The sequence below is a fragment of the Pseudomonas sp. FSL R10-2189 genome (genome assembly GCF_009600325.1).
Classification (GTDB): Bacteria; Pseudomonadota; Gammaproteobacteria; order Pseudomonadales; family Pseudomonadaceae; genus Aquipseudomonas; species Aquipseudomonas helleri.
This window is the reverse complement of sequence record NZ_WIVZ01000001.1, coordinates 115,343-171,101: the sequence shown is the minus strand read 5'-3', so window position 1 is coordinate 171,101 and position 55,759 is coordinate 115,343. Positions and strand designations below refer to the sequence as shown.

Annotated in this window: 58 protein-coding genes and 1 riboswitch (2 of these 59 cut by a window edge); of the genes, 29 read left to right on the top strand and 29 right to left on the bottom strand. The window is 58.4% G+C overall.

The features are described from left to right. A protein-coding gene (rsmI, locus tag GHO32_RS00805; RefSeq protein WP_153335606.1) for a 16S rRNA (cytidine(1402)-2'-O)-methyltransferase crosses the window boundary here: on the bottom strand, nt 1-185 show its beginning. The gene continues 673 nt to the left of window position 1, outside the view; only the first 185 of its 858 coding nucleotides appear in the window; its start codon is at nt 183-185; the stop codon falls past the left edge of the window. A gap of 236 nt (nt 186-421) precedes the next feature. Between rsmI and GHO32_RS00800 the strand changes: the two genes are divergently transcribed. The 4 genes from GHO32_RS00800 (at nt 422) to GHO32_RS00785 (ending at nt 3,865) form a co-directional block, all read left to right on the top strand. Then, complete coding sequence (locus GHO32_RS00800; RefSeq protein WP_123751354.1) at nt 422-2,194, top strand: penicillin-binding protein activator; 1,773 nt, start codon at nt 422-424, stop codon at nt 2,192-2,194. Next, nucleotides 2,194-2,556, top strand: a complete 363-nt coding sequence (locus GHO32_RS00795; RefSeq protein ID WP_048367199.1) for a YraN family protein — start codon at nt 2,194-2,196, stop codon at nt 2,554-2,556. Before GHO32_RS00800 ends, GHO32_RS00795 begins: the two co-directional genes overlap by 1 nt. A 137-nt stretch (nt 2,557-2,693) precedes the next feature. Then, nucleotides 2,694-3,287 (top strand): phosphoheptose isomerase, encoded by a 594-nt coding sequence (locus GHO32_RS00790; protein WP_048367201.1) that lies wholly within the window; start codon nt 2,694-2,696, stop codon nt 3,285-3,287. Next, the gene (locus GHO32_RS00785) at nt 3,284-3,865 is read left to right on the top strand and encodes a BON domain-containing protein (protein ID WP_048367202.1); all 582 of its coding nucleotides are present in this window, start codon (nt 3,284-3,286) and stop codon (nt 3,863-3,865) included. Before GHO32_RS00790 ends, GHO32_RS00785 begins: the two co-directional genes overlap by 4 nt. Nucleotides 3,866-3,931: 66 nt before the next feature. On the opposite strand, the gene GHO32_RS00780 is transcribed toward GHO32_RS00785, so the two are convergent. From GHO32_RS00780 to rplM, 7 genes are all read right to left on the bottom strand, one after another. Continuing rightward, on the bottom strand, nt 3,932-4,345 hold the full coding sequence (locus GHO32_RS00780) for a ClpXP protease specificity-enhancing factor (protein WP_153335595.1): 414 nt from the start codon (nt 4,343-4,345) through the stop codon (nt 3,932-3,934). A 17-nt stretch (nt 4,346-4,362) separates the two neighbouring features. Beyond that, nucleotides 4,363-4,980, bottom strand: a complete 618-nt coding sequence (locus GHO32_RS00775) for a glutathione S-transferase N-terminal domain-containing protein (RefSeq protein ID WP_048389907.1) — start codon at nt 4,978-4,980, stop codon at nt 4,363-4,365. 185 nt (nt 4,981-5,165) lie between these two features. Next, nucleotides 5,166-5,945: a cytochrome c1 gene (locus GHO32_RS00770; protein WP_153335596.1), complete on the bottom strand. Its 780-nt coding sequence runs from the start codon at nt 5,943-5,945 to the stop codon at nt 5,166-5,168. After that, a complete protein-coding gene (locus GHO32_RS00765) occupies nt 5,945-7,156 on the bottom strand; it encodes a cytochrome bc complex cytochrome b subunit (protein WP_048367207.1) in 1,212 nt (403 codons plus the stop codon). The genes GHO32_RS00770 and GHO32_RS00765 overlap by 1 nt, the downstream gene beginning before the upstream one ends. Then, nucleotides 7,156-7,749, bottom strand: a complete 594-nt coding sequence (gene petA, locus GHO32_RS00760; RefSeq protein ID WP_048367208.1) for a ubiquinol-cytochrome c reductase iron-sulfur subunit — start codon at nt 7,747-7,749, stop codon at nt 7,156-7,158. Before petA ends, GHO32_RS00765 begins: the two co-directional genes overlap by 1 nt. Nucleotides 7,750-8,003: 254 nt before the next feature. Further along, the gene (gene rpsI / locus GHO32_RS00755) at nt 8,004-8,396 is read right to left on the bottom strand and encodes a 30S ribosomal protein S9 (protein WP_048367211.1); all 393 of its coding nucleotides are present in this window, start codon (nt 8,394-8,396) and stop codon (nt 8,004-8,006) included. Between the two features lie 14 nt (nt 8,397-8,410). Continuing rightward, nucleotides 8,411-8,839 carry a 50S ribosomal protein L13 gene (gene rplM, locus GHO32_RS00750; protein WP_047273761.1) on the bottom strand — a complete coding sequence of 143 codons (429 nt, stop codon included), beginning with the start codon at nt 8,837-8,839 and terminating at the stop codon, nt 8,411-8,413. Between the two features lie 246 nt (nt 8,840-9,085). On the opposite strand from rplM, the gene GHO32_RS00745 reads away from it, so the two are divergent. After that, nucleotides 9,086-10,126, top strand: a complete 1,041-nt coding sequence (locus GHO32_RS00745) for an NADP(H)-dependent aldo-keto reductase (RefSeq protein WP_153335597.1) — start codon at nt 9,086-9,088, stop codon at nt 10,124-10,126. Between the two features lie 273 nt (nt 10,127-10,399). Continuing rightward, nucleotides 10,400-11,296: a GlxA family transcriptional regulator gene (locus GHO32_RS00740; RefSeq protein WP_173430618.1), complete on the top strand. Its 897-nt coding sequence runs from the start codon at nt 10,400-10,402 to the stop codon at nt 11,294-11,296. Between the two features lie 81 nt (nt 11,297-11,377). Here GHO32_RS00740 and zapE read toward each other — a convergent pair whose 3' ends face one another. The 3 genes from zapE to GHO32_RS00725 all read right to left on the bottom strand — a co-directional run bounded on the left by zapE (nt 11,378) and on the right by GHO32_RS00725 (nt 14,578). After that, complete coding sequence (gene zapE / locus GHO32_RS00735; RefSeq protein ID WP_153335598.1) at nt 11,378-12,472, bottom strand: cell division protein ZapE; 1,095 nt, start codon at nt 12,470-12,472, stop codon at nt 11,378-11,380. Between the two features lie 91 nt (nt 12,473-12,563). Next, nucleotides 12,564-13,919 carry a tryptophan--tRNA ligase gene (locus tag GHO32_RS00730; protein WP_153335599.1) on the bottom strand — a complete coding sequence of 452 codons (1,356 nt, stop codon included), beginning with the start codon at nt 13,917-13,919 and terminating at the stop codon, nt 12,564-12,566. Nucleotides 13,920-13,942: 23 nt separating this feature from the next. Further along, nucleotides 13,943-14,578 carry an alpha/beta hydrolase gene (locus tag GHO32_RS00725; RefSeq protein ID WP_153335600.1) on the bottom strand — a complete coding sequence of 212 codons (636 nt, stop codon included), beginning with the start codon at nt 14,576-14,578 and terminating at the stop codon, nt 13,943-13,945. Between the two features lie 139 nt (nt 14,579-14,717). Between GHO32_RS00725 and GHO32_RS00720 the strand changes: the two genes are divergently transcribed. Beyond that, a complete protein-coding gene (locus tag GHO32_RS00720) occupies nt 14,718-15,152 on the top strand; it encodes a YhcB family protein (protein WP_048367220.1) in 435 nt (144 codons plus the stop codon). A gap of 108 nt (nt 15,153-15,260) precedes the next feature. Here the strand turns inward: GHO32_RS00720 and GHO32_RS00715 are convergent, their stop codons facing one another. From GHO32_RS00715 to GHO32_RS00700, 4 genes are all read right to left on the bottom strand, one after another. Continuing rightward, complete coding sequence (locus GHO32_RS00715; protein ID WP_048367221.1) at nt 15,261-15,977, bottom strand: OmpA family protein; 717 nt, start codon at nt 15,975-15,977, stop codon at nt 15,261-15,263. A gap of 113 nt (nt 15,978-16,090) precedes the next feature. Beyond that, complete coding sequence (locus GHO32_RS00710; RefSeq protein ID WP_153335601.1) at nt 16,091-16,732, bottom strand: MBL fold metallo-hydrolase; 642 nt, start codon at nt 16,730-16,732, stop codon at nt 16,091-16,093. Nucleotides 16,733-16,763: 31 nt separating this feature from the next. Continuing rightward, nucleotides 16,764-18,530, bottom strand: coding sequence for a DUF1302 domain-containing protein (locus GHO32_RS00705; protein WP_153335602.1), 1,767 nt, complete (start codon nt 18,528-18,530; stop codon nt 16,764-16,766). Nucleotides 18,531-18,711: 181 nt separating this feature from the next. After that, complete coding sequence (locus GHO32_RS00700; protein WP_048367227.1) at nt 18,712-19,341, bottom strand: LysE family translocator; 630 nt, start codon at nt 19,339-19,341, stop codon at nt 18,712-18,714. Nucleotides 19,342-19,421: 80 nt separating this feature from the next. Between GHO32_RS00700 and GHO32_RS00695 the strand changes: the two genes are divergently transcribed. The 3 genes from GHO32_RS00695 to GHO32_RS00685 all read left to right on the top strand — a co-directional run bounded on the left by GHO32_RS00695 (nt 19,422) and on the right by GHO32_RS00685 (nt 22,264). Beyond that, nucleotides 19,422-20,387: a 2-hydroxyacid dehydrogenase gene (locus tag GHO32_RS00695; protein WP_153337864.1), complete on the top strand. Its 966-nt coding sequence runs from the start codon at nt 19,422-19,424 to the stop codon at nt 20,385-20,387. Nucleotides 20,388-20,418: 31 nt separating this feature from the next. Beyond that, nucleotides 20,419-21,417 (top strand): class I SAM-dependent methyltransferase, encoded by a 999-nt coding sequence (locus GHO32_RS00690; RefSeq protein ID WP_153335302.1) that lies wholly within the window; start codon nt 20,419-20,421, stop codon nt 21,415-21,417. A 50-nt stretch (nt 21,418-21,467) separates the two neighbouring features. After that, nucleotides 21,468-21,587: riboswitch (yybP-ykoY riboswitch) on the top strand. 92 nt (nt 21,588-21,679) lie between these two features. Further along, entirely contained in the window at nt 21,680-22,264 is a 585-nt protein-coding gene (locus GHO32_RS00685; RefSeq protein ID WP_048367790.1) for a TMEM165/GDT1 family protein, read from the top strand. A gap of 117 nt (nt 22,265-22,381) precedes the next feature. On the opposite strand, the gene GHO32_RS00680 is transcribed toward GHO32_RS00685, so the two are convergent. From GHO32_RS00680 to GHO32_RS00665, 4 genes are read right to left on the bottom strand one after another with little or no spacing between them, the layout of a single operon-like run. Beyond that, complete coding sequence (locus tag GHO32_RS00680; protein WP_123751345.1) at nt 22,382-23,200, bottom strand: M48 family metallopeptidase; 819 nt, start codon at nt 23,198-23,200, stop codon at nt 22,382-22,384. 47 nt (nt 23,201-23,247) lie between these two features. After that, nucleotides 23,248-23,874, bottom strand: a complete 627-nt coding sequence (locus tag GHO32_RS00675; RefSeq protein ID WP_153335301.1) for an SOS response-associated peptidase — start codon at nt 23,872-23,874, stop codon at nt 23,248-23,250. Between the two features lie 45 nt (nt 23,875-23,919). Then, complete coding sequence (locus tag GHO32_RS00670; protein ID WP_048367234.1) at nt 23,920-24,180, bottom strand: putative signal transducing protein; 261 nt, start codon at nt 24,178-24,180, stop codon at nt 23,920-23,922. A 12-nt stretch (nt 24,181-24,192) separates the two neighbouring features. After that, nucleotides 24,193-24,375, bottom strand: coding sequence for a CPXCG motif-containing cysteine-rich protein (locus tag GHO32_RS00665; protein WP_153335300.1), 183 nt, complete (start codon nt 24,373-24,375; stop codon nt 24,193-24,195). A 107-nt stretch (nt 24,376-24,482) separates the two neighbouring features. On the opposite strand from GHO32_RS00665, the gene GHO32_RS00660 reads away from it, so the two are divergent. Both GHO32_RS00660 and GHO32_RS00655 read left to right on the top strand, forming a co-directional pair. Beyond that, entirely contained in the window at nt 24,483-25,646 is a 1,164-nt protein-coding gene (locus GHO32_RS00660) for a 1-acyl-sn-glycerol-3-phosphate acyltransferase (protein WP_173430615.1), read from the top strand. 154 nt (nt 25,647-25,800) lie between these two features. Further along, on the top strand, nt 25,801-26,007 hold the full coding sequence (locus GHO32_RS00655) for a hypothetical protein (protein WP_048367237.1): 207 nt from the start codon (nt 25,801-25,803) through the stop codon (nt 26,005-26,007). Between the two features lie 60 nt (nt 26,008-26,067). Here the strand turns inward: GHO32_RS00655 and GHO32_RS00650 are convergent, their stop codons facing one another. Further along, nucleotides 26,068-26,652, bottom strand: coding sequence for a YajG family lipoprotein (locus tag GHO32_RS00650; RefSeq protein ID WP_153335299.1), 585 nt, complete (start codon nt 26,650-26,652; stop codon nt 26,068-26,070). 158 nt (nt 26,653-26,810) lie between these two features. Between GHO32_RS00650 and GHO32_RS00645 the strand changes: the two genes are divergently transcribed. Both GHO32_RS00645 and mqo read left to right on the top strand, forming a co-directional pair. After that, nucleotides 26,811-27,044: a hypothetical protein gene (locus GHO32_RS00645; protein ID WP_048367239.1), complete on the top strand. Its 234-nt coding sequence runs from the start codon at nt 26,811-26,813 to the stop codon at nt 27,042-27,044. Nucleotides 27,045-27,748: 704 nt separating this feature from the next. Beyond that, complete coding sequence (gene mqo / locus GHO32_RS00640) at nt 27,749-29,257, top strand: malate dehydrogenase (quinone) (protein ID WP_153335298.1); 1,509 nt, start codon at nt 27,749-27,751, stop codon at nt 29,255-29,257. 74 nt (nt 29,258-29,331) lie between these two features. Here mqo and GHO32_RS00635 read toward each other — a convergent pair whose 3' ends face one another. The 6 genes from GHO32_RS00635 to GHO32_RS00610 all read right to left on the bottom strand — a co-directional run bounded on the left by GHO32_RS00635 (nt 29,332) and on the right by GHO32_RS00610 (nt 34,603). After that, on the bottom strand, nt 29,332-29,784 hold the full coding sequence (locus GHO32_RS00635; protein WP_153335297.1) for a hypothetical protein: 453 nt from the start codon (nt 29,782-29,784) through the stop codon (nt 29,332-29,334). 213 nt (nt 29,785-29,997) lie between these two features. Next, on the bottom strand, nt 29,998-30,285 hold the full coding sequence (locus tag GHO32_RS00630; RefSeq protein ID WP_153335296.1) for a PA4642 family protein: 288 nt from the start codon (nt 30,283-30,285) through the stop codon (nt 29,998-30,000). Nucleotides 30,286-30,336: 51 nt separating this feature from the next. Next, a complete protein-coding gene (locus tag GHO32_RS00625) occupies nt 30,337-30,831 on the bottom strand; it encodes a hypothetical protein (protein WP_048367243.1) in 495 nt (164 codons plus the stop codon). 107 nt (nt 30,832-30,938) lie between these two features. After that, a complete protein-coding gene (locus GHO32_RS00620; protein ID WP_153335295.1) occupies nt 30,939-32,654 on the bottom strand; it encodes an ABC transporter ATP-binding protein/permease in 1,716 nt (571 codons plus the stop codon). Nucleotides 32,655-32,787: 133 nt separating this feature from the next. Continuing rightward, a complete protein-coding gene (locus GHO32_RS00615) occupies nt 32,788-33,348 on the bottom strand; it encodes a response regulator transcription factor (RefSeq protein WP_123751337.1) in 561 nt (186 codons plus the stop codon). Further along, complete coding sequence (locus tag GHO32_RS00610; RefSeq protein ID WP_153335294.1) at nt 33,341-34,603, bottom strand: ATP-binding protein; 1,263 nt, start codon at nt 34,601-34,603, stop codon at nt 33,341-33,343. The genes GHO32_RS00615 and GHO32_RS00610 overlap by 8 nt, the downstream gene beginning before the upstream one ends. Nucleotides 34,604-34,947: 344 nt before the next feature. On the opposite strand from GHO32_RS00610, the gene GHO32_RS00605 reads away from it, so the two are divergent. The 9 genes from GHO32_RS00605 (at nt 34,948) to GHO32_RS00565 (ending at nt 46,639) form a co-directional block, all read left to right on the top strand. Beyond that, a complete protein-coding gene (locus GHO32_RS00605) occupies nt 34,948-35,664 on the top strand; it encodes an SIMPL domain-containing protein (RefSeq protein WP_153335293.1) in 717 nt (238 codons plus the stop codon). 307 nt (nt 35,665-35,971) lie between these two features. Beyond that, the gene (locus tag GHO32_RS00600) at nt 35,972-37,597 is read left to right on the top strand and encodes an ABC transporter substrate-binding protein (RefSeq protein WP_153335292.1); all 1,626 of its coding nucleotides are present in this window, start codon (nt 35,972-35,974) and stop codon (nt 37,595-37,597) included. A 283-nt stretch (nt 37,598-37,880) separates the two neighbouring features. Then, complete coding sequence (locus GHO32_RS00595; protein WP_153335306.1) at nt 37,881-39,479, top strand: ABC transporter substrate-binding protein; 1,599 nt, start codon at nt 37,881-37,883, stop codon at nt 39,477-39,479. 149 nt (nt 39,480-39,628) lie between these two features. After that, nucleotides 39,629-40,996: an OprD family porin gene (locus tag GHO32_RS00590; protein WP_153335291.1), complete on the top strand. Its 1,368-nt coding sequence runs from the start codon at nt 39,629-39,631 to the stop codon at nt 40,994-40,996. Nucleotides 40,997-41,083: 87 nt separating this feature from the next. Beyond that, the gene (locus GHO32_RS00585) at nt 41,084-42,679 is read left to right on the top strand and encodes an ABC transporter substrate-binding protein (protein ID WP_153335290.1); all 1,596 of its coding nucleotides are present in this window, start codon (nt 41,084-41,086) and stop codon (nt 42,677-42,679) included. Nucleotides 42,680-42,753: 74 nt separating this feature from the next. Next, complete coding sequence (locus GHO32_RS00580) at nt 42,754-43,764, top strand: ABC transporter permease subunit (RefSeq protein WP_048367255.1); 1,011 nt, start codon at nt 42,754-42,756, stop codon at nt 43,762-43,764. A gap of 10 nt (nt 43,765-43,774) precedes the next feature. After that, the gene (locus tag GHO32_RS00575) at nt 43,775-44,686 is read left to right on the top strand and encodes an ABC transporter permease subunit (RefSeq protein ID WP_048391413.1); all 912 of its coding nucleotides are present in this window, start codon (nt 43,775-43,777) and stop codon (nt 44,684-44,686) included. Between the two features lie 10 nt (nt 44,687-44,696). Next, complete coding sequence (locus GHO32_RS00570) at nt 44,697-45,665, top strand: ABC transporter ATP-binding protein (protein WP_153335289.1); 969 nt, start codon at nt 44,697-44,699, stop codon at nt 45,663-45,665. Beyond that, the gene (locus tag GHO32_RS00565; protein WP_153335288.1) at nt 45,665-46,639 is read left to right on the top strand and encodes a peptide ABC transporter ATP-binding protein; all 975 of its coding nucleotides are present in this window, start codon (nt 45,665-45,667) and stop codon (nt 46,637-46,639) included. Before GHO32_RS00570 ends, GHO32_RS00565 begins: the two co-directional genes overlap by 1 nt. A 165-nt stretch (nt 46,640-46,804) precedes the next feature. Here GHO32_RS00565 and GHO32_RS00560 read toward each other — a convergent pair whose 3' ends face one another. Together GHO32_RS00560 and GHO32_RS00555 are read right to left on the bottom strand one after the other, a co-directional pair. Further along, nucleotides 46,805-46,996: a hypothetical protein gene (locus tag GHO32_RS00560; RefSeq protein WP_153335287.1), complete on the bottom strand. Its 192-nt coding sequence runs from the start codon at nt 46,994-46,996 to the stop codon at nt 46,805-46,807. Then, entirely contained in the window at nt 46,983-48,566 is a 1,584-nt protein-coding gene (locus tag GHO32_RS00555; RefSeq protein ID WP_153335286.1) for a peptide chain release factor 3, read from the bottom strand. Before GHO32_RS00555 ends, GHO32_RS00560 begins: the two co-directional genes overlap by 14 nt. A gap of 337 nt (nt 48,567-48,903) precedes the next feature. Between GHO32_RS00555 and GHO32_RS00550 the strand changes: the two genes are divergently transcribed. From GHO32_RS00550 to leuD, 6 genes are all read left to right on the top strand, one after another. Beyond that, nucleotides 48,904-49,620 (top strand): ABC transporter permease, encoded by a 717-nt coding sequence (locus GHO32_RS00550; RefSeq protein WP_048367262.1) that lies wholly within the window; start codon nt 48,904-48,906, stop codon nt 49,618-49,620. 24 nt (nt 49,621-49,644) lie between these two features. Continuing rightward, complete coding sequence (locus GHO32_RS00545; RefSeq protein ID WP_153335285.1) at nt 49,645-50,538, top strand: glycine betaine ABC transporter substrate-binding protein; 894 nt, start codon at nt 49,645-49,647, stop codon at nt 50,536-50,538. A gap of 9 nt (nt 50,539-50,547) precedes the next feature. Then, on the top strand, nt 50,548-51,201 hold the full coding sequence (locus GHO32_RS00540; RefSeq protein ID WP_153335284.1) for an ABC transporter permease: 654 nt from the start codon (nt 50,548-50,550) through the stop codon (nt 51,199-51,201). Then, nucleotides 51,198-52,355, top strand: a complete 1,158-nt coding sequence (locus GHO32_RS00535; protein ID WP_153335283.1) for a betaine/proline/choline family ABC transporter ATP-binding protein — start codon at nt 51,198-51,200, stop codon at nt 52,353-52,355. The genes GHO32_RS00540 and GHO32_RS00535 overlap by 4 nt, the downstream gene beginning before the upstream one ends. A 182-nt stretch (nt 52,356-52,537) precedes the next feature. After that, nucleotides 52,538-53,959 carry a 3-isopropylmalate dehydratase large subunit gene (gene leuC / locus GHO32_RS00530; protein ID WP_153335282.1) on the top strand — a complete coding sequence of 474 codons (1,422 nt, stop codon included), beginning with the start codon at nt 52,538-52,540 and terminating at the stop codon, nt 53,957-53,959. Beyond that, nucleotides 53,956-54,570, top strand: a complete 615-nt coding sequence (gene leuD, locus GHO32_RS00525; protein WP_178113826.1) for a 3-isopropylmalate dehydratase small subunit — start codon at nt 53,956-53,958, stop codon at nt 54,568-54,570. The genes leuC and leuD overlap by 4 nt, the downstream gene beginning before the upstream one ends. Nucleotides 54,571-55,133: 563 nt before the next feature. Here the strand turns inward: leuD and GHO32_RS00520 are convergent. Then, on the bottom strand, nt 55,134-55,759 hold the 3' portion of the coding sequence (locus tag GHO32_RS00520) for a LysR substrate-binding domain-containing protein (protein WP_178113821.1). The gene runs 292 nt beyond the window's last position; the window shows 626 of its 918 coding nt (coding positions 293-918); the start codon falls outside the window, past its right edge; its stop codon occupies nt 55,134-55,136.

Below are 55,759 nucleotides of genomic sequence, written 5' to 3'. Positions count from 1 at the left end.
TGCTCGTGGCAGGCGCCCAGCGGCGTCGCGATACCAAAATGCTGCATCAGGCGCAGCGAGTGGCGCGTGTCCTCGGCCGCGATCAGCGATACCTCGCGCAACACTTTGAGCGCACGCGCACTGATGTCGTCCAGGTTACCGATGGGCGTGGCCACCACATAAAGTGAGCCAACAACGGAATTCAAAGCACCTGGAGCAGTCAAAACGCGCACCTCATGAGAGTTAAAGGCGCCATTGTAACGCGTAGAGCCTGGCCGGACGCACCCTTAAAGGAGCGGCCAAAAGTCTCAACCGGCAAAACACTGCCCATCGCAGTGGCCAGAACTCATCTAAAGTGAAGCTTTATCACCAGTAAGATCGCGTCCCGGCCAGCGCTTGGGTACACTTCGCCACTCTTTTGTTCGAGTATCAGGAACACTACATGATCGCTTGCCTGCGGCTGTTCACTGCCCTCTGCCTCGCTGCCTTGCTGGCGGCCTGCGCCAGCTCGCCCTCGTCCAGCCTTGGCGAACTCCCACGTACGCCCGATGCCAGCCTTGAACAGCTGCTGCAAGAGGCCTCTGCGAGCAAGGACCCGGAAAAGGCAGCGCTGCTGCGCCTGTCCGCAACCGACCTTGCCATACGCCAACACAATAACCAGCGCGCTGCGCAAATTCTGGCGCAAGTGCCGCTGGATCAGCTCAAGCCTGCACAACAAGTGTTTGCCAGCACCCTGGCCGCTGAACTGGCGATGAGCCGCAATCAGCCCAAAGACGCGCTGGTCGCCCTGAACCACCCAAGCGTCTCGCGCCTCAACGAGATGCCGGCCGACCTGCAAATGCGCACCCACAAGGTTCGCGCCCTGGCACTGGAGGCTGACGGTCAAACCCTGGCCGCCGCGCGCGAGCGTGTTGCCATGAGCCAAAGCCTGACCGGCGAGGCCGCCAACAGCAACAACGAGGCCATCTGGGCACTGGTTGCCGCCTTGCCGGCTGACCAGTTGCGCACGCCCGAGCCTGGCGTACTGGGCGGCTGGATGTCTTTGGCGCTGGCGATCAAGAGCGCCAGCAGCCTGCAAGACCAGCAAAACGCCATCGATCAATGGCGCGCACAAAACCCGGCGCACCCGGCAGCCATTCAACTGCCAGCCACGCTGATCAAGCTCAAGGAACTCGCCAGCCAACCGCTGACCAAGATCGCCCTGCTGCTGCCCCAGGACGGCCAACTGGCCTCTGTCAGCAAAGCACTGCGCGACGGCTTCATGGCGGCCTACTATCAGGCACAGCAAGCCGGTCAAAACCCGCCGAGCGTTCAGTTCTATGACAGCTCGCGCCTGACCTCGCTGGATGACTTCTATCGCAAGGCCCAGGCCGATGGCGTGCAACTGGTGGTCGGCCCGCTGGAGAAATCCCTGGTCAAGCAACTGAACATGCACCAGCAACTGCCGATTACTACCCTGGCCCTGAACTACAGCGAAGGCGGTCAAGGCCCGGCGCAACTGTTCCAGTTTGGTCTGGCGGCTGAAGACGAAGCTCGTGAAGTGGCTCGCCGTGCCCATGCCGACGGCCTGACTCGCGCAGGCGCCATGGTGCCGCAAGGCGAATGGGGTGACCGCGTACTTAAAGCCTTCCGTCAGGAATGGGAAGCTAACGGCGGCACCATTGTCGGCGTCGAACACATCGACAAGCCGGTTGCCCTGGCACAACAGGTTGCCGATCTGGTGCAACTGCGTAACGCTGGCGGCTCTGGCCAGCCATCGCGCCGCCAGGACATGGAGTTCATCTTCCTGGCCGCAACACCGCAGCAAGCCCAACAGATCAAACCGACCCTGAACTACCAGTACGCCGGTGACATCCCGGTTTACGCCACCTCGCACGTCTTCAGTGCCAGCGGCGACCAGAACCAGTACAACGACATGAACGGCATCCGCTTTTGCGAAACCCCTTGGCTGCTCGACACCGCCAACCCATTACGCCAGCAAGTAGCAGCGCAATGGCCACAAGCCGGTGGTAGCCTGGGCCGTCTGTACGCCATGGGCGTAGACGCTTTCGAATTGTCGTCGCGCCTGGGTCAGCTCAAGGCACTGCCTGAAAACCGTGTCGACGGCTTGTCCGGCAGCCTCAGCATGGACTCCAGCCAACACATTCAGCGTCAGTTGCCATGGGCCGAGTTCGCCAACGGGCAGATTCATCGCCTGCCTGACACACCCAACTGATGCCCGATCGCTCAAGCCAGCAAACAGGCAAAGATGCCGAGCGCACTGCGCTGCGGCATCTTGAGCGACACGGTTTACGCTTGCTGGCGCAAAATTGGCTATGCAAGCGCGGCGAGCTGGATCTGGTCATGCTTGACGGCGATACAGTAGTATTCGTCGAAGTTCGTTACCGACAACATGCGCAATGGGGTGGCGCACTCGCCAGCGTTGATGCTCGTAAGCGTCAGAAGCTGATTATGGCCGCCCAGTACTTCTTGCAACGTGAATCACGCTGGGCCAACTACCCGTGCCGATTCGACGTGGTAGCCATGGATAGCGCAACACCTCACTTGAACTGGCTACGAAACGCCTTTGACAGCTAAAACGCTGCAGGGCCAATTTCAGCACCCTTTTTAAAACGATTTTGCTTTGCTTTGCGGGCTGCACATTTTTGTGCCGGGAAGTCACTCAGGAACACCTGGATCACGCCCGACCAGCCGCCCTAATTAAGGTCACATAGATGGACATGCAATCCCGGATTCGCCAGCTTTTTCAGGCCAGTATCGACACCAAGCAGCAGGCGATGGCGGTACTTGCTCCGCACATCGAGCTTGCCAGCCAAGTGATGGTCAACGCCCTGCTCAACGAAGGCAAAATGCTCTCGTGCGGCAACGGCGGCTCAGCCGGTGACGCCCAGCACTTCTCGTCCGAGCTGCTCAACCGCTTTGAGCGCGAGCGCCCAAGCCTGCCTGCCATTGCATTGACCACTGACAGCTCGACGATCACCTCGATCGCCAACGACTACACCTTCAACGAGGTTTTTTCCAAGCAGATCCGCGCCCTCGGCCAACCCGGCGACGTACTACTGGCGATCTCCACGAGCGGCAACTCAGCCAACATCATTCAGGCTATTCAAGCGGCGCATGATCGCGAAATGATCGTAGTCGCCCTGACCGGCCGCGACGGCGGCGGCATGGCCTCGCTGCTGCTGCCTGAGGACGTGGAAATCCGCGTTCCGTCCACTGTCACTGCACGTATTCAAGAAGTCCACCTGCTGGCGATCCACTGCCTGTGCGATCTGATCGACAGCCAACTGTTTGGGAGTGAAGAATGACTTTTAAGCGCCTTAGCCTCGTGGCATTGACGCTGTGCCTCGGCCTGACCGCAGGTTGCAGCTCAGTACTGACCGCAACCCGTGACACGCCGATTGAAGACGACCGTGGCACCCGCACGTTCGGCAGCAAAATCGATGATTCGCTGATTGAAACCAAAGTGGCCGTCAACGTCGCCAAGGCCAACCCGGATCTGGATAACGGCTCGCACATCGTGGTCACCAGCTACAACGGTATCGTGCTGCTGGCAGGCCAGACCCCACGCGCCGACCTCAAGGCCCAGGCTGAACAAGCCGCTGCGGCTGTGCAGCGGGTCAAAAAGGTCAACAACGAGCTGCAAGTCATGGCGCCCTCCTCGATCCTGGCGCGCAACAACGATGCCTGGCTGACCACCAAGATCAAAACCCAAATGCTGACTGACAACGCCATTCCGGGCTCGCGCATCAAAGTCGTGACCGAGAACGGCATTGTTTACATGCTCGGCCTGGTTACCCAGCAAGAAGCCGCCCGCGCTACCAACCTGGTACAAGGCGTGTCCGGCGTGCAGAAGATCGTCAAACTCTTTGAGTACATCGACTGATTGCTCGCTCCTACAGGACGGGACAGCGACCATAAAAAAGGCGACCTCTGCAGGTCGCCTTTTTTGTTACTTCACCACTTTGAGGCTTGGCCGTCCGCTAGGGCGCGGCGGCTCGGTGTCTGGTGGCGGGCTGTCGTCGTCCGGCTCAATCTCGTCATCCACGTCAAACGCTTCTTCAAGATCAAACATCATGCCCTGGCCGTTTTCCCGGGCGTAAATACCCAGAATGGCAGCTGCCGGCACGTACAACGTGTGTGGCACACCTCCAAAACGCCCGTCAAAACTGACTGCTTCGTTGTCCATGTGCAGGTTACGCACGGCGCTCGGGGATACGTTCAGGACAATCTGTCCGTCACTGGCAAAACCCTGAGGCACTTGCACCTTCGGGTAGTCCGATTTAACCAGCAAGTGCGGAGTGCAATCGTTATCCACAATCCACTCATAGAGCGCACGCACCAGATAAGGTCGACTTGAATTCATCAAGGGCTCCTAAAGCCTTAGCGCATGTCGCGTTCGACACCAGACAAGCTTGCCTGGAAAGCCTCACGCGCAAACTGGCGCTCCATATAGTCAAGCAGCGGCTTGGCAGGCCGCGGCAACTCAATACCCAAAACAGGCAGGCGCCAGAGTATCGGTAATAGGCAGCAGTCGACCAGACTTTGCTCGTCACTTAGGAAAAAAGGTTTGTCTGCAAATAATGCCGACACGCCGGTCAGACTCTCGCGCAATTCTTTGCGCGCCTGCACACGTGCCGGCTCTTTGGTACGCGAATCGAGGATCAAGTCGACCAGGTTGCACCAGTCACGCTGGATCCGGTGCATCAGCAGACGGCTGTTGGCCCGCGCTACCGGGTACACCGGCAACAACGGCGGATGCGGGTAACGCTCATCCAGGTATTCCATCACGACAGTCGATTCCCACAACGCCAGGTCGCGATCGACCAGGGTTGGCAGGCTGCCGTACGGGTTCACTTCGATCAGTTTTGGCGGATGACGACCCGCCACCACACTGATGATCTCGGCGCTGACACCTTTCTCGGCGAGTACAATACGTACTCGGTGGGAATAGTGGTCGGCGGGGTCGGAGTAACAGGCCAACCGATTGGTCACGCCCATGGCGGTCCTCCTCGCTTGTTGAAATTATCAGGAGCGGAAAAACGAACGCGCCCAAGAAATGCCTCCCATAACAGCAGAACCGCGAAAGCGGGCCAAGTTGGCCCCGCTTTCACTGTGTCCTGCACTGTTACCTTTTTAGAGACACCCTTGGGCGCGCACGATTAACAGCAATGCATGTAACGGTATCAGTGCACATCCTTCCAGTATTCGCGCTTGAGCAAATAAGCGAAGACGAAGAAGAAGGCCAGATAGAGCAGCACGTACGTACCGATGCGCTGATGCTCCAGCTTCACCGGGTTGGCCGAATAGGCCAGGAAGGTCACAAGGTTCTTGATCTTCTCGTCGAACTGCTCTTCAGTCAGCGTGCCGGTCTTGGGCAACACTGTCAGCTGGTCGCACGCTTCATGTGTCAAAGGCGTGCCGGTGAGCGGATCATACTGCTTCTTGCCGTCTTCGACGATCTGTACTTGCTTGCAACCGATAACTTGACGCCCTTGCAGCGGCGCAAGCACGTTTGGCATGCCCACATTCGGGAAGACCGTATTGTTCACACCCCAAGGGCGCGACGGGTCTTCATAGAACGAACGCAGATAGCTGTAGAGCCAATCTGTACCGCGCACGCGAGCAACCAGGGTCAAGTCAGGCGGCGCCGCGCCAAACCACGCCTTGGCGTCTTCAGGCTGCATGCCGATGTTCATGTGATCGCCAATTTTGGCGCCGGTGAACACCAGATTCTTCAGCATGACATCGTGAGGGATCCCCAGATCGTCAGCCACCCGCTCGTAACGCTGAAACTTGGCGCTGTGACAGCCCATGCAATAGTTGGCAAAGGTACGCGCACCATCTTGCAACGCGGCCTTGTCAGAAACATCGATGTCGACCTTGTCCAGGTGCACGCCCTGTTCGGACGCAAAGGACAGCACCGGCATCATCACAAGCATTAATACGGCAAATAACTTTTTCATCAGCCAGTCACCCTTTCCGGAACCGGTTTGGTCTTCTCAAGCCGGGTGTAGAACGGCATCAGAATGAAGTAGGCGAAGTACAGGAACGTACACACCTGCGACAACAACGTGCGCTCCGGGGTCGGCGACAACACACCCAACACACCCAGAATCACGAACGAGATGCAGAACACCCACAACCAGATCTTGCTCATCCAGCCTTTGTAGCGCATGGATTTAACAGGGCTGCGGTCCAGCCAGGGCAACACAAACAGCACCGCAATCGCTGCGCCCATGGCGATCACGCCCATGAGCTTGTCCGGGATGGCCCGCAAGATCGCGTAGAACGGCGTGAAGTACCACACAGGGGCAATATGCTCCGGCGTCTTGAAGGCGTTAGCCTGCTCAAAGTTCGGTTTTTCGAGGAAGTAGCCGCCCATTTCAGGGAAGAAGAACACAATCGAGCAGAAGATAAACAAGAACACCACAACGCCGACAATGTCTTTCACGGTGTAGTACGGGTGGAACGGAATGCCGTCCAGCGGGATGCCGTTCTCGTCCTTGTACTTCTTGATATCAATGCCGTCAGGGTTGTTCGAGCCCACTTCATGCAGCGCCAGAATGTGCAGCACCACCAGCCCCAAAATCACGATGGGCAGTGCGACAACGTGCAGCGCGAAGAAGCGGTTCAGGGTAATGCCGGAGATCAGGTAGTCACCGCGGATCCATTGCGTCAGGTCGTTACCGATCACCGGGATCGCCCCAAACAGCGAGATGATCACCTGGGCGCCCCAGTAGGACATTTGCCCCCATGGCAGCAAATAGCCCATGAATGCTTCTGCCATCAGGGCCAGATAAATCATCATGCCGAACAGCCAGACCAGCTCGCGCGGCTTCTGATAAGAGCCGTAGAGCAAGCCACGGAACATGTGCAGATACACCACGATAAAGAACGCCGACGCACCGGTGGAGTGCAACAGGCGCAGAATCGAACCGTATTCGACGTCACGCATGATGTATTCGACAGAAGCAAATGCGTCCTCTGCCGTCGGCGTGTAACTCATGGTCAGCCACACGCCCGTAACGATCTGGTTGACCAGCACCAGCAAGGCGAGAGAGCCAAAGAAGTAGAGGAAGTTGAAGTTCTTCGGTGCGTAGTACTTGCTGAGGTGGTCTTCCCACATTTTGGTGGCCGGGAAGCGAGCATCAATCCAATCCATGAACTTGCTCATTACGCGGTCTCCCCATCAAGGCCAACGACAATAATGTTGTCCGACTCATAGTAATAAGGCGGCACAGGCAGGTTTAACGGGGCAGGCTGAGCCTTGTAGACGCGGCCCGCCAGGTCATAGTGCGAACCATGACACGGGCAGAAATACCCTCCCACCCAATCCTTGCCAAGGTCGGCAGGGGCCACTTCAGGACGGAAAGTAGGCGAGCAACCCAAGTGGGTGCAGATGCCGATCAGCAGCAGGATTTCGGGCTTGATCGAGCGTAATTCGGGGTTTACGTAGGTCGGTTGGTCTGACTGTTTGGAGTCTGGATCCGCAAGCCGATCATCGATTTTCTTCAGATTGGCCAGGATTTCTTCTGTTCGGCGGACGATGAACACTGGCTGACCACGCCATTCTGCAACCATTTGCTGGCCCGGTTCGACCTTGGCGATATTGACCTTTACCGGCGCACCAGCGGCCTTGGCCTTGGCACTGGGGAACCACGACCCCACGAACGGGACCGCCGCCCCCACCGCTCCTGCAGCACCCACCACGGATGTGGCTGCCACGAGGAAGCGACGCCGACCGACATTAACGTCGACTTTGCTCATTCCGTCCTCTCCCATCAGCTTTGCGGCCTGTTAAATCAGGCATCTAGTAAGTAGCAAACTAATCTTTATAAAAATTTTGCCGAATGGTAATGAAAAGACCACACTAAAACAAGGTAATTACCGGGAGGTACAGGCTGCAGCCCTTGCAGCACAGGCAGTTGGCGGATGTGGCACGTTGTCACAGCAACTTTTCTGCGCCCATAAAAAAAGCCCAGCTCCGTGAGGAGGCTGGGCTTTTTGAACGAAGCTGCGAATTAACGCTTCGAGTACTGCGGACGCTTACGCGCTTTACGCAGACCGACTTTCTTACGTTCAACTTCACGAGCATCGCGAGTTACGTAGCCTGCTTTACGCAGAGCGCTACGCAGAGTCTCGTCGTAGTCCATCAGAGCGCGAGTGATACCGTGGCGGATTGCGCCAGCTTGACCACTTACACCGCCACCGAGAACGGTAACGTAGATGTCGAATTTCTCAACAGTCTCGGTCAGTTCCAGCGGCTGACGAACTACCATGCGGGCAGTTTCGCGGCCGAAGAAGTTTTCCAGGGAGCGGTTGTTGATGGAGATGTTGCCAGTACCCGGACGCAGGAAAACGCGTGCGGTTGCAGTCTTACGACGGCCAGTGCCGTAGTTTTGAGTCGCCGACATAATGAACTATTCCGTTAAAACTTCAGTTCTTGGGGCTGCTGAGCAGTATGAGGGTGAGCAGCGCCCGCATAGACTTTCAGCTTACGGTACATGTCGCGACCCAGCGGGTTCTTAGGCAGCATGCCTTTAACCGCGGTCTCGATCACGCGCTCAGGAGCTTTAGCGATCAGCTTTTCGAAGTTGATCGACTTAATCCCGCCCGGGAAACCGGAGTGAGAGTAGTACATCTTGTCAGAGGTCTTAGCACCAGTAACACGAATCTGCTCAGCATTGATAACAACGATGTAGTCACCGGTGTCAACGTGCGGAGTGTATTCAGGCTTGTGCTTACCACGCAGACGGCTCGCGATCTCGGTGGCCAGACGACCCAGGGTCTGACCAGCAGCGTCGACGACAAACCAGTCGCGCTTTACTGTTTCTGGTTTAGCAGTAAAAGTTTTCATTCTTTATAGCCTCAGGGGCCGCCCTGTAAATTAGACGGCGGATCTTACTGAATAGTGCGTACTTTGACAAGTCAAAGGCAGCCGGGTACAGACGCTATCGGGGGCTCGGGTCAGCGCGTCCGTTCAACGGCAAGATTCTTCGGCAGGCGGCGCATCACTTCCACTGCAGAAAGAGGTCGACGATTATCCAGATTGCGCAAAAAATTACAACCTGCTTTTATGATTCTTTCCCCGAAGGAGTGACCGATGGACTACCGCCAGCTAGGCCGCAGCAACCTCAACGTGAGTGCCATTGCCCTCGGCACCATGACCTGGGGTGAACAAAACACCCAAGATGAAGCCTTTGAGCAAATCGAGTACGCGAAAAACGCCGGCATCAACTTCCTCGACACCGCCGAGATGTACCCCGTCCCGCCCAAAGCCGAGACCTACGCCACCACCGAGCGCTACATCGGCAACTGGTTCAAGGCCCGTGGCGATCGTGCCGACTGGGTACTGGCCAGCAAAATTGCCGGCCCGGGCAACACCATCGACTACATCCGTGACGGCAACCTGAAACACAACCGCGCCCACATCGTGCAAGCGCTGGACGCCAGCCTAAAGCGCCTGCAAACCGACTGGATCGACCTGTACCAGTTGCACTGGCCCGAGCGCAGCACCAACTTCTTTGGCCAACTGGGCTACACGCACAAAGCCGACGAAGACTTCACCCCGCTGGAGGACACCCTCGAAGCCCTCGACGAACAAGTCAAAGCCGGCAAAATCCGCCACATCGGCCTGTCCAACGAAACCCCGTGGGCGACCATGAAGTTTCTGCAATTGGCCGAGAGCCGTGGCTGGCCACGCGCGGTGTCGATCCAGAACCCCTACAACCTGCTCAACCGCAGCTTTGAAGTGGGTCTGGCGGAAATCGCCATCCGCGAACAGTGCGGGCTGCTCGCCTACTCGCCGCTGGCGTTTGGCATGCTGACCGGCAAGTACAACGGCGGCGCCCGCCCGGCAAAAGGCCGCCTGAGCCTTTACAGCCGCTTTTCGCGCTATTCCAACCCGCAGTCGGTTGCCGCCAGCGAGCGTTACGTCGCACTGGCCCGCGAACACGGGCTGGATCCGGCACAAATGGCCTTGGCGTATGTCACCCAACAACCGTTCGTGACCAGCAACATCATTGGCGCCACCACTCTGGAGCAACTGAAAAGCAACATCGCCAGTGCCGACCTGAAGCTCTCGGATGAAGTGCTCGCGGGCATTGAAGCCATCCACAAAGAGCAACCAAACCCGGCGCCTTAACCCTACCCCCCTGTAGGAGCGAGCTTGTCTCGCGATCTTTTGATCTTTAAAAGATCGCGAGGCAAGCTCGCTCCTACACAGCGGTTTAACTCCCCCTCCCCTAGACACACAGGAAAAAACATAAGACGATCCAGCCGTAAGTTGACCAATTTCACCTATAAGAATAATCAAACCATGTCTACTCAACTCTCCACGCCCTTGCGGCGCGTCAGCGTTTTGGCCACGGATCAGGTGTTCGCTTCTACCCTGATGCAAGCCAAGGATTTCTTTCACCTGGCCAGCCTGCGCCACGGCAAACAATTGGGCCAAGGCTTCAACGCCAGCTTCGAAACCCGTCTCGTCAGCCCCGACAGCCTTCCCGTAGGCAGTTTCAGCAATGTGTTGCTGCCCGTCGATGGCGGCCTGGATGACGCCGATATCATCATCCTCCCCGCCTTCTGGGGCGACTTTGACACCCTGTGCCAGCGCTACCCGCAGGTCATGCCATGGCTGCGCGAACAACATGCACGCGGCGCCGTACTGTGCGCAGCAGCCACCGGGGTGTTCTGGCTGGCAGAAGCCGGCTTGCTTGACGGTAAAGAAGCCACGACGTACTGGCGTTTTTTCAACACCTTCGCCGAACGCTTCCCACAGGTGCACCTCAATCAGGACAAGCACCTCACCGACGCCGACAACCTGTATTGCGCGGGCGGCCCTACCTCGGCCTGTGACCTGTACATCTACTTGATTGAGCGTTTCTGCGGCGCGAATATCGCCCAGGCCGTGGCCCGCGACATTCTGTATGAAGTGCAACGCAACTACTCACCGGGGCGCATTGGCTTCGGCGGGCAAAAGCTGCATCAAGACGTGATTATTTTGCAGATCCAGCACTGGCTCGAAGAGCACTTTGCCGACAAGTTTCGTTTCGAAGACGTGGCCCGTGAACACGGCATGAGCATCCGCAACTTCATGCGCCGCTTCCAGATCGCAACGGGGGACAAACCCCTGCACTACCTGCAGCGTTTGCGCATCGAAACCGCCAAGGGTTTGCTGTCTGCCACCCGCAAAAGCATCAAGACCATCAGCTACGACGTGGGCTACGACGACGCCAGCTTCTTTGCGAGGCTGTTTCGCCAGCACACCGAACTGTCGCCCAACCAATATCGGCAACAGTTCCAACAAGCTGCCTGACTCTCGTTGCAGGAGCGAGTTAGCCTCGCGATCTTTTGATAATCACAAGATCGCGAGCCAAGCCCAAAGCCCGGCAACACATTAAGGCTTGTGCGCCCGTGTCAGATATTCGTGGGATTGCATTTCGAGCAAACGGCTCAGCGTACGCTGGAACTCGAAATTCAAACGACCGCCGGTGTAGAGGTCTTTGAGCTCCACTTCGGCCGAGATGATCAGCTTGACGCCACGGTCGTAGAATTCGTCGACCATGTTGATAAAGCGACGCGCGATGTCGTCGGTTTTAACGTCCATTTGCTCGACACCGCTGAGGATCACGGCGTTGAAGATCTTGCCCAGCTCAATGTAGTCGTTCTGGCTACGCGGGCCGTCGCACAGCTCGCGAAAATCAAACCAGGCCACATCATCACAGGTACGCAGCGCACGAATGGTGCGGTTCTCGATGACCAGGTCATCGTTCTCGACCGCCCGAGTGGAGTTATGCGTCAACGCTTTGAAGCTCTCGCGCAGGCTCGCCTCGGAGGCGTCATTGAGCGGGAAGTGGTAAAGCTCGGCTTGCTCCAGATGGCGCAGACGGTAATCGACACCGCTGTCGACGTTGACGATTTCGGTGTGCTGTTTGATCAGCGCAATGGCGGGCAAGAAGCGAGCACGTTGCAGACCATCTTTGTACAGACCGTCCGGGACGATGTTGGAGGTCGCCACCAAGGTCACGCCATTCTTGAACAGTTCTTCCATCAAAGTGCCGAGAATCATGGCGTCGGTAATGTCCGACACAAAGAATTCGTCGAAACAGATCACCCGCGCTTCATCGGCAAAGCGCTTGGCAATGATGGTCAGCGGGTTTTTCTCGCCATTGAGGGTGCGCATTTCTTCGTGCACACGCTTCATGAAGCGGTGGAAGTGCGTACGCACCTTCTGCTTGAACGGCAGGGCATCAAAGAACGTATCGACCAGGTAAGTCTTGCCCCGGCCCACACCGCCCCAAAAGTACAGGCCTTTGACCGGCGTGATGTCTTTTTTGCCAAACAGCTTGCCCAGCAGGCCAGGCTTGCTCTGCGAAGACGCGACCAAGTCGTCATAGAGACGCTGCAGGTGACGCACAGCGTTTTCCTGCGCGGCATCGTGGAAGAAGTCCGGGCGTTTCAGATCAGCTTGATATCGTTCTAGAGGCGTCATAATTCGCTAGCTGGGCAACAAAAACGGGCCGACACTTTAGCGACGGCCCGGGGGAATGGCAATCAAACCTGGGACGAAACGTCGCAGTTTGTCAGTCTTGCGCAGGCACCAAGGCCAAGCGCAACGCTTCGATTGCCGCATCACGTGCTGCGTCATCGGCAAATGCCGGGCTGTCGGCAACATTTGCACCGTCCAGCCAAACGCTGAAACTCAAACCGTCTGCGCGAACATCCAGCGCTTCACCTGATTGCAACTGCTTGGTCACCTGCCCCGCCGTTTTGCCATCGGCGAAGCTGCGCGACAGCAGCAATTGCTCGCCATCAGCGCTCAACAGACGGAAACGGAAGCTGCCGTCTTCATCGCGGAAGCTGACGAAGCGCGGGCCTTTGGCGGCCTTCTTTTTGCTTGCCGCCGTGGTTTGTGCAGCGCTCTCAAACGAACGCAGGCCCACGGCTTCGCGCAGTTCATCCAAAAACGGCGTTGCGATCGCACGGGCTTTTTGCGCGCCGGTCTTAAGAATGTCTTCCATGTCTGCAGGGCGCGACATCAGGTCGTGGTAACGCTCGCGCGCTTCGCCCAACTCAGCGTCCAGCAGCTTGAACAGACGGTCTTTCGCCTCACCCCAGCCCAAACCCTGCAACAGCTCGCTGCGGAACTCAGCCGACTGCTCAGGCGTCGAGAACGCCTGGTACAAGGTGAACAAGTGCGAGTTGTCCGGATCTTTGGCTTCGCCCGGCGCACGGGAGTCAGTCACGATCCGCGAGATCGCGCTTTTCATGTCTTTGGCGCTGGTGAACAGCGGAATGGTGTTGTCGTAGCTTTTCGACATCTTGCGACCGTCAAGGCCTGGCAAGGTCGCCACACTTTCTTCAATCAAGGCTTCAGGCATGGCGAAGAACTCTTTGCCATTGCCGAACAAGTGATTGAAGCGCTGACCGATATCACGGGCCATTTCAACGTGCTGGATCTGGTCACGACCCACCGGCACTTTGTGCGCGTTGAACATCAAGATGTCCGCGGCCATCAGCACCGGGTAGCTGTACAGGCCCATGGTGATGCCCGCATCCGGGTCTTCACCGTTTTCCAGGTTCTTGTCTACCGACGCTTTGTAAGCATGCGCACGGTTAAGCAGGCCCTTGGCCGCCACACAGGTCAGAAACCACGCCAGTTGCGGGATTTCCGGGATATCAGACTGGCGATAGAACGTCACACGCTCAACATCCAGACCGCCCGCCAGCCAAGTGGCTGCGATTTCCTGACGCGAACGCTGAATGCGCTGCGGGTCATCACATTTGATCAGGGCGTGATAGTCGGCCAAAAAGTAAAACGAGTCGGCGTTGCTGTCACGGCTGGCAAGGATTGCCGGGCGGATAGCACCGGCATAATTGCCCAGGTGCGGCGTGCCGGTGGTGGTGATACCGGTGAGGATACGAGTACGAGTGGTCATGGGTAATCGCTTATCAGGCTGTATCAATTCAAAAGGCGTGGCGCTACCAACTCTTTGAGTTCGGGCAGCTTGCCGTGAAAAAAGTGTCCGCATTCTGCCACTTTCAGCAGCTCATGGGGGCGCGAGAGATCTTTTGACCAGTCATAAACCAATTGCGGATCAATCACTTCGTCGGTTTCAGGTTGGATAACCGTGATCGGGCACGTCTGTGGCAGCGCATCTTCATCACGCAAACGCATCACCGCAGGCGCGACCATAAACAGGCGTGCGAGCTTTTCGCCCTGCGCCTCCAGTCGTCCACCCAGGCTGGCGGCGACAAAACCACCGAATGAAAACCCCAGCAGGGTCAGCGGCAGATCCGGGTATTGGGCACGCAACCAACGGGCAGCCGCCAACGCATCGTCGACTTCGCCGGTGCCCATATCGTGGCTGCCGGCACTGGCGCCCACGCCACGGTAATTAAATCGCAACGTAACAAGACCCGCATCGCGCGCAGTGCGCTGCAGGGTCGAAACCACTTTATTCATCATCGTCCCACCCTGCACCGGGTTGGGATGGCACAGCAGCGCGAGGCCGCGCGGCTCAGCAGAATCGAGGTATAAAGCTTCCAATTGGCCAACCGGGCCATCAATCACTACGGGGGTTTCGCGGGTAAGCAAGAAGGAACTCCGTGACCTCAAAGTGGGTCGACACGTCTAGCTGATAGATTCTGTCTGGCATATTTGCGAGTGCATCGCGGTATACAGCGCAGGTCCGAGCCGTTAACGTAAAGCAAAGCCGTTTATAGAGGAAGGACTCGTGGAAAGCTCGCTCTTAATTTGGTTGTTGCCGACCCTGGCTCTGGTTGCCGGTGTCGTCATTGGTTTTCTGGTCGCTCGTCTGCTGCCGAACGCCGCGCCTAATCGCACGCAGCGTCAGCTGGACGATATCCAGGAACGTTTTGATAACTATCAGGGTGAAGTCGTTACCCACTTCAACACCACTGCCAATCTGGTGAAGAAACTCACCCAGAGCTACCAGGAAGTACAAGATCACCTCGCCGAGGGCGCCAACAGCCTGGCCCTGGACGAGCAAACACGCCAACGTTTGCTGGCTGCCCTGCACTCTGAAGCCCCACAACCGCACCGCGAGCGCCTGACCCCGCCGCACAGCTCCGAGCCGCCAAAGGACTACGCGCCAAAAAGCCCGAACGCCCCCGGCATGCTCGATGAGCACTACGGCCTGAAGAAGTAATTCACCCGGCCAGACGCTCAACAAAAAGCCCCGCGATCAGCAATGATCGCGGGGCTTTTTTAGTGGGCGCTGGAGTCACTCCCAAGGGTTGTGACTCCACCTGCCACGTTACGGGTACTGTTGAACCTGACCCTGCTGCTGGTAGTTCATGCCTGGAATCGGCATCAGCGTAATTTGTACACGGCGGTTCTGAGCTCGACCGTCCGGGGTGGCGTTGCTGGCAATCGGATCTGCCGGGCCTTTACCGATCACCGACAGGTACTGACCGCTGACGCCCTGCGACGTCAAATACGTTGCAACGCTTTGCGCACGCTGTTGCGACAACTGCTGGTTGAAAGCGTTGTTACCGGTGCTGTCGGTGTAACCGACGATCTGGATCTGCTGCTGGTTGTTCAACTGCTTCAGCGAATTGGCGAGGCTGTTAAGCGGCTGATAGAAGCTTGGCGCAATGTTCGCAGAGCTGGTGGCAAACGTAATGTTGCCCGGCATCACCAGGGTAATGTTGTCGCCTTGGCGCTGCACCTCAACGCCGGTGTTGGCCATGCTGGCGCGCAGTGCGGCTTCTTGCTTGTCAGCGTAATAGCCGTAGCCTGCAGCCCCCAGGCCCGCGACCGCAGCGCCAATCAGCGCACCCTTGCCACGGTTGTTGTGGTCAATGGCAGCACCGGCAACAGCACCGGCCAAGGCACCCAGACCACCGTACTTGGCGGTATTGCTCATGCCCGACGAGGCCTGGCCCTGGTTATCGTAAGGGTTAGGAGAGGCGCAGCCGGCCAACAAGGCAATCGCACTTGCAGCAACAATCAAACGACGCGAAATAAACATGGTGAAGCTCCTACTTAATCTTTCTGGGTCAAAGGCCGCTGGCAGTAGACCTCTGTGGTGCGTTGGAACACGACCAACGGTAAAAATTCCATTACATCTTGTTTAAGCGCTGTTTAAGCGCGAACAAACGGGTTCTCCCGCATTTCATCGCCTAGACGAGTATCCGGGCCATGCCCGGTCACCACGGTGGCATCCTCATCCAGCGTATACAGCCGCTGCTTGATCGAACGCACGATAGTGGCCTGATCACCGCCCCATAAATCCGTGCGCCCAACGCCGCGACGAAACAGCGTGTCGCCCGCGATCAACAGCTTAGACTCAGAAAACCAAAAACTCATGGACCCAGGCGTATGTCCCGGCGTGTGCAGTGCAACACCGCATCCACAGGCCAACTCTTCATCGTCGGCCAGCCAGCGATCAGGTGGCGGCACCGGCGTATACGTCACGCCAAACAAGCCGCATTGCATCTCCAGGTTGTCCCACAAAAATTGGTCTTCCTTGTGCAAATGCAGCGTCGCCCCGGTTTTTTCCTTGAGCTGACCCGACGCCAAAAAGTGATCCAGATGCGCATGGGTATGGATGATGCTCACCACCTGTAAACCCAGCTTCTCCAGCCGCGCCAGAATCAACTCATGATCGCCACCCGGATCCACCACAATGGCTTTTTTAGTGAGCGGATCACCGATGATCGTGCAGTTGCACTGCAACGGCCCGACGGGAAAGGTTTCGCGGATGAGGGTGGGTTTTGTGCTCATGGTTCAGGCTTCCAAATCTGTTTAAAACCGCTCAAAACTTCAGCCCCACGCTCAACGCCACAAAGTCGCGGTCGCTGAGGGTGTTGTAACGCCCGCCAAAGAAGTTGGTATACGACAGGCTGCTCAAGTAGGTGTTTTCGTATTCGGCATCGATGCCCAGGCTGATGGCCTTACGGCCCTCGTTGAAGGTGTTGTCCGGGCCCGGTGAGTAGCCGCTGACGTCATGGGACCAGCCCAGGTTGGGTTTCAGGTCGAGGCCGGGCAAGACTTTGTTGTAGTCCCACACCGCACGGGCGCGATAGCCCCAGGCATTGTCCGTGGTGAAGCCGTCATGGCCGTCAGAACCAAACACCGGGTCACGCCCGTAGCGCGCCTGTGCGCTGCCTTCCAGCCCGCCGACGTGGATCACTCCGACCTCGCCGGTCAGCGTCAGCCGATCAGCGCCCATGGCGTTGTCGAAGATGTGCCGCAACGAGGTCTGGAACTGGCTGATCTCTTTGCGCCGATATCCCTGGTTATCAGCACCTGGCGTCACGCTCAGGGGGGATGCATCGGCAAGCCCGGGCAACAAGGTCACGTTGGCGTACAGCAGGTCGTTGCTGTTGAGTTGTACCGGCGCGTTGGGGCGGTAGCTCAGTTCGCCTTTCCAGACCGTGCCTGTGGATAACGTGGTGTTGAAGCTCAACCCATACAGGCGAATGTCTTCGGGGTATTCAACGTAGTAGCTGGCGTTGCCGGCCACGATCATCGGCGCCACGCCGCCCGCACCGGAGGCAATGTTGTACACCGATTGCAACGCTGCACGACCGCTGAGGATCGGGTCACGGCTGTGGTAGTTCATAAAGAACGCACCGAAATCGGTGTCCAGCGGCTCAAATACGTAGTGCAGGGCCAGGCCAAATTGCCCGCTGTTGCGCGCATCACGGTCAGACCCGCGACGCACCAGCACGCCCTCCTCGTTCACCTCAACGCCCGCCGAGGTCAGCGCGGCGAGGTCGGCGACATTCAGTGCAGAGCGCTTGCTCATCACCCGGTAATTGCCGCTGCAGCCATCGGCCATCACGTCAGATTGCGAGAAAAACGTCCCGCAGTTATCGGCTTCGGACTGTTCCCAATCGAGCTGATAAAAAGCTTGGGCAGACAGGTTGTCGGTCAGGCTTTGCGACACATAGAACAGGTTGACCGGAACCAGGCCATCTTTGAAGGCCGTGCCGGGTCGTCGATAGGCGGAAACGTCCGTGGGGTTAATCGCATTGATCCCACCGCCGATAAACTCACCTTCGCCCCAACTGACCACTTGTTTGCCTACACGCACCGACCCCGGCTGATCGCCAATCGCGTAGTTGTGATAGACGTAGGCGTCCAGCAGTTGCGCGCCGGCCGACTGCGCCGACGCCCGGCGACCGCTGTCACTGATGGGTTTGAAGGGGCGACTGTCGTCTTGCAGCTCAAAGTCGTACCAGTACTTGCCGCGCACATAGAGGCCGCTGTCACCGACCTTCAGCTCCAGGCCGTGCATGCCGGTGAAAATTTTCGAAAAGGTTTCGCCGCGTTTGAAATTGAGACGGCCATCGTCAGAAATTTCAGAGTGACCTTTACCGCCATTGTTAGCGCCGATGAATTTGCTGTCGGCCTTGGCGGTGGACCAACTGGCGCCGATGGACAGTTCGGAGTCCAACTGGCCTTCGACTTCGCCAATGTTAAAGCTCACGCCCCAAGCGGGCCCGGCGAGCACCGAGGCGAGGCTGACTGCCAAGGGCAGTTTGGCTCGGCACCAGAACCGGCTGACTGAGGGCATTGATACTTCTCCGTGCGCACGCTGCAATAAGCCCGCAAGGATGAAGGAAAACCAGATTTTGACAAGATCATCTACCAACCAAGCCTCTGTAGGAGCAGCCGGTCGACGCTCGATTGCCTCGCGATCTTTTGATAGCTGAAAAGATCGCGAGGCAAGCTCGCTCCTACAGACGGTGGTGCGGTCAATGCATCTCGGTGAAGGCCAGTTTCACGCCCAATGCGACCAGCACCGCGCCCATGGTGCGGTCAAACCAGTGGCCCATGCGGGCAAAACCGGTGCGCACGCGCTGATGGCTAAACAACATGGCTACCATGCAGAACCACACGCCCGTCGCCACCGCCAGGTACACGCCGTAACCGGCCTGGATCGCCAGCGGTGTGTGCGGGTTGATCACAACGGTGAACAGCGACAGAAAAAACAGCGTCGCCTTGGGGTTCAGCCCGTTAGTCACAAAGCCCGAAGTAAAGGCGCCACGCGCGGTGCGCTCACCCACTGGCAACGCCGCTGCAACAGCCGCCGGGTCTGCAGGCTTGGCGCGCAGGGCCTTGAAGCCTATGTACAGCAAGTACGCCGCGGCCAACCACTTGAGCGCGTTAAACAGCACAATCGACTGCGACACAATGATCCCGATACCCAGCAACGAATACCCCACATGCAGGAAAATCGCCGAACCCACGCCCAGCGCGGTAAACATGCCCGCACGTCGACCATGGGTCACGCTTTCACGCACGACCACAGCAAAATCCGGCCCCGGGCTGGCCACAGCCAACAAGTGAATCAAGGCGACAGTCAAAAATTCTGTCCAATACATGCGCGGCTCCATTACAAATTGTTTCTTCTGTTAGGCTCGACACCTTACGCCTTCACTCGACAGCACAAAAGGTACAGTTGATGACGAATACTCACCGCGCAGTCTTCCTTGATCACCCGTCTCTTGACCTCGGCGATCTTGACCTCAGCCCCCTGCGCAATGCGTTCAGCGAGCTGCAGTTGTACACAGACACCACGCCAGACAACATCATCGAGCGCTTGCAGGGCGCCAGCGTCGTCATCAGCAATAAAATCCTGCTCAACGCCAGCACCCTCGCCGCCTGCCCGGACCTCAAGCTGATCCTGGTCGCCGCCACCGGCACCAATAACGTAGACCTTGAAGCCGCCCGCGCGCATGGCATCACCGTTGCCAACTGCCAGGGCTACGGCACGCCATCGGTGGCGCAACACACCCTCGGCCTGCTGCTGGCGCTGGCCACACGGCTGGTCGATTACAACAAGGCCGTGGCCGATGGCAAATGGCAGCAGGCCAAGCAGTTCTGCCTGCTGGACTTCCCGATTGTTGAGCTGGAAGGCAAAACCCTTGGCCTGTTTGGCCATGGCGAGCTGGGCAGCGCGGTGGCCAAACTGGCCGAAGCTTTCGGCATGAACGTGCTGATCGGGCAGATTCCCGGCCGCCCGGCCCGCGCCGACCGCCTGACGGTGGACGAGTTGCTGCCACAGGTCGACGCCCTGACCTTTCACTGCCCGCTCAACGAACACACGCGCCACTTTATCGGTGCCCGCGAACTGGCGCTGCTCAAGCCTGGCGCGTTTGTGGTGAACACCGCGCGTGGCGGCATGATTGACGAACAGGCGCTGGCTGATGCCCTGCGCAGCGGCCACTTGGGCGGCGCGGCCACCGACGTGTTGAGCGTCGAACCGCCACGCGACGGCAACCCGCTGCTGGCCGATGACATTCCGCGCCTGATCATTACCCCGCACAGCGCCTGGGGCAGCCGTGAGGCGCGGCAGAGAATCGTCAACCAACTCACGCAAAACGCCGAAGCCTTCTTCAGCGGTACAGCGCTACGCGTCGTCAGTTGATAAACTGCGCTCCTTTTTTGAGGAGCACAGTATGGATCCGCGCAGTGAAGTACTGCTTCGTCAGCCTGATTACTTTCAGGGTTCGGTACTGTTAGTCGGTTTACCGGCTGACGAATTGCTCAACGCGCTGCCCAACGCCCACGGCTGGTGCTGGCACGCGGGCGATCAGGCGGCACTCGATGCGCGCTTTGCCGGGCGCGTGCACTTTGGCGTAGAAGTCCCGGAGCGGGCCTTCGACACCGCTGTGGTGTTCCTGCCCAAGTCCAAGGAACTGAGCGATTACGTGCTCAAGGCCGTGGCCGCTCGCCTGCCCGGCGCCGATGTGTTTTTGGTCGGCGAAAAGAAAGGCGGCATTGAGGGCGCGTCCAAGCAACTCATCCCGTTCGGCAAGCCGCGCAAGCTCGACAGCGCGCGGCATTGCCAACTCTGGCAAGTCACCGTCGACAACGCCCCGTCAGCGCCCGTGCTTGAGCAACTGGCACAGCATTACGAGCTGGAACTGGCCGAAGGACCGTTGAAAGTCGTCAGCCTGCCGGGGGTTTTCAGCCACGGCCGCCTGGATCGCGGCAGCGCCTTGTTGCTTGAACACCTGGACAAACTGCCCAGCGGTCACCTGCTGGACTTCGGCTGCGGCGCGGGTGTACTCGGTGCAGCGGTCAAGCGTCGTTATCCTCATAACAGCGTCACCCTGCTCGATGTCGACGCCTTCGCCACCGCCAGCAGCCGTCTGACATTGGCTGCCAATGGTCTGGAAGCTGAGGTTATTACCGGTGACGGAATCGACGCTGCGCCGATGGGTTTGAATGCCATTTTGAGCAACCCGCCGTTCCATGTCGGCGTACACACCGATTATCACGCGACCGAAAACTTGCTGAAAAAAGCAGTCAAACATCTGAAAACAGGTGGCGAACTCCGACTTGTGGCCAATAGCTTCCTGCGCTATCAACCGCTGATCGAAGAGCAATTCGGGCACTGCGCCGTCAAGGCTGAAGGACAGGGTTTTCGGATCTACAGTGCGAAGCGTCGCTGACAGTTTTTGAAAATCAGGGCTTGCCGGATCGGATTTGCCTAGGCAGAATCCGCTCCGTCCTAGGGGAGTAGTCTCCCACGAGCAACATGCTCGTCCGGCATGCGTCAACATACTTGGTCAACAGACCATGGCGCATGCGACCCAGGCGTCCGCACAGACGGACCAGGGTTTGACAAGACCTATGACACGAACACCTTACCCGGGGCGGGAAGGCTGTACGTGTCATAGCCGTGTCGACCCGCCCCTGGAAAATTACCTGATGATGCTCGACTCCTTACTCATTCCAACTGCAATCGTTGCCTTGGCCGAAATCGGTGACAAGACGCAATTGCTCGCCCTCATTCTTGCCGCGCGCTTTCGCAAGCCCTGGCCCATTATCGCCGGCATCATCGTCGCGACCCTTGCCAACCATGCTGCAGCCGGTGCCGTGGGCGCCTGGTTCAGTACGTTCTTCACTGATGTGATGCTGCACTGGATCCTCGCCGCGAGCTTTACCGCGACGGCACTGTGGACCCTGGTGCCCGACAAAATGGATGACGACGAAGCCAGCACCGCGCGCAAATACGGCCCGTTCGTGACCACGCTGATCACGTTTTTCATTGCCGAAATCGGCGACAAAACCCAGGTCGCAACCGTGATGCTGGCGGCGCAATACCCGGATTTGTGGCTGGTGATTATCGGCACCACCCTGGGCATGCTGATTGCCAACGTGCCGGTGGTCTTGGCCGGTAACTTTGCCGCCGACAAACTGCCCCTGACCCTGATCCGTCGCCTGGCAGCGACCGCGTTCTTCGTGCTGGCTCTGGTGGCCGTGTACAAGGCAATGGTAACGAGCGGCTGGGTGTAGCCGGCCCCTGATTACCGTGGGAGCGGGCTTGCTCGCGATACGGCCGGCGCGGTCTGAATCATTGATCGCGGTGATGCCATCGCGAGCAAGCCCGCTCCCACACAAGGCCTGCACGCCTCAGGTTTTCGGGGCCTGCTGATAAAGCGGCATCACCTTGGGAATCGCCGCTTCCAGCGAGGCGATCCGGCTGCTGGAGGCCGGGTGGGTACTCATGAATTCAGGCGGCGAGTTTTGCGAAGCCTGGCCCATTTTCTGCCACAGGGTAATCGCGGCGTTCGGGTTGTAACCCGCACGCGCCGCGAGCTCCAGGCCAATCAGATCTGCTTCGTTTTCATTGCTGCGACTGTTGGGCAACGTCAGGCTGTAATTGACCACGGTATCGGCCAATTGCATGCTGTCCTGGCCCAAGCCGAGCAAGGCGCCCGCGCCCTGTTTGGCGATCTCGACGCCGTACGCCTTGGACATGGACTCACGCCCGTGTTCGCGCAAGGCGTGGGCAATTTCATGGCCCATGACCGCCGCAATTTCGTCGTCACTCAGGTTGAGCTGCTCGATGATCCCGCTGTAGAAAATGATCTTGCCGCCAGGGCCGCAGTTGGCGTTGAGTTCGTCGCTCTTGATCAGATTGACCTCCCAGTTCCATTGCGCGGCATCCGGGCGAAACACCGGCGCCTGGGCAATCAGCCGATTGGCAATGGCCTGCAGGCGTTTGGCGTTGGCACTGGTTTTGTCCAGCACCCCTTTGGCGTTGGCCGTGCTGACGGTTTCCTGGTAGGACTGTGCGTACATTTGGTCAACTTGCTGGCTCGACAGCATGCTGAACATGTACTGCTTGCGCTCAACCCCCACCGCGCCGCCCTGGGTGGTGTTCACCGCCTGGCAGCCACTGAGCAACACCCCTGCGCCCAGCGCGCACATTACCGCTAACTTACCCATCGAGGCTCTCCATAAAGACGGTCCATAAAGGTGGCGCGCATCGTATCTCAACCCGGCGTCAGGCACTCAGGCGCATTGAGTTTGGGGTCGTTGACCAGATTGGCCAAGGGCCGCTCGCGCAACGCGGCTTGCGGACTGGCGAGCAGTGCTTGCAAGGCCGGCAGCGGCGTCTCGGGATCAAGCCAGGCTTGCTGCCCGGCTTCATCGAGGATCAAAGGACGACGCTGAGTAGCCGCCGCCTGGGTCACCACGGCCGTGCTCAGCCACACATGCCCTTCGACCGGATACGCCTCCCAGATCCCGGCAAAAAACAGCGAGGACCCCACGCCCGGCGTCAGCCAATAAGGCCGCTTGCGCGCAGTGCCACGCCATTCATAAAAGCCGTTGGCCGGAATCAGGCAGCGCCGCTGGCGAAAAGCCTCGCGAAACATCGGCTGTTCCGCCAGGGTTTCGGCACGGGCATGGGCAGGCGTGCGCGACAGATCGGTCATCCACGACGGCGTCAGCCCCCAACGCGCCCGCGACAGCTCTCGCTGCCCGGGCTCCTGGCCTGCGCGCAGGATCAACACCGAGTCGTTGGGTGAAATGTTCCACTGGGCCTGCTGGTCCGCCGGGAACCCGGACAAGGCTGCAAAGGCAGGACTCCAACGAAACAAGGCAAAACGTCCACACATGGGGCTGCACAACTCTTCTATATAGATACAGTGAAAAAAGGCTGCTCAGCAGTCCAGTACACCCGCAAAGCTTTCAGGCTCGTCACCCGCCAGCGGCGAGGCGCCATTGTACGCATCGATCAACTCGCGTGCCTGTAACGCTTGCTCATTGGCGACCGCCAACCCCAGCAAGCCCAAGGCTGGCAACTCGCCCGTACCGCCCACCAGGTCACGCCCCTGCAAGCACGCAACGATGCCTTCACTGGCAAGCATGCCCAGTAAAAGTTCAGCTTCCATCAAATTCTCTGGCTCGTAGATTCGCTGCATATCACCTGCCTGCTACTCGTTTTCACTGTGTACATCGAGCATCCACTCCTGGCCGTCGGTCTGGAGCGTAAACACAATCGGCCGACAGCACACCGCGCAATCTTCGATGTACTGCTGATCGCCCCCCGTCAGATCAAGCACAGCTTCGCCTGGCTCGCCGCAATAGGGGCAATCGTAGTTCTCAGTTTCAAGCATCGCGGTCTCCAGAGTGACTTATGCGTATAATCGCCGGTCTATTAGCAGGGCCCTATTTTTGTCCTGCCCTGTGTATTAATCCTAGCCGCTTCCAACAAGAGAACATGATGGGCGAATTCGATACCATCCGACCTTACAGTGACACTGAAGTCCCGGCTGTTCTGGCGCGACTGCTCAGTGACAAGGCTTTTCTAGATATCCTCACCCACTTTCGCTTTCCACGCCTGGCGGGTGCATTCGGCTGGCTGTTAAAACCCCTTATAGCGCATCGCCTGCGCAAAGAGTTCGCGAACGTGACATCGGTCGCGAGCTTGCAAGACAAGGTCGAGGTGTACGTCGACCGCACCATCGAGCATGCCACAGACGGCGTGACCTATACCGGCGTCGAGCAATTGAAGTCGGGCACCGCCTACCTGTTTCTGGCCAACCACCGCGACATCGTGATGGACCCGGCCTTCGTCAACTACGCCGTGTACCACGCAGGCTTGCCAACCCCGCGCATCGCGATTGGCGACAACCTGCTGCAAAAGCCTTTTGTCAGCGACCTGATGCGCCTGAACAAAAGCTTTATCGTGCACCGCTCGATCACCGGGCGCCGTGAAAAGCTGGCGGCGTACCAACTGCTGTCGGCGTACATCAACCACTCGATTCGCAACGACGGCCAATCCATCTGGATCGCCCAGGCGGAAGGCCGCGCCAAAGACGGTGATGACCGCACCGACTCGGCGATCTTGAAGATGTTTCACATGAGCCGTAAAAACGAGCCTTTCGCCGAGGTCATTCAGTCACTGAACCTCACCCCGGTGTCGATCAGCTACGAATACGACCCGTGCGACCAGGCCAAGGCTCGCGAGCTTTACATCCGCGCGACCACGGGCACTTACAGCAAAGCCCCCGGCGAAGACGACACCAGCATTGCCAACGGCATCACCGGCTACAAAGGCCGTGTGCACGTAAACTTTGCGGCGCCGATCAGCGAAGCGTTCGAGGACAGCAAACTGCTGGCCACCGAAATGGACCGCCACATCCTCACCGGCTACCGCCTGTTCCCGGCGCACTACCTGGCGTATGCCCAGTGGGCCGATGCAGACCCGCAATTGCAGGTGCCGAGCGCAGCCGAAGTCTTCCCGGAGCAAGAACTGGCCAAGGCCCAGCAAGAGTGGCAACGCCGCCTGGACGCCTGCCCTGCCGAGCATCGCCCGTATCTGGTGCTGCAATACGCAATGCCGGTGCGCAACCAGTACCGCGTCAAAGCAGGCTTGCCGCTGTAGGAGAGAGCTTGCCTCGCGATCTTTTGATCTTTAAAAGATCGCAAGGCACGCCAGCCTCTGGCAAAACATGACAACCGGCCTAAATTGCCCTGTCACCGTATCGTCATGAAGAGAGGCCACTCTGTGGCCCCTCGACACTGACACGGAGCTTGTCATGCTGCACGCTGAAAACCAGGATCGCCTCTATCTGATCGCCCCGAGTGATGAACAACAGGCATTGATCGAGAGCTTTTCCTTCAACGTCCAAGATCGTCACTGGCTGGTCTATTGCGCGCTCAGCGGTCACACCCATGCCGACCTGCCCGAGCTGGACCTGCTCACCGGCATCAGCCGCCTTGAGCCCTACGCCGAGGCTGCATGAACCTGCCAGACACAAAAAAGCCCGAACTCAAGCCGTTCGGGCTTTTTTGTGGATCGATGTTTACTCGCCGAGCAAACGACCGACCGACGGGTCTTCGAATACGCGCGTCAGGGCATCGCTCAACACGTCGCTGACCAGCTTGGTGTTGGTTTCCTGATTCGGTGCCATGCCGAAACGCTGATCCAGCGAGGCGCTGTAGCGACCGCTGTAAGAACGGCCGCCATTGCGCACGTCAGAGCGGAAGGCCGCACCGATGGTCGCTTCGGTCACGTACATGGTGTCTTTAGGCGACTGATACTTGAGTTCAGACAAGGTAACGGTCAATTGCGGCGCGTTCCCGCCATTGGCCGTCGGGGTGTAGCCCAGCAAACGCACAGCGGCTTCGGCTTGAGCTTGCAGCTTGGGGATCACATCGGCGCTGCTGACGTTGATCGAGCTGGTTTCCGGGTACATGCCACCGCGAGTGCCCAGGGTTGGCGAAGGACGACCATCCACCACGCGCACGACCACAGGCTGACCACGGCCGACAGGCGCGAGTTGTTTGGTCAGTTTAGGCTGCGGACTGAGTTGTTGCGGGCTGTGGGCGCAGCCGACCAGGGTCAAACTGGTCACAGTGATCAAACCGAACAACAGGCGTTGCAACATGCTCATCTCTCCAGGACTGGATAAAACCGGACGCCAGTATAGCGGTGCTGCACCTGCGGTCACCAGCCGCTTGCTGTCACCACCTTGTCATGGCCGTTACATCGTCATGTCACGACCCACCGGTAATGTTTGACCTACTGACTCAACAGGTGCTCCCCATGAACAGGTCATGGTCGTTATTCTCGTTTCTGCAACCTCATCGCTGCTACGCACGTCTGGACTCCATGGGCCGCTGCCAGGCTTTTAAACAGTGCAAGCAACCGCCGGTCGGCGACAATTGGGTCGAGATCGAAGAAATTCGCCTCAACTGGTTGCACCAGGTACTACCTGCCAGCGCCCGTATGCCTGCGCGCGCAACGCGTTCAGCGGTGCTACCCGCACTCGGCCTCTGATGGACGCACCAATAAAAGTCATTTAACAGGATCAATTGCCCACGTTTCTTCGCTACAATCTCCCCCCGATTATAAGGACGTCTCCTGATCGGGCCTCGCAGCATCGCTAATGTGCTTTTATTAGCTCCTTCGTACCGCCCACAGAGAGCCGCCCACACAGATCATGTGAAGCTGGCAGCTTGCTGTTTTCAACACCAACCTGCGCCTTTGCCCGATCTGCCAGAGCTGCCATGTTGCTCGGCCTGTGCGTTGTATACCCGCACGCGCCAGTAGCGGTAGCCCTTTTTTGAGGTTCACGTCTTCAAGAGAGCGTGAAAAAAACGGGTTTTCACAACTTCACAAGAGTGTGGCGAGCAAATGAAAAGTTTTGCGTCTGAACAAGCACCATTAGCGTCTGCAACATCCTCACCCAGCAGGAACTTGATCGGCTCCAGAGCACGGGACTGAAAGCCTGTCCGCTTACGGATTTGGTTGCACAAACGGACGCTCTTGACCTTAAGTCGAATTGCCTCCCGAGCACTGAAATGCGTTCATATGAACCTTGAAGGCCCGGTTGGCGGCGTCCGCTGAAGCTGCAAGAAATTGCGATGAATCGGACATGGCGATCCTTGCTATGAGTGACCAGAGCCCCTATCTAAAACAGGCCTTGGTACACCTGGCAGCTATGCCGTCAATTAGGTGCCGTAGATTTTGGAGACGCGTTAATGGCGCATAACGAAGCAGTCGACGTAGTACTGGTTGGAGCGGGCATCATGAGTGCCACCTTGGCCGTGCTGCTCAAAGAGCTCGACCCTGGTATTACGCTGGAAGTTGTTGAGCAGATGGATTCGGGTGCTGCAGAGAGTTCCAACCCGTGGAACAACGCAGGCACCGGCCACGCTGGCTTGTGCGAATTGAACTACACGCCGCAAGCGGCCGATGGCTCGATCGACATCAAGAAAGCGGTGCACATCAATGCCCAGTTCGAAGTGTCCAAGCAGTTTTGGGCCCACCTGGCCCAACAAGGGACCTTCGGTTCGTGCAAATCCTTCATTAGCCCAGTGCCTCATCTGAGCTATGTCGAAGGCGAAAAAGGTGTGGCCTTTCTGAAAAAACGCTTTGACGTGCTGAGCAAGCACCATGCGTTTGCCGACATGGAATACACCGAAGACAAAGCCAAAATGGCTGAGTGGATGCCGCTGATGATGCCGGGCCGCCCTGCGGACCAGGTGATCTCGGCCACCCGCGTCCAGCACGGGACTGACGTTAACTTCGGCGCCTTGACCCAGCAATTGCTCAAGCACTTGGCCAGCGCTGAAGGCACGCAGATCAAGTACAGCAAAAGAGTCACTGGCCTCAAGCGCAATGGCAGCGGCTGGACCGTCAGCATCAAAGACATCAACAGCGGCAGCACTCGCCACGTCGATGCCAAATTCGTGTTCCTGGGTGCTGGCGGCGCGGCCTTGCCATTGCTGCAAGCCTCGGGCATCGAAGAAAGCAAAGGTTACGGCGGCTTCCCGGTGAGTGGCCAATGGTTGCGTTGCGACAACCCGGAAGTGGTCAAGCACCACCAGGCCAAGGTATACAGCCAGGCCGCCGTAGGTTCGCCACCGATGTCGGTTCCACACCTGGACACCCGTGTGGTTGACGGCAAAAAATCGCTGCTGTTCGGACCTTATGCCGGCTTCACCACCAAGTTCCTCAAGCACGGCTCGTTCCTTGACCTGCCAATGTCGATCCGCCTGGGTAACATCGGCCCGATGCTGGCCGTTGCCCGCGACAACATGGACCTGACCAAGTACTTGATCAGTGAAGTGCGCCAGACAATGGAAGAGCGTCTGGAATCCCTGCGTCGCTTCTACCCACAGGCCAAAGCTGAAGATTGGCGCCTGGAAGTGGCCGGGCAACGGGTTCAGATCATCAAGAAAGACCCGAAAAAAGGCGGCGTGTTGCAGTTCGGTACCGAACTGGTTGCCGCCAAAGACGGCTCGCTGGCCGCCCTGCTGGGTGCGTCACCCGGTGCATCGGTGACCGTGTCGATCATGCTGGACCTGATCGAGCGCTGCTTTGCGCAAAAGGCCACCGGCGAGTGGGCTGCGCGACTCAAGGAAATTTTCCCGGCACGGGAAAAGACTCTGGAGACCGACGCCGAGCTGTATCGCGAAATCAGTACCCGCACCTCCGAGTTGCTGGAACTGGTTGAGCCCAAAAAGGCTGATACCCAACTCGCGTAACCCAACGCTGGCGCATTGACTGGCCACCCAAAGCCCCTGCCCTTCCGGGTCAGGGGCTTTGGGTGGCTCAAGGTTTAGCCCATCGTGAACAGCACCCGCGTGCCGCCATTGCGTATAAATTCGTCATCGTCCGGCACGGCAATCAGTTCAGCCGCACACGTGGCTGCAACCGCCCCGGTTGATTTGGCCTGAGCCCAGCGATTGAGGTTTGCCTCACCCGGCGTGAGGTGACCAAAACCGAAGTGACAGGCCTGCTCGCCCTGGCGATAGGTAAATGCCTCTGCGCCTCTGGCGACGGGCAGGTAATACATAAGTTCCTGGCTCGACTTGGGTGCGACTATAAAGTCATACCCGGCGCTGTCCGGGTCTTCCAGCCATGAAAAATCATCTCCTGGCGTGATGGCATGGCCGCTGGCATTAAACACCTCTACCTCCAGCACCTCATCGGCCGCCAGGGCAACTGAGCCCAAAGCTATCAGCCCTGCTCCAAAGACCAAGGTTTTTATCACATCGTTAAGGCGAGTCATGGTTCGATTCCCTTCAAGTTAAAAGACAGCCCAAAGTCCTTTTGGGCACCCTTGAGTATTGTTCGCCCACACAAAAACACCCCGTCGCAAAATGCGCAGGTTAGGTAGGAAGTGTCTTTATTGGTGCTTATATAGCGGTGTAGGAGCGAGCTTGCCTCGCGATCTTTTGATCGTCTAAAAGATCGCGAGGCAAGCTCGCTCCTACAGGCTGGATCAGCCGCGTGCAGCCTCGATGAGCTCGATGTACTCAGCAGCATTGCGCTGGTCTTTGATGATCTCGACAAAGGTCTGGCCGTGCTCATCCTTGCCATCCAGATCGTAGCCGGCCTCTTTGAAAAAGGTCAGGAAGCGTTCGAAATCGTCGATACGCAGACCGCGATAGCCTTTAATCAATTTGTGCAGTGAAGGGGACGTCGCGTCCACAGGTTCAAAGTCCAGGAACAACTTGATCTGCTCATCGCCAATCTCATCACCAATCAACTGCTTCTTATCTTTACGCATGTCCGACTCCAGCCTGCTGATACTTCACGAGGGCCGCAGTTTACCCAAGGCTCAACGCGCGCGCACGCTGCCGGTGTGCAAGTCAGCCCAAATATGGCCATTGGCATAGGTCAAAAACTGGCAATAGACGATGTCATTGCGCAACAAATCCATCACCACGCGGTATTGGGACAGCGGATAAGACAACGTCAGGGTTTTGCTCTCACTGTCAAAAGCCGGTTTTTTCAGGCTCTTGCTTTCACCGTCGAACGAAATCAGCACTTCGCGCACGGTCGCACCCTGGCTCAACGGTTTGCCCTTCAAGCGCACCAGCAACGATGCCGTGACCGGAATCGGCTGCTGATTTGAGGGGCGTTGACTGCCCACCACCACGGAATACGACGTCACCTGCATCAGTTGCTGCTGCTCTGGCTTCTCGCTGCGCAACTGCAAATCATCGGCGGGCAAAAACTGTGCATGGGCAGGCGAAGAAACCGCGGGCGCTGCGGCCAAGGGCAAGCTGACGGTCAACAAAAGAGGGGCAACACAGCGAAATAAGCGGTTCATGACCTGCTCCGAAAGGCGAGGCAGGCACTCTAGCACGCACACGTAACAAGCCATGACCGGTTATCACACCGCTCAGGCCGGTTACGCGCCTTCACTGCGTCGGCCCATTACTGAGCCAGTAATTGGCCCGACTCAATCCGCACATGCCGTGGATGAAAACGCGCCAGGCTGCTGCGGTGCCCCACGCTGACAATGCTCAAACCCGGCAGTTGATCGATAAGCGCCTGATACAACCGCGCCTCGTCCTCTTCGTCCATCGCTGACGTTGCTTCGTCCATGTACAGCCATTGCGGGCGATACAACAGCGCTCGGGCAAACGCCAGTCGCTGCTGCTCACCGCCCGACAACACTCGTTGCCAATGATTGGCCTCATCAAGCTTGGGGATCAGATGCTCCAGGCGACAAGTGCGCAACACCTCTTCATAGCGCTCAGACGGGTAGGTATCGCCGGTCTGTGGATAACTCAGCGCCTCGCGCAAGGTGCCAATCGGCAGGTAAGGTTTTTGCGGCAGGAACAACGCCCGCTCATGGGGCATTCGAATCGCCCCGCCGCCTTGCGGCCAAAGCCCGCCCATGGCGCGCAGCAAGGTACTTTTACCGCTGCCGGAACGACCGCTGAGCATCAACCGGTCACCGGGCGCCACGTTGAGGCTCGCTCCGTGCAACAAAGGTCGGCCATCGGCCAGGTCCAGGCTCAGGTCATTTACGCTTAATGCCCCACCCTGGGCCTGTACATCAATCGCCGGTTGGCGCTGTTCGTTGTCGGTCATGGCCTGGCGGAAGCTCAGCAGTCGATCACAGGTGGCGCGCCACGCCGCCAGCGTTACGTAGGCGTCGATAAACCAGCTGAAGTTCTCTTGCACATTGCCGAAGGCAGAGTTGATTTGCATCAGCTCTCCTAACTCGATCTTGCCCGCGAAGTAGCGCGGGGCCGCGACGATAAAGGGGAAAATAATCGCAATTTGCGAATAACCGGCCGTGAAAAACGTCAGGCGCTTGGTCACCTTCATTTGCGTCCAGAAGTTATGCCAGACCTTGCTGAAGCGGCTGCTCAGGCGCTCTAGTTCGTTAGGTTCACCGTTGTACAACGCAATGCTTTCGGCGTTTTCACGCACCCGTACCATCGAAAAACGCAGGTCCGCTTCGTAGCGTTGTTGTTGGTTGCTCAGGCCAATCAGGCGGCGACCGATCAAATGCGCCAGCCAACTGCCGACCAAGGCATACAGCAGCGCACACCAAAACATATAGCCGGGAACGGTGACGCCGAAGACTTCGATGCTGCCCGACACGCCCCACAAAATAATCGAGAACGACACTAGGCTGACTACGTTGCGGATCAAACCCAAGCCGAGGGAGAGCGTACTGTCGGTGAAAGAGTTGAGGTCTTCGCTGATGCGCTGGTCAGGGTTGTCGGTGTAGCCGCCCTGCTCCAGCTGATAGTAGTTTTTGTGAGCGAGCCAGCGCGCAAAGTGCTGCTCGGTCAGCCAGCGCCGCCAGCGAATGGTCAGCATCTGCGTGAGGTAAAGCCGGTACACCGCGCCCACGATACCGGCGGCGGCAATCAGCCCGAAGTAGCCGATCAGGTGCCAGAAGGCTGCGCTGTCTTTGTTTTCCAGCGCGTTATAGAAGTCTTTGTACCAATGGTTGATCCATACCGAAATACCGACGCTGACCAGCGACAAGGCAATCACCGCGATCAACAGCAGCCAGGCCCTGGCGCGCTCCTCACTGCGCCAGTAAGGCGTTATCAGCCCCCAGACGCGAGGAATAAAATCTCCACGCACAGCATCATTTACGACAGAAGGCTCAGCGTTCTGATTCATCGTTCGGGCTCGTTGGGAGTAAAGAGCAACCTGCGAGCCGATCAGGGCGACCGGCGCATTAGCACGTTGTAAAACAGACTAGGGCCGGTCGCAGTTTCGTTGCAAATTGAAACGAAACTGCGACAGCTTCTGTTCAGCGTCGGACCGGACGCTTCTGCAATTTGCGCTGCAAGGTACGTCGATGCATGCCCAGCGCACGGGCAGTTGCCGAGATATTGCCTTCATGTTCACCCAATACGCGTTGGATGTGCTCCCACTGCAGGCGATCGACCGACATCGGGTTATCCGGCACCAGCGAGTCGAGATCGGCGTGCTGGCTCAGCAGGGCAGCCATCACGTCGTCGGCGTCAGCCGGTTTGCACAGGTAATTGCAGGCGCCGCGCTTGATCGCCTCGACCGCCGTGGCGATGCTCGAATAACCGGTCAGGATCACCACGCGCATGTCTGGATCGAGTTCCAGCAACTTGGGCAGCAGCACCAGGCCCGAATCACCTTCCATCTTCAGGTCCAGCGTGGCGAAATCAGGCACGTCCTGCTGAGCCAGAAGCAGCCCTTCTTCAGCGGAGCCTGCCGTGCTCACGCGAAATCCGCGTCGGGCCATGGCGCGGGCCATGACGCGGGTAAATGTCGCGTCGTCATCCACTAACAACAAATGTGGCAGTTCTTCGCCTTCGACCTGAATCTCTTCACTCATTTTCGTTTCCTCGGGAGACACGTGGCAGGCGTAGCTCGGTGAGCGTGCCGCCATCCTCATGACTGTAGAGTTTTACCGAGCCGCCAGCGCGTGTCACGCTGGCTTTGCTCAAGAATAGGCCCAGGCCGAAGCCTTTGCCTTTGGTTGTAAAAAACGGTTTGCCGATTTGTTCGGCAATGGCCAACGGTACACCCGCACCGTGGTCACGAATACTGATGGTTAAATCAACGGCGTCCCAATCCACAGTCACTTCGAGCCCTTCCGGGCAAGCGTCGGCGGCGTTGTTGAGCAAGTTGAGCAATGCCTGGGTGAGGTCTGGCGGTGGCGCCAGACGTGGCACCGGCGCGTGCCCCAAGCACTGAAAGCGATAGGTCGTTTCCGGGCGCATCAGGTGCCAGCGGTTCAACGCCTCATCGAGCCACTCAGTAACGTCCTGGACCTCAATGGCCAGACGACGATTGGCCTCGGCAGCCCGGACCAGTTGCTGCAAGGTCTCTTTGCACAACTTGACCTGATCTTGCAGCACGCTCAAATCGTCCTGCAACTCGGGGTCCGGGTGATCGCGACGAATCTCCTTGAGCAGCACGCTCATGGTCGACAACGGCGTGCCCAATTCATGTGCCGCACCGGCAGCCTGGGTCGCAACCGCCAGCAATTGCTGATCACGCAGGCCTTCTTCACGGCGCAAGGCGCGCAGTTCTTCTTGGCGGCGCAGCTCTTCGCCCATTCGGGCGGCAAAAAAAGTAATCACCGCCGCCGACAGGGCAAAGCTGAGCCACATGCCGTAAATCTGCAGTTTTTCGCGGAAGAACGGCGCCGCTTCCACGGGGTAAAACTGCATCAGCAGCAACGTGTACAGCGCCAGCGCGATGCCGGTCAAAATCAGCGAATAGCGCCAGGGCAACGTCACCGCCGCAATGGTCAACGGCACCAGGTAATACGACACAAACGGGTTGGCCGACCCACCGGAGAAGTACAGCAAGGCACTGTGGATAAACAGATCACAGGCCAGTTGCAGCGCGTACTCAAGCTCGGTAACCGGCCAGGTAGTGCGCAGGCGAATCGCGGTAAACGCGCACAGCAACGCGGAAAAACCGAGGGTCAGGCACAGCTGAAACCAGGGCAGCGGCAGCAGATTAAACCAGTAGGCAATGCCCACCGACCCCGCCTGTGCGACCAGCACCAGCATGCGGATAAACGTGAGACGCCAGAGGTTCTGGCGAGTTGCGGACAAAATTTGAACGGGGGCGAGCATGAGCTCTCCTGATGAGTGCTCCAGGCGACCGCACGGAGTATAACCAAGCTGGCGGCCTGACAGGCAAACGTGCGGCAATGGGCCACAGTGTATTTTTTGGAAAAACCGCTAGTAGCCCCTGACTATCCTGTGGGAGCCGGGCTTGCCCGCGATTGGATCGACCCGATACAACAGACACCCAGGCGGTGCCTGCATCGCGAGCAAGCCCGCTCCCACAGATTTATGGCCCACCCATTTTTGCGCCCCCGGCCTTCTCTGAAGTTGTATCGAAAATGTAAGTAGGCGAACTGAATCCCGCCCACTACAGTCTTATAAGTCTTGCTGACCTCACCCAAGGAGCTTTTATGTTTACTGTTCAGCGCACTGCCGCCCTTTTGACCTTGAGCCTCGGTGCTTTCGCCAGCCTGCCGGCCTTGGCTGAAGGGGTTAATTACAATCAGGTCTCGTTGCGCGCAGAAGCCAGCCAGGAAGTGCCGCGCGATCTGATGATCGTGACGCTGTACACCGAGGCGCAAAACACCGACTCAGCCAAGCTCGCCGCTGAAATCACCACCGCGATGAATAAAGCCATCGGCCAGGCCAAACAGGTCAAAGACGTGACGATGCGCCAGGGCAACCGCAACAGCTACCCGATCTATGACAACAAGACCCAGAAAATCACCGGCTGGCGTGAGCGCGCTGAACTGCGCCTGGAAAGCACCGATTTCGCCGCCTTGTCCAAGTTGACCGGCGAACTGATGCAAACCCTGAAAATGGGCAACATGCAATTCACCGTGGCCAACGCCACGCGTAAAACCAGCGAAGATGCATTGCTCAAAGATGCGGTCAATGCCTTCAAGGCCCGCGCTCAACTGGCCACCGATGCCCTGGGCGGCAAGGGTTACAAAATCGTTAACCTGAACCTCAACAGCAACGGTTACCCGCAGCCCTACATGCGCAGCGCCATGATGATGAAAGCCGCAGGCGCAGCCATGGATTCGGCACCGACACCTGAAGTCGAAGCCGGCACCAGCGAAGTCAGCATGAGCGCCGACGGCGTGATCGAAGTTCAAATGCAATAAGCACCTTGCCACACCCCAAGCCCTTGCAGCCTTCACGCTGCAAGGGCTTTTTTGTGCCCGCAATATCAAATCACCCACGCATAAAAGGGAGTTTTCCTACGAACAAACAAACATGAGCCGACATATTTTCCCGCCTAGAGCCTAGATAAGTAACACCCCATCTGGATCTAACGGCAGTTGCACGTGAACGGTCTATGGTTAACCCAGAGCCGCGATGCGTCTGTTGCACCGGCCAGGATGGGGTAAGTATCGAGAGGCTGATTCACCGGGTCGCCCTCACACTAAAAATGACAAAAAAGAGGTCTCCATGTTCAAACACGCGGTCATTCCTTTATTGGTGGGCGCCAGCCTGCTGGCAAGCGCGCCTTTCGCCCAGGCAGCCACCAACCTTGTGTATTGCTCTGAAGGCAGCCCGGCCGGTTTTGACCCCGGCCAATACACCACCGGCACAGACTTCGACGCCTCGGCCGAAACGATTTATAACCGCCTCAGCGAGTTCGAACGCGGCAGCACCAACGTCATTCCAGGGCTGGCCACGAGCTGGGACATTTCGCCAGACAACCTGACCTACACCTTCCATTTGCGGGACGGGGTCAAGTTCCACACCACGCCGTACTTCACGCCCACGCGCAACTTCAACGCTGACGACGTGCTCTTCACCTTCAACCGCATGCTCGACAAAGACATGCCGTTCCGTAAGGCCTACCCCACCGAATTCCCCTACTTCACCGACATGGGGATGGACAAGAACATCAAGTCAGTCGAAAAAATCGACGACCATACCGTCAAGTTCACTCTGAACTCTGTCGACGCGGCCTTTATCCAGAACATGGCCATGCACTTTGCCTCCATCGAGTCGGCCGAATACGCCGACAAGCTGCTCAAGGCCGGCAACCCGTCCGACATCAACCAGAAACCCATCGGCACCGGCCCGTTCGTGTTCAAGAGCTACCAAAAAGATTCGAACATCCGTTACACCGGCAACAAAGACTACTGGAAGCCTGAAGACGTCAAAATCGACAACCTGATTTTCGCCATCACCACCGACCCGTCGGTGCGCATGCAAAAGCTGAAAAAGAACGAATGCCAGATCACCATTTACCCGCGCCCCGCAGACCTGCAGTCCCTCAAAGAAGACCCCAACCTGAAGATGCCCAGCCAGGCAGGCTTCAACACGGGTTACATCGCCTACAACGTGATGGACAAGATTAAAGGCAGCAACGAGCCCAACCCGATGGCGCAACTCAAGGTTCGCCAGGCACTGGACATGGCCGTAAACAAACAGCAAATCATTGATTCGGTGTATCAGGGCGCAGGCCAGTTGGCGACCAACGTCTTGCCGCCGACCCAATGGTCCTATGACGAGTCGATCAAAGACGCGCCCTACGACCCTGAAAAAGCCAAGCAACTGCTCAAGGAAGCAGGCATCAAGGAAGGCACCGAAATCACCTTGTGGGCCATGCCCGTTCAACGCCCGTACAACCCGAACGCCAAGCTGATGGCTGAGATGCTGCAATCGGACTGGGGCAAGATCGGCATCAAGGCCAAGATCATGACCTACGAATGGGGCGAGTACATCAAGCGCTCCAAAGGCGGTGAAAACGGCGCGATGCTGATTGGCTGGAGCGGCGACAACGGTGATCCGGACAACTGGCTCGGCACCCTGTTCGGCTGCGACGCGATCAATGGCAACAACTTCTCCAAGTGGTGCAACCCCGAGTTCGACAAACTGATCACGGCCGCCAAAAACACCACTGACAAAGAGCAACGCACCAAGCTCTACGAACAAGCCCAGAAGTTGCTCAAAGAACAAGTCCCGCTCACACCCATCGCCCACTCTACGGTGTATCAACCGATGCGCAAAAACGTCGAAGGTTTCAAGATCAGCCCCTTGGGCTTGATGTCCTTCTACGGCGTGAGCGTTGATAAATAAGTAACCCGTGAATGCGGCGACAACGCCGCATTCACTCGCTCTACAAGCAACTCAGAATTTCCCTTCATCTTTAAGCTACCCCGTACTACAGCAGAGGCTATAGGACTCCCGGAAACGTCCTACAGCATTGTCAGCTCCGACGCATTTACTCACATACCTCGCGCCCTCTAACGTCTAGCCACTGCCGGCCCATCAGGCCGGATGGCTGATGCGCTGAACCCGTACGCCGCTCACAAGGCGCGTAGTCAGCGCTCATAAAACAACAAAAAGGATGGGGATCGTGATGCATAAACCTCTGGTTTTGTCTGTATTGATCAGCGCCGGCGCACTGGCCGGTAGCCCGCTCGCATACGCGGCCAATAGCCTGGTGTTTTGTTCCGAAGGCAGCCCTGCCGGTTTTGATACCGCGCAATACACCACCGCCACCGATAACGATGCTGCCGAACCGCTGTACAACCGGCTGGCCGAGTTTGAAAAGGGCGGCACCGCCGCTGTCCCGGCCCTGGCAACTCACTGGGAGGTGTCTGAAGACGGCCTGACCTACACCTTCCATCTGCGCGAAGGGGTTAAGTTCCATACCACACCATGGTTTACCCCGACCCGAGACTTCAACGCCGATGACGTGCTGTTCACCTTCAATCGCATGATCCACCCAGACCATCCGTTTCGCCTCGCCTACCCCACCGAGTTCCCTTATTTCAGCGGCATGAGCCTTAACAAAAACATCGCCAGCGTCGAAAAAAACGGCCCGCTGACCGTGGTCATGACGCTCAACGCTGTAGACGCCGCCTTTATTCAAAACCTGGCCATGAGCTTTGCTTCGATTGTCTCGGCCGAATATGCCGAGCAACTGCTCGCCACCGGCAAACCTGGCGACATCAACCAAAAACCGGTCGGCACCGGGCCCTACGTATTCCAGCGCTATCAAAAAGACTCGAACATCCGTTATGCCGCCCACAAGGGCTATTGGGACCCCAGCCAGGTCAAACTCGACAACCTGATTTTTTCAATCAGCGTCGACGCGTCGGCACGCATGCAAAAGCTGCGTAAAAACGAGTGCCAGGTCTCGCTGAACCCACGCCCTGCCGACCTGGCCGGGCTCAAGGCCGACCCGGCCTTGCAGGTCATTGAAAAGCCCGGCTTCAACTTGGGGTACATCACCTACAACGTCCAGCACAAACCGCTGGACCAATTGCCCGTGCGCCAGGCGCTGGACATGGCCATCAATAAGGACGCCATTCTCAAGGCGGTGTATCAGGGTGCGGGGCAAAAGGCCGTCAACGCCATGCCGCCGACGCAATGGTCCTATGACGACACCATTGAGGACGCGCCCTACAACCCGGAAAAAGCCAAAGCACTGCTCCAGGCCGCCGGGGTGAAAGAAGGCACAGAAATCACCTTGTGGGCCATGCCGGTGCAACGCCCCTACAACCCGAACGCCAAACTGATGGCGCAAATGCTGCAATCCGACTGGGCCAAGATCGGGCTCAAGATCAACATCGTCAGTTATGAGTGGGGCGAATACATCAAACGCACTAAACAAGGCGAGCATGACATCAGCCTCATTGGCTGGACCGGTGACAACGGCGACCCCGACAACTGGCTCGGCACCCTTTACAGCTGTGACGCCATTGGCGCCAACAACTACTCCAGGTGGTGCGACAGCACCTACGAAGCACTGATCAAAAAAGCCAGAACCCTCACTGACCGTGAGCAACGGACGGTTTTGTACAAACAAGCCCAACAGTTGCTCAAGCAACAGGTCCCGATCACGCCGATTGCCCACTCAACAGTCAGTCAACCCTTGAGCGTCAAGGTCAAGGGTTTTGAGGTCAGCCCCTTTGGCCGCAATACCTTCTCGGGCGTCAGCCTCGACGACTGAATAGCCCTTTAACCACCCCACGTTTGCGCAGACCACCCACGGTGGTCCGCCCAGGCTTTGCCCGAACAAATGTTCACACCGCTCTAAACGGAGCCACACAGCCGTATCGCATAACAAAAACGACAAAAAAAAGCACAGGAGCCTCAACCATGAAACTTGCAAGCACCACGCTATTAGCCCTGGCCATCAGCGGCATCAGTACAACCGCCCATGCCGATGAATTCATCGGTACCCAGCTTAAATCCGATGCCAGCGAGCAAAGTACAGCCGAGGGTTTTGTCGAAGGCAGCAGCCTGAGCGGCACCACGCGCAACTGGTACGCCAACGAACTCAAACGTCGAGGTGGCCAGTTCACCTACAACGATCATGGCACCAGCAAAACCACTCCACGCCGGATCAACTGGACCCAAGGCACCATCCTTGATTTCAGCTCGGGCTTCACCCAGGGCACCGTGGGTTTCAGCACCCAAGTGGCGGCGTACAACGCCATCGCCCTGGATCGCGACATCAATCACATCGCCGGCAATAACAACCGCACCCTCAGCCACAGCGACGGCGATGCGGTTGGCCAGTGGAGCAAGCTGGGCCTGGCAAACATCAAGGCCCGCATTTCCAACACCACACTGACCGTAGGCCGACAGAACTTCAGCAGCCCCACTATCGATGTGATCGGTAACCGTGCACTGCCTTCAAGCTTTCAAGGGGTGGGCTTGCGCAGCGAAGAGTTCAACAACCTGATTATCGACGCAGGCTCCTTTGACCGCGTCTCGCCGCGTACTGAACAAAGCTTGAGCAAGTTCCGCAGTGAATATGGCGCCCTCGGGGTCGAAACAGATCGCGCCAGCGTCGCAGGCCTCAGTTACCAGCCGTTCAGTAGCCTGAAAACGTCGCTGTATGCCACCCACGTCGAAGACTTCTGGAACCAGTATTACGTCGGTGCCGTGCATGACTGGGGCGACAATGCCGTGTTGGGCCTGAACACTAACTTCAACTACTACAAGACCCTCGACACCGGCAAAAAAGCCATGGGCGAGATCAACAACGACACTTACAGCCTGGCCTTCGGCCTGACCCATCAAGCCCACACCGTGAGCCTGTCGTACCAACAAGTGGTCGGCGACGAGTACTTCGACTACCTGCACGAAACCAACGGCATTTACCTGGCCAACTCGCTGCTGTCGGACTTCAACGGCCCGAACGAAAAGTCACTGCAACTGGCGTACAGCATCAACATGGCGCAGTACGGTATTCCCGGCCTGAAATTCAACGCCTACCACGCCCGCGGTTGGGACATCGACGGCACCCACTACAAGGGCACCGCCTATGATGTACGCAACATGGACGGTGAAAAGCATTCGGAGTACAGCGTTGGCACATCCTATGCAATTCAAAGCGGTCCATTGAAAGCTACGGCCATCCGTGCGACCTACACCACGCACCGTGCCAGCAAAAACCAGTCTGACGGCAGCATCAATGAGTTCCGCGTGGTCACGACCATACCGTTCAATATTCTGTAAACGTCTTATAGCGCTCGACAGAACAGCGGCGGGCTCAAACAGCCCGCGCCGTTCTTGGCAGGCTCAATTAATCAGGAGAGGGTTGCCATGAAAAAATACCAACTGCGCACTGCCCTTGCCGCCGCACTGCTCAGTGCCGCCGTGAGTGTTAACGCCAAAACCCTGGTGGTGTGCACCGAAGCCAGCCCCGAAGGGTTCGATGTCGTTCAATACAGCACGGCGGTGACCGCTGACGCCTCAGCACAAACCATCCTTGACCGGCTGGTCGACTTCAAACCGGGCACTACCGATGTTGAGCCGGCCCTGGCAGAGCGCTGGGACATCAGCCCCGACGGGCTGGAATACACCTTTTACCTGCGCCCCGGGGTGAAGTTTCATACCACCGACTACTTCACACCGACCCGCACCCTGAACGCCGACGACGTGATCTGGAGCTTTCAGCGCCAGCTCGACCCCAATCACCCGTGGCACGCACTCTCGCTGGTGGGTTACCCCTACTTCGAAAGCATGGGCTTTAAAGACCTGCTCAAAAGGGTCGAAAAAGTGGACGACATGACGGTCAAGATCACCCTCAACCATGCTGAGTCGCCGTTCCTGCGCGACGTGGCCATGCCGTTCACCTCGATCTATTCCGCCGAATACGCCGACCAATTGCTCAAGTCCGGTAAAACCGCAGACCTCAACAGCAAGCCCATCGGCACCGGGCCGTTTATCTTCGTGCGCTACAACAAAGACGCCCAAGTGCGCTTTAAGGCCAACCCGGACTACTTCCGTGGCAAGCCACCCAGCGACAACCTGATTTTCGCCGTGACCACCGACAGCAACGTGCGCCTGCAAAAGCTCAAGGCCAACGAATGCCAGATCGCCCTCTACCCCAAGCCCGACGAAGTCAAAAACATCCGCCAGGACCCTAACCTCAAGGTCGACGAACTGGCGGCGCTGATGACCAGCTACATCGCCATGAACACCAGCCACAAATACCTCAGCGATGTGCGGGTACGCCAGGCCATCGACATGGCGTTCGACAAGCAAACCTACCTCAACAGCGTCCATGGCGCAGGCAACGCCCTACTGGCCATCAACCCGTACCCGCCAACCATGCTGGGGTTCAACACCACCCTGCAAAGCCCGCCTCGCGACCTGGACAAAGCCCGCGCCCTGCTCAAGGAAGCCGGTGTACCTGAAGGCACCACCTTCACCCTGTTCACCCGCAATGGTGGCGGCCCGACCAACCCCAACCCGATGCTCGGCGCCCAGTTGCTGCAATCAGACTTGGCCAGGGTCGGCATCAAACTCGACATCCGGGTCATGGAATGGGGCGAAATGCTCAAGCGCGCCAAGGCGGGCGAACACGACCTGGTTTCAACCGGCTGGGGCGGTGACAACGGCGACCCAGACAACTTCCTCACCCCGCTGCTGAGCTGTGAGGCCGCTAAAAATGGCGAAAACTACGCTCGCTGGTGCAACAAAACCTTCGAGGACCTGATCACCAAAGCCCGCAACAGCAGTGAACCCGCAGAGCGGGCTGCACTCTATGAACAAGCACAGGTGGTATTTCATCAAGAACAACCCTGGATCAACGTCGCCCACCCTATGCTGTTTACAGCCATGCGTAAAAACGTCGAGGGCTACATTTTAAGCCCACTGACCCATAATAATTTCGCCACAACCCAGGTGAAGTAGAACAATAAAATACCCGCCAGCGTCCACCCCGACACTGGCGAACTGCCTGACCGGCTGATGAGGAACACCACACGATGTTTAGTTTTATTGCCCGCCGAATAGGGCTGTTGATCCCTACGTTTTTCGGCGTCACCTTGCTCACCTTCGCCCTGATTCGCATGATCCCTGGCGATCCGGTCGAAGTCATGATGGGCGAACGCCGCGTCGACCCCGAAATGCACGCCCAGGCCATGGAGCGCCTTGGCCTGAACAAACCGCTCTATGAGCAGTATTTTGATTACGTCGGCAAACTCGCCCACGGCGACCTCGGCGAATCGTTGCGCACCCGTGAAAGCGTGTGGACCGAATTTACCGCGCTGTTCCCCGCCACCCTTGAGCTGGCGGGTGCAGCGCTGCTGTTCGCAGGCATTTTCGGCTTGCTGGCCGGGGTCATTGCGGCCCTCAAGCGGGGCTCACTGTTTGACCACGGGGTGATGGGCATTTCCCTCGCCGGGTATTCGATGCCGATCTTCTGGTGGGGCCTGATCCTGATCATGTTTTTCTCGGTAGGCCTGGGCTGGACTCCGGTTTCCGGGCGCATCGACCTGCTTTATGACATCGAGCCGAAAACCGGCTTCATGCTCATCGACACCCTGCTCAGCGACGAACCCGAAGCGTTCTGGGATGCGCTGCACCACATCATCTTGCCCGCCATCGTGCTGGGCACCATCCCGCTGGCGGTGATTGCGCGCATGACCCGTTCATCGATGCTCGAAGTGCTGCGCGAAGACTACATTCGCACCGCCCGCGCCAAAGGCCTGTCGCCTGCCCGGGTGGTGTTCGTGCACGGCCTGCGCAACGCGCTGATCCCGGTGCTGACCGTGGTCGGCCTGCAAGTCGGCACCCTGCTGGCCGGTGCCGTGCTCACCGAAACCATTTTCTCGTGGCCCGGTATCGGTAAATGGCTGATCGAAGCCATTGGCGCCCGGGACTATCCCGTGGTGCAAAACGGCATCCTGCTAATCGCCTGCCTGGTGATTCTGGTCAACTTCGTGGTGGATATCCTCTACGGCTTTGCCAACCCACGCATCCGTCACCAGCGCTGAGATCCTGACCATGAGTACCTCGACCAATAGCACTGAAGTGGATCAAAGCCTGCTTTATCCCTCCCCGTACAAAGAGTTCTGGCACGCCTTCGCGAAAAACAAAGGCGCGGTGGCAGGCCTGATGTTCATGAGCCTCATCGTGTTCTGCGCGGTGTTTGCCCCGTGGGTCGCCCCGCATAACCCGAGCGAACAATACCGCGATTTCCTGCTCACCCCGCCGGTGTGGCTGGAAGGCGGCAACTGGCAATTTTTGCTGGGCACCGACGAACTGGGCCGGGACATGCTCTCGCGCCTGATCGCAGGCTCGCGCCTGTCCCTGTTGATCGGCTTGTCATCGGTGGTGATTTCGCTGATTCCGGGGGTGATTCTAGGTCTGTTCGCCGGGTTCTTCCCGCGCCTGCTGGGCCCGAGCATCATGCGTTTAATGGACATCATGCTGGCCTTGCCGTCGTTGCTGCTGGCAGTGGCGATTGTCGCCATCCTCGGCCCAGGCCTGATCAACACCGTGATCGCGATTGCTGTGGTCTCGCTGCCGTCCTACGTGCGCCTGACCCGCGCCGCCGTGATGGGAGAACTCAACCGTGACTACGTCACCGCAGCGCGCCTGGCCGGGGCCAGCTTGCCGCGCCTGATGTTTATCACCGTGCTGCCCAACTGCATGGCGCCGCTAATCGTACAGGCAACTTTGAGCTTCTCGTCGGCGATCCTCGACGCCGCCGCCCTGGGTTTTCTGGGGTTGGGCGTGCAACCGCCAACGCCTGAGTGGGGCACCATGCTCGCCTCGGCCCGTGACTACATCGAACGTGCCTGGTGGGTGGTGAGTCTGCCCGGCCTGGCCATTTTGCTCAGCGTGCTGGCAATCAACCTGATGGGCGACGGTCTGCGCGATGCGCTGGACCCGAAACTCAAAAACGCCGCCTGAGGAGATTCCCATGTCATTGCTAGAAATCAAGAATCTCAACGTTCGTTTTGGCGACGCCAACGCCGTGCCGGTTGTCGATGGTTTGAGCCTGTCTGTGGATAAAGGCGAAGTACTGGCCATTGTCGGCGAATCGGGGTCGGGCAAGTCCGTGACCATGATGGCGCTGATGGGCCTGATCGATGCCCCCGGCATTGTCACCGCCGACGCCCTGACCTTCGACAGCAAAAACATGCTGACCCTCAGCCCGCGTCAACGCCGGCAAGTGGTCGGCAAAGACATGGCGATGGTCTTTCAAGACCCGATGACCGCCTTGAACCCCAGCTACACCGTGGGTTTCCAGATTGAAGAAGTGCTGCGCCTGCACCTCAAGATGTCAAAAAAAGACGCCCGCAAACGCGCCATCGAACTGCTCGAAAAAGTCGAGATCCCCGCAGCGGCCAGCCGCATGCAGGCTTATCCGCACCAGTTGTCGGGGGGCATGAGCCAGCGCGTTGCGATCGCCATGGCCATCGCCGCCGAACCCAAACTGCTGATCGCTGACGAACCAACCACCGCGCTCGACGTGACCATTCAGGCGCAGATCATGGACCTGCTGCTCAACCTGCAGCGCGAGCAGGACATGGCCCTGGTGCTGATTACCCACGACCTCGCCGTGGTCGCTGAAACCGCACAGCGCGTGTGCGTGATGTACGCAGGCCAAGCGGTCGAAGTCGGCAACGTGCCGGGGCTGTTTGACGTCCCGGCGCACCCGTACAGCGAAGCATTGCTGGCGGCCATCCCGGAACACAGCATGGGCGCTGCGCGGCTGGCGACCTTGCCCGGCATCGTCCCCGGCCGTTACGACCGCCCGCTGGGCTGCTTGCTGTCCCCGCGCTGCCCGTACGTGCAAGACACCTGCCGCCAGCAACGTCCGGCCCTTGAACCCAAAGCTCACAGCCAGGTGCGCTGCTTCTTCCCCTTGAATCAGGAGGTGGCGTAATGACTGTTGTTCTGACTGCCCGTGATCTGACCCGCCATTACGAAGTGTCCCGCGGCCTGTTCAAAGGCCATGCCGTGGTCCGTGCGCTCAACGGCGTGTCTTTTGAACTTGAAGCCGGCAAAACCCTGGCCGTGGTCGGTGAATCCGGCTGCGGTAAATCAACCCTCGCCCGCGCCCTGACCCTGATCGAAGAACCCTCTTCGGGCTCATTGAAAATCGCCGGGCAAGAAGTGGCAGGCGCCAACAAGGCCGCACGCAAGCAACTGCGCAAAGACGTGCAGATGGTCTTCCAAAGCCCCTACGCCTCGCTCAACCCACGGCAAAAGGTCGGTGACCAACTGGCCGAGCCGCTGCTGATCAACACCGCCCTGAGCGCCAGCGAACGCCGCGAAAAAGTCCAGGCCATGATGAAACAGGTCGGCTTGCGCCCTGAGCATTACCACCGCTACCCGCACATGTTTTCGGGTGGCCAGCGCCAGCGCATCGCCCTGGCACGGGCCATGATGCTGCAACCCAAAGTGCTGGTGGCCGATGAGCCGACCTCGGCGCTCGACGTGTCGATTCAGGCGCAGGTGCTCAACCTGTTCATGGACTTGCAGCAAGAGTTCAACACCGCTTACGTCTTCATCTCGCACAACCTGGCGGTGGTGCGGCATGTGGCCGATGAAGTGCTGGTGATGTACTTGGGCCGCCCGGTAGAAATGGGCCCCAAAGAAGAAATTTACACCCGGCCGCTGCACCCTTACACCCAAGCGCTATTGTCGGCGACCCCGACCATTCACCCGGACCCGCTCAAGCCGAAAATCAAAATCGCCGGAGAACTGCCCAACCCGCTCAACCCGCCCTCCGGGTGCGCCTTCCACAAGCGCTGCGCATACGCGACCGAGTTTTGCAGCACTCATGAACCGACATTGCGTGTGCTGGATAACCGCCAGGTGGCTTGCCATCACGCGGAGCAGTTTTTGCAGGCGTAGCGCAAAACCCTGGCTGTAGGCGCCAATGCAGTTCACTTAATAAGAGTGGGAGCGGGCTTGCTCGCGATGGCCTTTAGAGCGCCTCATTTATTCGGCAAAACGCGTCATCGTTAACGACCATCGCGAGCAAGCCCGCTCCCACAGAGTTAAGTGACCAGCCAGGGTTTAGGTCTGGCTGTCGCCATCGTCGGCATCGCTGCTGTCATCGCCAGAGCTGCCGCCCTGGCCGTCAGCAACACCAACACCACTTAAAGCGGGCGATAGACCTGTTTGGAATAGCCGGGCATAAAAAAAAGCGAAGCCCGAAAGCTTCGCTTTTTTTAACCCGTAAACGCCGGAGCGCTTAGTGGTGCTCACGCGTTGCGCGGAAGCTGATGTCTGGCCAACGCTCTTCCATCAACGCCAGGTTGACGCGGGTCGGAGCCAGGTAAGTCAGGTGCCCGCCGCCATCGACGGCCAGGTTTTCGACGGCCTTGTTGCTGAACTCTTCCAGCTTCTTTTTATCGCTGCTGTCGATCCAGCGCGCCGAGTACACAGTGATTGGCTCGTAGGAGCATTCCACTTTGTATTCTTCTTTCAAGCGGCTCGCGACCACGTCGAACTGCAGCACACCCACGGCGCCCAGAATGATGTCGTTGCTGCGCTCCGGGAAGAACACCTGGGTGGCGCCCTCTTCGGCCAGTTGCTGCAAGCCTTGGCGCAGCTGCTTGGACTTGAGCGGATCGCGCAGACGCACGCGACGGAACAGTTCCGGGGCGAAGTGCGGAATACCGGTGAAGCTGAGGTTTTCACCCTCGGTAAAGGTGTCACCGATCTGGATGGTGCCGTGGTTGTGCAAACCGATGATGTCGCCCGCGTAGGCTTCTTCGAGTTGTTCACGCTCGGAGGAGAAGAACGTCAGTGCATCGCCGATACGCACGTCTTTGCCAGTACGCGCGTGGCGCATCTTCATGCCCTTTTCGTACTTGCCCGAGCAAATGCGCATAAAGGCGATACGGTCGCGGTGTTTAGGGTCCATGTTCGCCTGAATCTTGAACACGAAGCCCGTGAATTTTTCTTCAACGGGCTCAACCACACGCTCGTTGGCCACACGGGCCAGCGGCATCGGTGCCCAGTCAACTACCGCGTCCAGCACGTGGTCGACACCAAAGTTGCCCAGCGCCGTACCGAAGAACACCGGGGTCAGTTGGCCGTCGAGGAACTCCTGCTGGTTGAACTCGTGGCAGGCGCCCTGCACCAGCTCAAGCTGTTCGACAAAACGATCGTACTCGTCACCCAGGTGGGCGCGGGCTTCGTCGGAGTCGAGCTTTTCGATGATTTTGGTTTCGGTACGTTCATGACCGTGCCCGGCGGTGTAGACGATGATGTAGTCGTCCGCCAGGTGGTAAACGCCCTTGAAGTCGCGGTAGCAACCAATCGGCCAGGTGATCGGCGCGGCCTTGATTTTGAGGACGGCTTCGATCTCGTCGAGCAATTCGATCGGGTCACGAATGTCACGGTCGAGTTTGTTGATGAAGCTGACGATCGGCGTGTCACGCAGACGGCAAACGTCCATCAGGGCGATGGTGCGCGGCTCAACACCTTTACCGCCGTCGAGCACCATCAACGCCGAGTCGACCGCCGTCAATGTGCGGTAGGTGTCTTCCGAGAAGTCTTCGTGGCCCGGAGTGTCGAGCAGGTTGATCATGTGGTCGCGATACGGGAACTGCATGACCGACGTGGTAATCGAAATACCCCGTTGCTTTTCCATTTCCATCCAGTCGGAGGTGGCATGGCGGTCGGACTTTCGCGATTTCACCGTACCAGCGACCGCAATCGCCTTGCCCATCAGCAAGAGCTTCTCGGTGATGGTGGTTTTACCCGCATCGGGGTGGGAAATAATGGCGAAAGTGCGGCGTTTCGCGACTTCGGCGGCCTGATGGGTCATGGGAAATCGCCTGACAATTGATTCAAAAAAGGGCGCGGATTATAGCCCAAATCAGGGACGTACAGCCACCGTTCACGCCCTTGCTCGTCGGACAAGGGTGGCAATGTGCCGTAAAAAATGTGAACCTTTTAAACAGTGGAGGCGTCCATTCCTTTGATACGACAACGTGTCAGGGGCTGAATTATCAGCAAGTTAGTCTGACGAGGCTGCGCTAATGACAGGCCATTGGGGTGCATTTCGCCCCACCTGTTGCTCTTCGCGAACGCATTGCCGGCAGCCAGAAATGGCCTTGCCACACGGTAATGTGTCCGCCGACTGAAAAAAAAGGAGTCCGCCTATGGCTAATCGCTATGGTAAAGGGCTTATAGGATGCGCGGTTGTGATCGCGGTCCTGGCCCTGTTGGTCCACTGGATCGGCATAAGCACTATCGAACACTATCAAGATGATCTGTTGTTCTACCTGCAAGCCCACCTGTACCTCGTACTCGCTTCAATGTTTATCGCCCTCCTTGTAGGGATACCCGCTGGCATTGCGTTAAGCCGACCGAACATGGTCGGGCATGCCGAACGTTTCATGCAGGTCTTCAACATCGGTAACACCGTTCCACCGCTTGCAGTACTGGCCATTGCCCTGGGTTTTCTGGGGATCGGCAGTGGGCCTGCTATCTTCGCGCTGTTTCTCGCCTCGTTGCTGCCCATTGTGCGCAACACCTACGAAGGCCTGAAAAACGTTCCTGCCTCACTCAAAGAAGCCGCTGTCGGTATCGGCATGACCCCGCGCCAAGTGCTGTGGCGTGTCGAATTGCCCAATGCCGTGCCCATCATCATGGGCGGCGTGCGGGTTGCACTGGCGATTAACGTCGGTACTGCGCCGCTGGCCTTCCTGATTGGCGCCAACAGCCTGGGCAGTCTGATTTTCCCTGGCATTGCCCTCAACAATCAGCCGCAATTGATCCTTGGCGCAGCCTGTACCGCGCTGTTGGCATTGCTGCTCGACGGCCTGGTGATACTCATCAGCCGCCGCTGGTTGGAACGCGGTCTGCGACCTTCATAGGTCGGGCTGAGGAAAGGAATAATCATGAAGAAAATTAGCTTGATATTAGGCTGCATCCTGCTGTTCGCAGGAATTGTTCAGGCCGCAGAAAAACCCACCATCCGCATCGGTGCGCGGGTGTTTACCGAGCAAACCCTGCTCGCGGAAATCACCGCCCAGTACCTCAACAGCAAGGGCTATAACGCCCAGGTAACCGGCGGTCTGGGCAGCAGCCTGGCACGCAGCGCCCATGAAACCGGGCAACTGGACATGGTCTGGGAATACACCGGCGTGTCGCTGGTGGCCTACAACCACATCACCGAGAAGCTCGACAAAGATCACGCCTACGACCGCGTGAAAGAAGTCGACGCGAAAAAGGGCCTGATCTGGCTGCACCCGTCCAAGTTCAGCAACACCTATGCGCTGGCATTGCCACAAAACGTGGCTGAAGAGTTCCCGGACATCAACACCATCAGTGACTTGGACAAGGCGCTGCGTGACCCGGAAAACAAAAACGCCCTGATGGCACTCGACACCGAGTTCGCCAACCGCTCCGACGGTTTGCAAGGCATGGTCAAGCTGTACGACATGGACCTGACGCGCAAAAACATCCGCCAGATGGACGCAGGCCTGGTCTACACCGCCCTTAAAAACGGCCAGGTGTTTGCAGGGCTGGTGTACACCACTGACGGTCGTTTGAGCGCCTTCAACCTCAAGCTGCTCGACGACGACCTGCACTACTTCCCGGACTACACCGCCGCGCCAGTGGTGCGTAAAGCCTTCCTGGATGCGCACCCGGACCTCGAAGCGCAACTCAAGCCGCTGGCTGACCTGCTGGACGACGAAACCATGCGTCAGCTCAACGCTCGGGTCGACGTTGACCACGAAAGCCCGTCCAAAGTCGCCGCAGACTTTCTGCGCCAACATCCACTCAACTGAGGAGAAGACATGGAATTTCTAAACGCCTTTTCCCACATGGACTGGTCGCTGGTTGCGCATCTGACATGGCAGCACATCACCTTGGTCGGCATTGCCGTCACCCTGGCCATTGTGGTCGGCGTGCCGCTGGGCGTGCTGATGACCCGCTTCCCGTCGCTGGCTGGCCCCATGCAAGCCAGCGCCACAGTGATGCTGACCATCCCGTCCATTGCACTGTTTGGTCTGCTGCTGCCGTTTTACTCGAAGTTCGGCCAGGGCCTGGGCCCGATGCCCGCCATTACCGCCGTGTTCCTGTATTCGCTGCTGCCGATCATGCGCAACACCTACCTCGCCCTCACCGGCGTAGAGCCGGGTATTCGTGAAGCGGCACGCGGCATCGGCATGACCTTCGCCCAGCGCCTGCGCATGGTTGAACTGCCCATCGCTGTGCCGGTGATTCTGGCCGGTGTGCGCACCGCCGTGGTGATGAACATCGGTGTCATGACCATCGCCGCCACCATCGGTGCTGGCGGTCTGGGTGTACTTATTCTGGCTGCAATCAGCCGCAGCGACATGTCGATGCTGATCGTCGGCGCGGTCCTGGTCAGTGTTCTGGCCATCGTCGCTGACCTGCTTCTGCAATGGCTGCAACGCTCGTTGACTCCAAAAGGATTACTGAAATGATCGAACTTCAAAACCTCAGCAAGACCTTCCAAAGCAACGGCAAAGACGTCAAAGCCGTGGACTCGGTGAGCCTGACCGTCAACGAAGGCGAAATCTGCGTGTTCCTCGGGCCATCGGGTTGCGGCAAAAGCACCACGCTGAAGATGATCAACCGCCTGATCAAACCGACCTCCGGCAAGATTTTGATCAACGGCGAAGACACCACCGACCTCGACGCGGTGACACTGCGCCGCAACATTGGCTACGTGATTCAGCAGATCGGTCTGTTCCCGAACATGACCATCGAAGAAAACATCACCGTGGTACCGCGCCTGCTGGGCTGGGACAAACAAAAGTGCCATGCCCGTGCCCGCGAACTGATGAGCATGATCAAGCTGGAACCCAAGCAGTACCTGCACCGCTACCCGCGTGAACTGTCGGGTGGCCAGCAACAGCGTATCGGCGTGATCCGCGCCCTGGCGGCCGACGCCCCGCTGCTGTTAATGGATGAGCCGTTCGGTGCGGTCGACCCGATCAACCGCGAAATGATCCAGAACGAATTCTTCGAGATGCAGCGTGCGCTGAACAAGACCGTGATCATGGTCAGCCACGACATCGACGAAGCCATCAAGCTGGGCGACAAGATCGCCATCTTCCGTGGCGGCAAGCTGCTGCAGATGGACCACCCGGACACCCTGCTCGCGCACCCGGCCGACGACTTTGTCAGCAACTTTGTCGGCCAGGACAGCACGCTCAAGCGCTTGCTGCTGGTCAAGGCTGAAGACGCGGCCGACAACGCACCGTCGGTGAGTCCGGAAACGCCGGTGGCCGAAGCGCTGGACCTGATGGACGAGCTGGACCGCCGCTATGTCGTCGTCACCGACGCCGACAACAAGGCGCTGGGCTATGTCCGCCGTCGCGACCTGCACCGCCAAACCGGCACCTGCGGCCAATTCCTGCGTGAATTCAACGCCACGGCGGCCTACGACGAACACTTGCGCATCCTGCTGTCGCGCATGTACGAGTTCAACCGCTCCTGGTTGCCGGTGATGGACGCCGAGCGTGTGTTCCTCGGTGAAGTGACCCAGGAATCGATCGCCGCCTATCTGAGTTCGGGCCGTTCACGCGGGGCCAAAACCAGCATCGTTTCACCGGCTGAAATAGCCTCCGCTTAAACCGCCCCTGTAGGAGCGAGCTCGTCTCGCGAGCTTTTGGCCTTTAAAAGATCGCGAGACAAGCTCGCTTCTACAGAGCTTATCCAACACGAATCATGATCTGAGCCATCACTGCCTGGCCATTGATGGTGCACCGCCCGTCCTTATGATGGCTCGCATGCCTTTCGCTGCGAGCCTGACCCATGACCCACGCCAAAACCCTCTATGACAAGCACATCGATGCGCACACCGTGTGCGCGCTCGATGACCAAGGGCATGTTTTGCTCTACATCGACCGTCAGGTCATTAACGAATACACCAGTCCGCAAGCCTTCAGCGGTTTGCGTGAGGCCGGGCGCGATGTGTGGCGCCCGCAAACTGCACTGGCGGTGGTTGACCATGTGAACCCGACCGCTCCATTGCGCGTTGCCGCCATGGCCGATGCGGGTGGGGCGTTACAGGTGTCGTACCTGCAACAGAACTGCGAAAAGTTCGCCATCGAGCTGTTTGATGTGCTCGACAAGCGCCAGGGCATCGAACACGTCATCGCCCCGGAACAAGGGTTTATCTTGCCCGGCATGGTGATCGCCGCCGGTGACAGCCACACCACCACCTACGGCGCACTGGGTGCGTTTGGATTCGGCATCGGCACCTCGGAAATCGAGCACCTGCTGGCCACCCAGACCCTGGTGTATAAACGCCTGAAAAGCATGCGTGTCACAGTCGACGGTGAGCTGGGCACAGGGCTGACCTCCAAAGACGTGATCATGGCTCTGATCGGCAAGATCGGTGCCTCCGGCGCCAGCGGCTACGCCATCGAGTTTGCCGGTTCAACCATTGAGGCGCTCAGTGTCGAAGCGCGCATGACCATCTGCAACATGGCCGTCGAAGCCGGTGCTCGCGGCGCCTTTATGGCCCCCGATGACAAAGTGTTCGCCTACCTGCAACTCAAGCCACGCGCCCCGCAAGGCGAGCAATGGGAACGCGCCGTGGCCTGCTGGCGCTTGCTGTACAGCGATCCCGGCGCACGCTTCGATCAAGAAGTGCACCTGGACGCCAGCGAGTTGCAACCCATGGTCACCTGGGGCACCAGCCCCGACCAGGCCGCCACCATTGGCAGCACCGTGCCTGACCCGCTGGGCGTGAGTGATTTGATTCTGCGCCAGGACATGCGCCGCGCCTTGAACTACATGGGCCTGGAGCCCGGCATGGCGCTGAATGAAGTGGTCATCAGCCACGCCTTTATCGGCTCCTGCACCAACGCCCGGATTGAAGATTTACGCGAAGCGGCCCACGTTGTGCGCGACCACAAAGTCGCAGCCCATGTTCGCGCCATGATCGTTCCAGGCTCCACCCAGGTGCGCGATCAGGCTGAAGCAGAAGGCTTGGCGGAGATCTTTATCGAAGCTGGATTTGAGTGGCGCCAGTCTGGCTGCTCGATGTGCCTGGCGATGAACGATGACGTGCTCGCGCCCGGCGACCGCTGCGCCTCCAGCACCAACCGCAACTTCGAAGGCCGCCAGGGCGCCGGGGCACGCACCCACCTGATGAGCCCGGCCATGGTCGCGGCCGCCGCCATTACCGGCCACCTCACTGACGTTCGCCAACTTGCCGGGAGACTCTGAGCATGCAACCTTTCACCACCGTCAGCGGCAAGGCCGCGCCCCTGCTCGCCGCCAATATCGACACCGACGTGATCATGCCCAAGCAGTTTCTTAAAGGTATTGATCGCAACGGGCTGGATCGCGGCGTGTTTTTCGACCTGCGCTTTCTGCCCTCGGGCGCGCCAAACCCTGAGTTCATCCTCAACCAGCCCGCGTGGCAAGACGCACGTTTTCTGGTCACCGGGCCGAACTTCGGCTGTGGTTCCAGCCGCGAGCATGCGGTCTGGGGCTTGAAACAGCTGGGTATCCGCGCACTGATTGGCAGCAGCTTCGCCGGGATTTTCTATGACAACTGCCAGCGCAACGGCGTGCTGGTGATCACCCTGGAAGACGTATTGGTGCAGGCGCTGGGCCGACTCATCAGCCAGCCCGAAACGGCTGAAATCACGATAGACCTGATCACGCAAAGCATCCGCCTGGCGGAGGGTTCAGTGATTGAATTCAAGATCGACGATTTGCGCAAAACCGCGCTGTTACAGGGGCTGGATGCGATAGGCAGCACCTTGCAGCGCAGCGTGCAGATTCGTGAATTTGAGCAGCGGCATTTGCAGGCTAATCCCTGGTTGCGCTGAAAAGCGCCCTCACCCCAGCCCCCTGTAGGAGTTGCCGCCCCGTCTTCGACGCCGCACTGTCGCGCATCAAACAGGACACTGTAGTCGCTGACGAGGTACGAAGGCTGCGATCGGCTGCGTGCAGCCGTAAAACCATCCACTTCGGGATTCTTGGGTACATATCCATTGCTGCGGCAACGGCCACTTAGGGTTCCGCCCTTACGGCGCGTCACTTTGAAAGCGCAAAGTAACCAAACGCTTTTTGCCCCAACCCCTCGGTGCCTCGCTGTGGCTCGGCATGCCCTCACCACAGGCCTTACTCCGTGGGCCCGCCGCGATCGGCCATCCCTGGCCGTGTCGCGGCTAACCCGGCGTCCTGCCGGGTTACCCACTGCGCAAAACCTGCGTTCGGCCAGCGTGGTTTAACGGGGCCTCTCAGATCAAAAGCCAGATCAAGATCAAAAGATCGCGAGCAAGCTCGCTCCTACAAGGCCTTTAGAATCAATCACTTATTTTATGTTTGATAAGAGCGAGCTTGTCTCGCGATCTGTTGATCTTTAAAAGATCGCGAGACGAGCTCGCTCCTACAAGGTGGAGAGTTGTCGCAAGTGCGCCTGCAAAAACTCCACACACACCCGCAACTTGCCAGAATTGGCCAACCGCGTCGGGTACACCGCCCATACGTCGGCGCTTTGCCGGTAGTCGGCCAGCACTTGCACCAGCCGCCCTTGGTCCAGCAGCGGTTTTACATCCCACATCGAGCGCAGCAACACACCGCGCCCGTCCAGCGCCCACTGCAATACGATTTCGCCGCTGTTGGAAGACAGCGGCCCGCTAACCCTCACGCTGGCTTCACCTTCCGGGCCTTGCAGTTGCCAGATACCAAACGCGTTGTCGCGCTCTTTGAGCACCAGGCAATCGTGCTGCTGTAAATCTTGCAGCGACTCAGGCACGCCCCGGCGCGTGAGGTAGTCGGGCGAGGCGCACAGCACGCGGTTGTTGGTCACCAGACGACGGCCGATGTGTTGACCGGCAATGTCATCGCCCACATGGATTTCCAGATCGAACCCTTCATGCACAATGTCCACCACACGATCAAACACATCCAGGCGGATTTCCAGTTCGGGGTACTGCTCGGTCAGTAACGAAATGGCCGGCGCGACATGGTTGCGGCCAAAGCCAAAGCTGCTGCACAGGTGCAAACGGCCAC

Excerpts from the sequence above, each read along its gene's own strand:
- mqo (WP_153335298.1), top strand. The coding sequence starts at position 27,749 with ATGGCGCATAACGAAGCAGTCGACGTAGTACTGGTTGGAGCGGGCATC.
- GHO32_RS00590 (WP_153335291.1), top strand. The coding sequence starts at position 39,629 with ATGAAACTTGCAAGCACCACGCTATTAGCCCTGGCCATCAGCGGCATC.
- GHO32_RS00605 (WP_153335293.1), top strand. The coding sequence starts at position 34,948 with ATGTTTACTGTTCAGCGCACTGCCGCCCTTTTGACCTTGAGCCTCGGT.
- GHO32_RS00730 (WP_153335599.1), bottom strand. The coding sequence starts at position 13,919 with ATGACCACTCGTACTCGTATCCTCACCGGTATCACCACCACCGGCACG.
- GHO32_RS00650 (WP_153335299.1), bottom strand. The coding sequence starts at position 26,652 with ATGTTGCAACGCCTGTTGTTCGGTTTGATCACTGTGACCAGTTTGACC.
- GHO32_RS00710 (WP_153335601.1), bottom strand. The coding sequence starts at position 16,732 with ATGAGCACAAAACCCACCCTCATCCGCGAAACCTTTCCCGTCGGGCCG.
- GHO32_RS00800 (WP_123751354.1), top strand. The coding sequence starts at position 422 with ATGATCGCTTGCCTGCGGCTGTTCACTGCCCTCTGCCTCGCTGCCTTG.
- GHO32_RS00765 (WP_048367207.1), bottom strand. The coding sequence starts at position 7,156 with ATGAGCAAGTTCATGGATTGGATTGATGCTCGCTTCCCGGCCACCAAA.
- GHO32_RS00595 (WP_153335306.1), top strand. The coding sequence starts at position 37,881 with ATGCATAAACCTCTGGTTTTGTCTGTATTGATCAGCGCCGGCGCACTG.
- GHO32_RS00660 (WP_173430615.1), top strand. The coding sequence starts at position 24,483 with ATGGGCGAATTCGATACCATCCGACCTTACAGTGACACTGAAGTCCCG.
- zapE (WP_153335598.1), bottom strand. The coding sequence starts at position 12,472 with ATGACGCCTCTAGAACGATATCAAGCTGATCTGAAACGCCCGGACTTC.
- GHO32_RS00625 (WP_048367243.1), bottom strand. The coding sequence starts at position 30,831 with ATGAACCGCTTATTTCGCTGTGTTGCCCCTCTTTTGTTGACCGTCAGC.
- GHO32_RS00620 (WP_153335295.1), bottom strand. The coding sequence starts at position 32,654 with ATGAATCAGAACGCTGAGCCTTCTGTCGTAAATGATGCTGTGCGTGGA.
- GHO32_RS00690 (WP_153335302.1), top strand. The coding sequence starts at position 20,419 with ATGGATCCGCGCAGTGAAGTACTGCTTCGTCAGCCTGATTACTTTCAG.
- GHO32_RS00635 (WP_153335297.1), bottom strand. The coding sequence starts at position 29,784 with ATGACTCGCCTTAACGATGTGATAAAAACCTTGGTCTTTGGAGCAGGG.
- GHO32_RS00570 (WP_153335289.1), top strand. The coding sequence starts at position 44,697 with ATGTCATTGCTAGAAATCAAGAATCTCAACGTTCGTTTTGGCGACGCC.
- GHO32_RS00545 (WP_153335285.1), top strand. The coding sequence starts at position 49,645 with ATGAAGAAAATTAGCTTGATATTAGGCTGCATCCTGCTGTTCGCAGGA.
- GHO32_RS00615 (WP_123751337.1), bottom strand. The coding sequence starts at position 33,348 with ATGAGTGAAGAGATTCAGGTCGAAGGCGAAGAACTGCCACATTTGTTG.
- GHO32_RS00610 (WP_153335294.1), bottom strand. The coding sequence starts at position 34,603 with ATGCTCGCCCCCGTTCAAATTTTGTCCGCAACTCGCCAGAACCTCTGG.
- GHO32_RS00785 (WP_048367202.1), top strand. The coding sequence starts at position 3,284 with ATGACTTTTAAGCGCCTTAGCCTCGTGGCATTGACGCTGTGCCTCGGC.
- GHO32_RS00565 (WP_153335288.1), top strand. The coding sequence starts at position 45,665 with ATGACTGTTGTTCTGACTGCCCGTGATCTGACCCGCCATTACGAAGTG.
- GHO32_RS00680 (WP_123751345.1), bottom strand. The coding sequence starts at position 23,200 with ATGGGTAAGTTAGCGGTAATGTGCGCGCTGGGCGCAGGGGTGTTGCTC.
- petA (WP_048367208.1), bottom strand. The coding sequence starts at position 7,749 with ATGAGCAAAGTCGACGTTAATGTCGGTCGGCGTCGCTTCCTCGTGGCA.
- GHO32_RS00685 (WP_048367790.1), top strand. The coding sequence starts at position 21,680 with ATGCTCGACTCCTTACTCATTCCAACTGCAATCGTTGCCTTGGCCGAA.
- GHO32_RS00695 (WP_153337864.1), top strand. The coding sequence starts at position 19,422 with ATGACGAATACTCACCGCGCAGTCTTCCTTGATCACCCGTCTCTTGAC.
- rplM (WP_047273761.1), bottom strand. The coding sequence starts at position 8,839 with ATGAAAACTTTTACTGCTAAACCAGAAACAGTAAAGCGCGACTGGTTT.
- GHO32_RS00795 (WP_048367199.1), top strand. The coding sequence starts at position 2,194 with ATGCCCGATCGCTCAAGCCAGCAAACAGGCAAAGATGCCGAGCGCACT.
- GHO32_RS00575 (WP_048391413.1), top strand. The coding sequence starts at position 43,775 with ATGAGTACCTCGACCAATAGCACTGAAGTGGATCAAAGCCTGCTTTAT.
- GHO32_RS00600 (WP_153335292.1), top strand. The coding sequence starts at position 35,972 with ATGTTCAAACACGCGGTCATTCCTTTATTGGTGGGCGCCAGCCTGCTG.
- GHO32_RS00705 (WP_153335602.1), bottom strand. The coding sequence starts at position 18,530 with ATGCCCTCAGTCAGCCGGTTCTGGTGCCGAGCCAAACTGCCCTTGGCA.
- GHO32_RS00550 (WP_048367262.1), top strand. The coding sequence starts at position 48,904 with ATGGCTAATCGCTATGGTAAAGGGCTTATAGGATGCGCGGTTGTGATC.
- GHO32_RS00535 (WP_153335283.1), top strand. The coding sequence starts at position 51,198 with ATGATCGAACTTCAAAACCTCAGCAAGACCTTCCAAAGCAACGGCAAA.
- GHO32_RS00745 (WP_153335597.1), top strand. The coding sequence starts at position 9,086 with ATGGACTACCGCCAGCTAGGCCGCAGCAACCTCAACGTGAGTGCCATT.
- GHO32_RS00665 (WP_153335300.1), bottom strand. The coding sequence starts at position 24,375 with ATGCTTGAAACTGAGAACTACGATTGCCCCTATTGCGGCGAGCCAGGC.
- GHO32_RS00655 (WP_048367237.1), top strand. The coding sequence starts at position 25,801 with ATGCTGCACGCTGAAAACCAGGATCGCCTCTATCTGATCGCCCCGAGT.
- GHO32_RS00775 (WP_048389907.1), bottom strand. The coding sequence starts at position 4,980 with ATGGGCGTGACCAATCGGTTGGCCTGTTACTCCGACCCCGCCGACCAC.
- GHO32_RS00790 (WP_048367201.1), top strand. The coding sequence starts at position 2,694 with ATGGACATGCAATCCCGGATTCGCCAGCTTTTTCAGGCCAGTATCGAC.
- GHO32_RS00540 (WP_153335284.1), top strand. The coding sequence starts at position 50,548 with ATGGAATTTCTAAACGCCTTTTCCCACATGGACTGGTCGCTGGTTGCG.
- GHO32_RS00700 (WP_048367227.1), bottom strand. The coding sequence starts at position 19,341 with ATGTATTGGACAGAATTTTTGACTGTCGCCTTGATTCACTTGTTGGCT.
- leuC (WP_153335282.1), top strand. The coding sequence starts at position 52,538 with ATGACCCACGCCAAAACCCTCTATGACAAGCACATCGATGCGCACACC.
- GHO32_RS00580 (WP_048367255.1), top strand. The coding sequence starts at position 42,754 with ATGTTTAGTTTTATTGCCCGCCGAATAGGGCTGTTGATCCCTACGTTT.
- GHO32_RS00715 (WP_048367221.1), bottom strand. The coding sequence starts at position 15,977 with ATGTTTATTTCGCGTCGTTTGATTGTTGCTGCAAGTGCGATTGCCTTG.
- GHO32_RS00780 (WP_153335595.1), bottom strand. The coding sequence starts at position 4,345 with ATGAATTCAAGTCGACCTTATCTGGTGCGTGCGCTCTATGAGTGGATT.
- GHO32_RS00645 (WP_048367239.1), top strand. The coding sequence starts at position 26,811 with ATGAACAGGTCATGGTCGTTATTCTCGTTTCTGCAACCTCATCGCTGC.
- GHO32_RS00670 (WP_048367234.1), bottom strand. The coding sequence starts at position 24,180 with ATGCAGCGAATCTACGAGCCAGAGAATTTGATGGAAGCTGAACTTTTA.
- GHO32_RS00555 (WP_153335286.1), bottom strand. The coding sequence starts at position 48,566 with ATGACCCATCAGGCCGCCGAAGTCGCGAAACGCCGCACTTTCGCCATT.
- GHO32_RS00770 (WP_153335596.1), bottom strand. The coding sequence starts at position 5,945 with ATGAAAAAGTTATTTGCCGTATTAATGCTTGTGATGATGCCGGTGCTG.
- GHO32_RS00585 (WP_153335290.1), top strand. The coding sequence starts at position 41,084 with ATGAAAAAATACCAACTGCGCACTGCCCTTGCCGCCGCACTGCTCAGT.
- rpsI (WP_048367211.1), bottom strand. The coding sequence starts at position 8,396 with ATGTCGGCGACTCAAAACTACGGCACTGGCCGTCGTAAGACTGCAACC.
- GHO32_RS00675 (WP_153335301.1), bottom strand. The coding sequence starts at position 23,874 with ATGTGTGGACGTTTTGCCTTGTTTCGTTGGAGTCCTGCCTTTGCAGCC.
- GHO32_RS00630 (WP_153335296.1), bottom strand. The coding sequence starts at position 30,285 with ATGCGTAAAGATAAGAAGCAGTTGATTGGTGATGAGATTGGCGATGAG.